At 71.6% G+C, this 55,243-nt stretch carries 55 protein-coding genes and 2 pseudogenes (1 of these 57 cut by a window edge); 25 read left to right on the forward strand and 32 right to left on the reverse strand.

Annotated features, from left to right (window positions below; all coding sequences use genetic code 11):
• Positions 1-1,089, reverse strand: partial view of a CDGSH iron-sulfur domain-containing protein gene (locus OG928_RS27755; RefSeq protein ID WP_406288626.1) — the 5' portion only. It extends 672 nt beyond the left edge of the window; the window shows 1,089 of its 1,761 coding nt (coding positions 1-1,089); it begins with the start codon at positions 1,087-1,089; its stop codon lies off the left edge, out of view.
• A 117-nt stretch (positions 1,090-1,206) separates the two neighbouring features.
• Between OG928_RS27755 and OG928_RS27760 the strand changes: the two genes are divergently transcribed.
• Both OG928_RS27760 and OG928_RS27765 read left to right on the forward strand, forming a co-directional pair.
• The gene (locus OG928_RS27760) at positions 1,207-1,863 is read left to right on the forward strand and encodes a TetR/AcrR family transcriptional regulator (RefSeq protein WP_406288628.1); all 657 of its coding nucleotides are present in this window, start codon (positions 1,207-1,209) and stop codon (positions 1,861-1,863) included.
• A 778-nt stretch (positions 1,864-2,641) separates the two neighbouring features.
• A complete protein-coding gene (locus tag OG928_RS27765) occupies positions 2,642-3,991 on the forward strand; it encodes a lysine N(6)-hydroxylase/L-ornithine N(5)-oxygenase family protein (RefSeq protein WP_406288630.1) in 1,350 nt (449 codons plus the stop codon).
• A gap of 58 nt (positions 3,992-4,049) precedes the next feature.
• Here the strand turns inward: OG928_RS27765 and OG928_RS27770 are convergent, their stop codons facing one another.
• Positions 4,050-4,172 (reverse strand): hypothetical protein, encoded by a 123-nt coding sequence (locus tag OG928_RS27770; RefSeq protein WP_406288632.1) that lies wholly within the window; start codon positions 4,170-4,172, stop codon positions 4,050-4,052.
• Between OG928_RS27770 and OG928_RS27775 the strand changes: the two are divergent.
• A pseudogene (locus OG928_RS27775) lies at positions 4,171-4,377 on the forward strand (LLM class flavin-dependent oxidoreductase); the annotation flags it as partial. The gene OG928_RS27770 and the pseudogene OG928_RS27775 sit on opposite strands and share 2 nt — an antisense overlap.
• 62 nt (positions 4,378-4,439) lie before the next feature.
• Positions 4,440-4,586, forward strand: a complete 147-nt coding sequence (locus OG928_RS27780) for a hypothetical protein (protein ID WP_406291337.1) — start codon at positions 4,440-4,442, stop codon at positions 4,584-4,586.
• Between the two features lie 6 nt (positions 4,587-4,592).
• On the opposite strand, the gene OG928_RS27785 is transcribed toward OG928_RS27780, so the two are convergent.
• Together OG928_RS27785 and OG928_RS27790 are read right to left on the reverse strand one after the other, a co-directional pair.
• A complete protein-coding gene (locus tag OG928_RS27785) occupies positions 4,593-5,099 on the reverse strand; it encodes a DUF1707 domain-containing protein (RefSeq protein ID WP_406288634.1) in 507 nt (168 codons plus the stop codon).
• The gene (locus tag OG928_RS27790) at positions 5,096-6,682 is read right to left on the reverse strand and encodes an MFS transporter (RefSeq protein WP_406288637.1); all 1,587 of its coding nucleotides are present in this window, start codon (positions 6,680-6,682) and stop codon (positions 5,096-5,098) included. Before OG928_RS27790 ends, OG928_RS27785 begins: the two co-directional genes overlap by 4 nt.
• A gap of 110 nt (positions 6,683-6,792) precedes the next feature.
• On the opposite strand from OG928_RS27790, the gene OG928_RS27795 reads away from it, so the two are divergent.
• Positions 6,793-7,563 carry a TetR/AcrR family transcriptional regulator gene (locus tag OG928_RS27795; RefSeq protein ID WP_406288640.1) on the forward strand — a complete coding sequence of 257 codons (771 nt, stop codon included), beginning with the start codon at positions 6,793-6,795 and terminating at the stop codon, positions 7,561-7,563.
• Between the two features lie 63 nt (positions 7,564-7,626).
• On the opposite strand, the gene OG928_RS27800 is transcribed toward OG928_RS27795, so the two are convergent.
• The 7 genes from OG928_RS27800 to OG928_RS27830 form a co-directional block, all read right to left on the reverse strand.
• Complete coding sequence (locus tag OG928_RS27800; protein WP_406288643.1) at positions 7,627-8,301, reverse strand: O-methyltransferase; 675 nt, start codon at positions 8,299-8,301, stop codon at positions 7,627-7,629.
• Positions 8,302-8,362: 61 nt separating this feature from the next.
• Entirely contained in the window at positions 8,363-8,704 is a 342-nt protein-coding gene (locus tag OG928_RS27805; protein ID WP_406288645.1) for a darcynin family protein, read from the reverse strand.
• Positions 8,701-9,138 carry a darcynin family protein gene (locus tag OG928_RS27810; RefSeq protein WP_406291267.1) on the reverse strand — a complete coding sequence of 146 codons (438 nt, stop codon included), beginning with the start codon at positions 9,136-9,138 and terminating at the stop codon, positions 8,701-8,703. Before OG928_RS27810 ends, OG928_RS27805 begins: the two co-directional genes overlap by 4 nt.
• The gene (locus OG928_RS27815; protein WP_406288648.1) at positions 9,110-10,099 is read right to left on the reverse strand and encodes a diiron oxygenase; all 990 of its coding nucleotides are present in this window, start codon (positions 10,097-10,099) and stop codon (positions 9,110-9,112) included. The genes OG928_RS27810 and OG928_RS27815 overlap by 29 nt, the downstream gene beginning before the upstream one ends.
• Positions 10,100-10,176: 77 nt before the next feature.
• The gene (locus tag OG928_RS27820) at positions 10,177-11,082 is read right to left on the reverse strand and encodes a TauD/TfdA family dioxygenase (protein ID WP_406288650.1); all 906 of its coding nucleotides are present in this window, start codon (positions 11,080-11,082) and stop codon (positions 10,177-10,179) included.
• A complete protein-coding gene (locus OG928_RS27825; RefSeq protein ID WP_406288652.1) occupies positions 11,079-12,665 on the reverse strand; it encodes an AMP-binding protein in 1,587 nt (528 codons plus the stop codon). The genes OG928_RS27820 and OG928_RS27825 overlap by 4 nt, the downstream gene beginning before the upstream one ends.
• Before the next feature lie 3 nt (positions 12,666-12,668).
• On the reverse strand, positions 12,669-13,292 hold the full coding sequence (locus OG928_RS27830) for a thermostable hemolysin (RefSeq protein WP_406288654.1): 624 nt from the start codon (positions 13,290-13,292) through the stop codon (positions 12,669-12,671).
• Positions 13,293-13,783: 491 nt separating this feature from the next.
• Between OG928_RS27830 and OG928_RS27835 the strand changes: the two genes are divergently transcribed.
• Positions 13,784-14,350, forward strand: coding sequence for a cupin domain-containing protein (locus OG928_RS27835; RefSeq protein WP_406288656.1), 567 nt, complete (start codon positions 13,784-13,786; stop codon positions 14,348-14,350).
• 86 nt (positions 14,351-14,436) lie between these two features.
• Here OG928_RS27835 and OG928_RS27840 read toward each other — a convergent pair whose 3' ends face one another.
• Both OG928_RS27840 and OG928_RS27845 read right to left on the reverse strand, forming a co-directional pair.
• Positions 14,437-15,366: a phosphotransferase gene (locus OG928_RS27840; RefSeq protein ID WP_406288659.1), complete on the reverse strand. Its 930-nt coding sequence runs from the start codon at positions 15,364-15,366 to the stop codon at positions 14,437-14,439.
• 55 nt (positions 15,367-15,421) lie between these two features.
• A complete protein-coding gene (locus OG928_RS27845; RefSeq protein WP_406288661.1) occupies positions 15,422-15,901 on the reverse strand; it encodes a MarR family winged helix-turn-helix transcriptional regulator in 480 nt (159 codons plus the stop codon).
• Positions 15,902-16,091: 190 nt separating this feature from the next.
• On the opposite strand from OG928_RS27845, the gene OG928_RS27850 reads away from it, so the two are divergent.
• Together OG928_RS27850 and OG928_RS27855 are read left to right on the forward strand one after the other, a co-directional pair.
• The gene (locus tag OG928_RS27850; protein WP_406288663.1) at positions 16,092-17,579 is read left to right on the forward strand and encodes an MFS transporter; all 1,488 of its coding nucleotides are present in this window, start codon (positions 16,092-16,094) and stop codon (positions 17,577-17,579) included.
• Between the two features lie 95 nt (positions 17,580-17,674).
• Positions 17,675-18,688, forward strand: coding sequence for an NADP-dependent oxidoreductase (locus OG928_RS27855; protein ID WP_406288665.1), 1,014 nt, complete (start codon positions 17,675-17,677; stop codon positions 18,686-18,688).
• A 147-nt stretch (positions 18,689-18,835) separates the two neighbouring features.
• Here the strand turns inward: OG928_RS27855 and OG928_RS27860 are convergent, their stop codons facing one another.
• The 6 genes from OG928_RS27860 to OG928_RS27885 all read right to left on the reverse strand — a co-directional run bounded on the left by OG928_RS27860 (position 18,836) and on the right by OG928_RS27885 (position 25,608).
• A complete protein-coding gene (locus OG928_RS27860; protein WP_406288668.1) occupies positions 18,836-20,302 on the reverse strand; it encodes a CHRD domain-containing protein in 1,467 nt (488 codons plus the stop codon).
• 191 nt (positions 20,303-20,493) lie between these two features.
• Complete coding sequence (locus OG928_RS27865; protein WP_406288670.1) at positions 20,494-21,117, reverse strand: hypothetical protein; 624 nt, start codon at positions 21,115-21,117, stop codon at positions 20,494-20,496.
• A gap of 282 nt (positions 21,118-21,399) precedes the next feature.
• Complete coding sequence (locus OG928_RS27870) at positions 21,400-22,560, reverse strand: alkaline phosphatase PhoX (protein WP_406288671.1); 1,161 nt, start codon at positions 22,558-22,560, stop codon at positions 21,400-21,402.
• Positions 22,561-22,745: 185 nt separating this feature from the next.
• Positions 22,746-24,215, reverse strand: coding sequence for an SDR family NAD(P)-dependent oxidoreductase (locus OG928_RS27875; RefSeq protein ID WP_406288674.1), 1,470 nt, complete (start codon positions 24,213-24,215; stop codon positions 22,746-22,748).
• A 308-nt stretch (positions 24,216-24,523) separates the two neighbouring features.
• The gene (locus OG928_RS27880; protein WP_406288677.1) at positions 24,524-24,937 is read right to left on the reverse strand and encodes a PPOX class F420-dependent oxidoreductase; all 414 of its coding nucleotides are present in this window, start codon (positions 24,935-24,937) and stop codon (positions 24,524-24,526) included.
• Entirely contained in the window at positions 24,823-25,608 is a 786-nt protein-coding gene (locus OG928_RS27885; protein WP_406288680.1) for a YitT family protein, read from the reverse strand. Before OG928_RS27885 ends, OG928_RS27880 begins: the two co-directional genes overlap by 115 nt.
• A gap of 86 nt (positions 25,609-25,694) precedes the next feature.
• Here OG928_RS27885 and OG928_RS27890 point away from each other — a divergent pair, with 86 nt between their 5' ends.
• A complete protein-coding gene (locus OG928_RS27890; RefSeq protein ID WP_406288682.1) occupies positions 25,695-26,165 on the forward strand; it encodes a MarR family winged helix-turn-helix transcriptional regulator in 471 nt (156 codons plus the stop codon).
• Positions 26,166-26,292: 127 nt separating this feature from the next.
• Here the strand turns inward: OG928_RS27890 and OG928_RS27895 are convergent, their stop codons facing one another.
• On the reverse strand, positions 26,293-26,727 hold the full coding sequence (locus tag OG928_RS27895) for a nuclear transport factor 2 family protein (protein ID WP_406288684.1): 435 nt from the start codon (positions 26,725-26,727) through the stop codon (positions 26,293-26,295).
• A 419-nt stretch (positions 26,728-27,146) separates the two neighbouring features.
• On the opposite strand from OG928_RS27895, the gene OG928_RS27900 reads away from it, so the two are divergent.
• On the forward strand, positions 27,147-27,284 hold the full coding sequence (locus OG928_RS27900; protein ID WP_406288687.1) for a hypothetical protein: 138 nt from the start codon (positions 27,147-27,149) through the stop codon (positions 27,282-27,284).
• A gap of 13 nt (positions 27,285-27,297) precedes the next feature.
• Here the strand turns inward: OG928_RS27900 and OG928_RS27905 are convergent, their stop codons facing one another.
• The gene (locus tag OG928_RS27905) at positions 27,298-27,840 is read right to left on the reverse strand and encodes a GNAT family N-acetyltransferase (protein WP_406288690.1); all 543 of its coding nucleotides are present in this window, start codon (positions 27,838-27,840) and stop codon (positions 27,298-27,300) included.
• 149 nt (positions 27,841-27,989) lie between these two features.
• Here OG928_RS27905 and OG928_RS27910 point away from each other — a divergent pair, with 149 nt between their 5' ends.
• From OG928_RS27910 to OG928_RS27920, 3 genes are all read left to right on the forward strand, one after another.
• Positions 27,990-29,477: a pyridoxal phosphate-dependent decarboxylase family protein gene (locus OG928_RS27910; protein ID WP_406288693.1), complete on the forward strand. Its 1,488-nt coding sequence runs from the start codon at positions 27,990-27,992 to the stop codon at positions 29,475-29,477.
• A gap of 81 nt (positions 29,478-29,558) precedes the next feature.
• Positions 29,559-29,729, forward strand: coding sequence for a hydrophobic protein (locus tag OG928_RS27915; RefSeq protein WP_406288696.1), 171 nt, complete (start codon positions 29,559-29,561; stop codon positions 29,727-29,729).
• Positions 29,730-29,989: 260 nt separating this feature from the next.
• Complete coding sequence (locus tag OG928_RS27920) at positions 29,990-30,346, forward strand: hypothetical protein (protein WP_406288699.1); 357 nt, start codon at positions 29,990-29,992, stop codon at positions 30,344-30,346.
• Between the two features lie 113 nt (positions 30,347-30,459).
• Here the strand turns inward: OG928_RS27920 and OG928_RS27925 are convergent, their stop codons facing one another.
• Positions 30,460-31,434, reverse strand: a complete 975-nt coding sequence (locus tag OG928_RS27925; protein ID WP_406288702.1) for a Ku protein — start codon at positions 31,432-31,434, stop codon at positions 30,460-30,462.
• Positions 31,435-31,493: 59 nt separating this feature from the next.
• On the opposite strand from OG928_RS27925, the gene ligD (OG928_RS27930) reads away from it, so the two are divergent.
• The gene (gene ligD / locus OG928_RS27930) at positions 31,494-32,375 is read left to right on the forward strand and encodes a non-homologous end-joining DNA ligase (RefSeq protein WP_406288705.1); all 882 of its coding nucleotides are present in this window, start codon (positions 31,494-31,496) and stop codon (positions 32,373-32,375) included.
• Positions 32,376-32,400: 25 nt separating this feature from the next.
• Here the strand turns inward: ligD (OG928_RS27930) and ligD (OG928_RS27935) are convergent, their stop codons facing one another.
• The 3 genes from ligD (OG928_RS27935) to OG928_RS27945 form a co-directional block, all read right to left on the reverse strand.
• Positions 32,401-33,360, reverse strand: coding sequence for a non-homologous end-joining DNA ligase (ligD, locus tag OG928_RS27935; protein WP_406288707.1), 960 nt, complete (start codon positions 33,358-33,360; stop codon positions 32,401-32,403).
• A 152-nt stretch (positions 33,361-33,512) separates the two neighbouring features.
• On the reverse strand, positions 33,513-34,703 hold the full coding sequence (locus tag OG928_RS27940; protein WP_406288709.1) for a saccharopine dehydrogenase family protein: 1,191 nt from the start codon (positions 34,701-34,703) through the stop codon (positions 33,513-33,515).
• A gap of 233 nt (positions 34,704-34,936) precedes the next feature.
• Positions 34,937-39,517, reverse strand: coding sequence for a hypothetical protein (locus OG928_RS27945; protein ID WP_406288711.1), 4,581 nt, complete (start codon positions 39,515-39,517; stop codon positions 34,937-34,939).
• A gap of 383 nt (positions 39,518-39,900) precedes the next feature.
• Here OG928_RS27945 and OG928_RS27950 point away from each other — a divergent pair, with 383 nt between their 5' ends.
• The 5 genes from OG928_RS27950 to OG928_RS27970 all read left to right on the forward strand — a co-directional run bounded on the left by OG928_RS27950 (position 39,901) and on the right by OG928_RS27970 (position 43,566).
• Positions 39,901-41,010, forward strand: a complete 1,110-nt coding sequence (locus OG928_RS27950; protein ID WP_406288713.1) for a glutamate--cysteine ligase — start codon at positions 39,901-39,903, stop codon at positions 41,008-41,010.
• 263 nt (positions 41,011-41,273) lie between these two features.
• Positions 41,274-41,531, forward strand: coding sequence for a S26 family signal peptidase (locus tag OG928_RS27955; protein WP_406288715.1), 258 nt, complete (start codon positions 41,274-41,276; stop codon positions 41,529-41,531).
• Between the two features lie 9 nt (positions 41,532-41,540).
• Positions 41,541-42,407 carry a LysR family transcriptional regulator gene (locus tag OG928_RS27960; protein ID WP_406288717.1) on the forward strand — a complete coding sequence of 289 codons (867 nt, stop codon included), beginning with the start codon at positions 41,541-41,543 and terminating at the stop codon, positions 42,405-42,407.
• 97 nt (positions 42,408-42,504) lie between these two features.
• A complete protein-coding gene (locus OG928_RS27965) occupies positions 42,505-42,804 on the forward strand; it encodes a DUF6506 family protein (RefSeq protein WP_406288719.1) in 300 nt (99 codons plus the stop codon).
• A gap of 204 nt (positions 42,805-43,008) precedes the next feature.
• A complete protein-coding gene (locus OG928_RS27970; RefSeq protein ID WP_406288721.1) occupies positions 43,009-43,566 on the forward strand; it encodes a CAP family protein in 558 nt (185 codons plus the stop codon).
• Positions 43,567-43,576: 10 nt separating this feature from the next.
• Here the strand turns inward: OG928_RS27970 and OG928_RS27975 are convergent, their stop codons facing one another.
• Positions 43,577-46,954, reverse strand: coding sequence for a BTAD domain-containing putative transcriptional regulator (locus OG928_RS27975; RefSeq protein ID WP_406288723.1), 3,378 nt, complete (start codon positions 46,952-46,954; stop codon positions 43,577-43,579).
• A 178-nt stretch (positions 46,955-47,132) separates the two neighbouring features.
• Here OG928_RS27975 and OG928_RS27980 point away from each other — a divergent pair, with 178 nt between their 5' ends.
• The 3 genes and pseudogenes from OG928_RS27980 to OG928_RS27990 all read left to right on the forward strand — a co-directional run.
• The gene (locus OG928_RS27980) at positions 47,133-47,804 is read left to right on the forward strand and encodes a hemerythrin domain-containing protein (protein ID WP_406288725.1); all 672 of its coding nucleotides are present in this window, start codon (positions 47,133-47,135) and stop codon (positions 47,802-47,804) included.
• Positions 47,805-47,987: 183 nt separating this feature from the next.
• The gene (locus OG928_RS27985) at positions 47,988-48,398 is read left to right on the forward strand and encodes a VOC family protein (protein ID WP_406288727.1); all 411 of its coding nucleotides are present in this window, start codon (positions 47,988-47,990) and stop codon (positions 48,396-48,398) included.
• 173 nt (positions 48,399-48,571) lie between these two features.
• Positions 48,572-48,808: pseudogene (locus OG928_RS27990) on the forward strand (LuxR C-terminal-related transcriptional regulator); the annotation flags it as partial.
• A gap of 22 nt (positions 48,809-48,830) precedes the next feature.
• Here the strand turns inward: OG928_RS27990 and OG928_RS27995 are convergent.
• On the reverse strand, positions 48,831-49,241 hold the full coding sequence (locus OG928_RS27995; RefSeq protein ID WP_406288728.1) for a hypothetical protein: 411 nt from the start codon (positions 49,239-49,241) through the stop codon (positions 48,831-48,833).
• Between the two features lie 288 nt (positions 49,242-49,529).
• Between OG928_RS27995 and OG928_RS28000 the strand changes: the two genes are divergently transcribed.
• A complete protein-coding gene (locus OG928_RS28000; protein ID WP_406288730.1) occupies positions 49,530-50,252 on the forward strand; it encodes a VOC family protein in 723 nt (240 codons plus the stop codon).
• 138 nt (positions 50,253-50,390) lie between these two features.
• On the opposite strand, the gene OG928_RS28005 is transcribed toward OG928_RS28000, so the two are convergent.
• Both OG928_RS28005 and OG928_RS28010 read right to left on the reverse strand, forming a co-directional pair.
• Positions 50,391-50,591, reverse strand: a complete 201-nt coding sequence (locus tag OG928_RS28005) for a hypothetical protein (protein ID WP_406288732.1) — start codon at positions 50,589-50,591, stop codon at positions 50,391-50,393.
• Positions 50,592-50,616: 25 nt separating this feature from the next.
• On the reverse strand, positions 50,617-50,820 hold the full coding sequence (locus OG928_RS28010; RefSeq protein ID WP_406288733.1) for a hypothetical protein: 204 nt from the start codon (positions 50,818-50,820) through the stop codon (positions 50,617-50,619).
• 169 nt (positions 50,821-50,989) lie between these two features.
• Here OG928_RS28010 and OG928_RS28015 point away from each other — a divergent pair, with 169 nt between their 5' ends.
• A complete protein-coding gene (locus OG928_RS28015) occupies positions 50,990-51,817 on the forward strand; it encodes a Scr1 family TA system antitoxin-like transcriptional regulator (protein ID WP_406288735.1) in 828 nt (275 codons plus the stop codon).
• Positions 51,814-52,005: a DUF397 domain-containing protein gene (locus tag OG928_RS28020; protein ID WP_406288736.1), complete on the forward strand. Its 192-nt coding sequence runs from the start codon at positions 51,814-51,816 to the stop codon at positions 52,003-52,005. Before OG928_RS28015 ends, OG928_RS28020 begins: the two co-directional genes overlap by 4 nt.
• A 123-nt stretch (positions 52,006-52,128) precedes the next feature.
• Here OG928_RS28020 and OG928_RS28025 read toward each other — a convergent pair whose 3' ends face one another.
• The 3 genes from OG928_RS28025 to OG928_RS28035 all read right to left on the reverse strand — a co-directional run bounded on the left by OG928_RS28025 (position 52,129) and on the right by OG928_RS28035 (position 55,160).
• Positions 52,129-52,995, reverse strand: coding sequence for an ADP-ribosylglycohydrolase family protein (locus tag OG928_RS28025; protein ID WP_406288737.1), 867 nt, complete (start codon positions 52,993-52,995; stop codon positions 52,129-52,131).
• 113 nt (positions 52,996-53,108) lie between these two features.
• Positions 53,109-54,821 (reverse strand): GMC oxidoreductase, encoded by a 1,713-nt coding sequence (locus tag OG928_RS28030; protein ID WP_406288739.1) that lies wholly within the window; start codon positions 54,819-54,821, stop codon positions 53,109-53,111.
• A gap of 108 nt (positions 54,822-54,929) precedes the next feature.
• Entirely contained in the window at positions 54,930-55,160 is a 231-nt protein-coding gene (locus OG928_RS28035) for a DUF5302 domain-containing protein (protein ID WP_406288741.1), read from the reverse strand.
• Positions 55,161-55,243 lie beyond the last annotated feature (83 nt).

The following is a 55,243-nucleotide window of genomic DNA, read 5'->3' on the forward strand; positions in this document are numbered from 1 at the left end:
GAAGATGTGCGTCATGCGGGTCAGCGCGGGCAGCCCGCCGGCCCATTCGTACAGGGTCGGTTCGGCGGACGGCGGCGGATCGGCGAAGCCGACGTACCAGTGCATCCCGCTACAGAACGGCTTGTTCCGCGAATGGCCGCACCGACACAGGCTGTAGTGCTCGGTCGACGCGCCGGCGTCGCGCGGTTCGGGCGCGCCGTCCGCGTCCACCAGCGGGATGCCGCCGGTGATCCGGTACGGACCGTCCAGGGACACCTCGATCGCCGGTTCGCGCTGTTGCGGCGGGGGTTGTTGCCCGTCGAGCAGGTGGCCCAGCGCGCCGGAGGGGCAGGCCCGTACGGTCCGGACGATCTCGTCCATCCGGCCGCCGGAGGGCGCCACGAACGGCTCCTCCTTCTGCCGGAACACCGACGAGAGCCGGTCCGTACACAGTCCCGAGTGCGCGCAGAGCCCGCGGTTGTCGGTGACGGTGACCGGGTTGCCCGGGTATTCCTGGCGGTCGTCGGGGACCCGACCGTCCTCCTTGGCGCCGCTGAAGCCGATCCGGGCGTGGCTGCCGTCGCACAGCGGCTTCGTGTCGGACTCGCCGCACCGGCACAGGGCGGTCTGCGGGAGGACATGGATCGTCTCGCCGAGTCGGTCGGTGACCCGGCTCGCGTTGGTGACCAGGTACGGTCCGTTCGGCGCCACCTGGATCCGCGGGGGCAACCCGGCCTGGATCTCGGCCAGCTCGGCGACCCGGGCGGTTCGGGCGTCGTCGTCCTCGGTGAACAGCCAGGCCAGGTGCTGGAGTGCGGCGGCGGCCTCGTGGACGCCGAGCGGCAGGTCGGGCTCGACGCGCAGGCGGGTGACGTCCTTTGCGAGATCCCACACCCGGTCCGCCGGATCCCCGGTCTCGGCCGGTTCGTCCGAACCGGTCTCGGCGTTGCCGCCGACCGTCACCAGGGCCTCGGTCAGCGGGCGGAGCACCGAGTCGCGCAGTGGCTCGGCGGCGGTCACATCGGTCATCAGGCCGGTGAGATCCCGGTCCAGGACGCGCGCGCGAGTCAGGACATCCCGCAAACGCGCCTCGATCGGCGTGCCGGTCACGGGGTGCCGCCCGTGGGTCCGACCGGCGGGATGATGGAACGGTTGAACACGATTGTCACGCTCGATACCCCTGTCTCGGTGCGTTGCTGATCCGAAACAATACAGGAGTGTATTGAAATGGAAAGAGTCAATCGCGGCTCCGGTCGGGCCCGGGACAGTGCGATCGACGCCCGGATCCTGGCGGCCGCGCGCCGCCACCTGTCCCGGGACGGCTACGCCGCGATGTCGATCGCGGCCGTCGCCCAGGAGGCGGGCACCACCCGGCAGGCCCTGTACCGCCGCTGGGCCGGCAAGGCCGAACTCGCCGCGGCGGTGGTCGCGGAGCTAGGGGCGGAGGACGGCGTCGACGTCACCGCCGAGGACCCGTTCTCGACGCTGGTGGCCGAACTCGTCGACTTCGAACGCGGCGTCTCCCGGCCCGGCCGACTCTCGCTGGTCGGCACGATGTTGCAGGACACCACCGACCCCGACCTGCGCGCCCGCTATCGCGCCCGGGTGATCGCGCCGCGCCGGGCCCGCCTCCTGGCCGCCTTCGAGGCCGCCCGGCTCCTGGGGCACATCGACCCCGACGCCGATCTGGAGATCGCCCTCACCATGTGCACGGGGGCCTGGTACGGCCGTGAACTCGCCGGCGCCCCGGCCCCGGCGGACTGGCCTCGGCGCACGGCGGCGCTGGTGTGGCGCGCGATGGGCGGCACGGTCCCGGCTCGGAGCGGCGCCGGTGGCGCCGACGGCAAGCCGCCGCATCCGGATCGGCCCGCCGACCAGGTCTGACGCAAGCGTGGCGCCACGAGACGAGGACCTCGTCGGTCACCGGGCGGCCGACGAGGTCCTCGTCTCGTGGCGCGCCCGCGGGATCGCTCCGATCACCGCGCGCTGCGGCGCTCACGCCTTTTCCGCACCATTCATGATTCGTTTCCCAGCGGATTCACTTCCCGATCCGGTGCGGATTCGCCCGGTTCACGGGTCCCGGCAGTACGACACCCGAAAAAAGATCGTCGGTCCATTCGACGGTCATCCTCCGGGGCGGAAATCACCGGCAGACGCGTGAGAGCGGGTCATCCTGGGAACTGCCGTTGTACCTGGAGTGCCAATGGATTACCGCGGATCGGATCGGCCATTCACGAACTGTCGGGTTCGCGCAGTGGGAGGGAACGAGCATCGGGAACCCACCCTTTCGGCGACCCGGCTCACGGCAGGGCTCCGAGCCGCCGACGCCATCGGTGCCTCGGCTGGGCGCGGTCGGCTCCGGAGCGATCCGGGCGCTGTCCTGTCGGCAGGACGGCGGTCGGCGTCCGGGCGGCGCGCGTACCGCGCCTCTTGTAAAGCTCTCCCCGAGCCCTCTACGTTGATGCTGCGGTGCTCTCCAGGGCAATACCGAATGCGTTTCTCCCGGACTTCCGGTCGAGATGTGCGCACCATGCGAGATCATCGGCAGCGTGCCTGACGAGAGTTATCTCGATTCCCGATCAGGATCCTCTTCGGTTTTCGTGACCGACCCGTCGAATATACGGAAGTCCCTGTCGCCGCCACGCTAGCGGGAGAGTTTTCTATGGGTATCAGTGAACGTGAGATCTACGACGTGGTGGGCATCGGATTCGGCCCGTCCAATCTGTCGCTCGCCATCGCTCTGGACGAGCATCGGGCCGATTCGGCGGACCCGGTCGGGGTCCGGGCCGCGTTCTTCGAGCGGCAGCCCTCGTTCGGCTGGCACCGCAACATGCTGCTGCCGTCGGCGACCATGCAGATCTCCTTCCTGAAGGATCTGGCCACCTTCCGCAACCCGGTCTCGCGGTTCAGCTTCGTCTCGTATCTGCACGCATCGGGCCGACTGCCGCAATTCGTCAACAACCAGGACTTCTTTCCGACCCGCCAGGAATTCCACCAGTACCTGGAATGGGCCGGAGCGTGCTTCACCGACCGCGTCGCCTACGACTCGCAGGTCACCGCGATCCGACTGCCGGCGGAGGCCGGGGCCGGCTCTCCGGAGTGTCTGCGGCTCGAGATCCGAACCGGGTCCGGCACCAGGCGGGTCGACGCGCGCAACGTGGCCATCTCGACGGGCCTGGTCCCGCGCATGCCGAAGGGCGTGTCGCGCGATGAACGCGTCTGGCACAGCTCGGAGTTCCTGGAGAAGTACAGCAGGATGAACCCCCACGACCTCAAGAGTGTGGCGGTGGTCGGGGCCGGTCAGAGCGCGGCCGAGATCACCCGGTTCCTGTACGACTCGCTCCCGGACGCACGGGTCTCCGCGATCATCCCGTCCTACGGCTACTCCGTCGCGGACGACACCCCCTTCGCGAACCAGGTGTTCGATCCCGGTGCGGTCGACGACTACTACTTCGGGACCGACCGGACGCGCGAGGCGTTCTGGCGCTACCACAGCAACACGAACTACTCGGTCGTCGACGACGAGGTCATCCGGGACCTCTACCGGCGCTCGTACGAGGAAGAGGTGCGCAACACCAAGCGTCTGCACTTCCTCAACCTGACCAGGGTCGAGGACGTCAAGCGGGCCGGCAACGAGACGCGGGTCCTGCTGCGTTCGCTGCTCGACGACGATTCGCCGGAACTGGACGTGGACGCACTGGTCTTCGCCACCGGGTACGACGTCATGGAGCCGACCGGCCTGCTCGGCGAGCTCGATCGGTACTGCCTGCGCGACGCCGCCGGCCGGCACCGGTTGACCCGCGACTATCGCCTGGTGACCACGCCCGAACTGCCCTGCGGCATCTACCTTCAGGGCGGCAGCGAACACACCCACGGGCTGACCTCGTCCCTGCTGTCGAACCTCGCGGTCCGCAGCGGCGAGATCGCCGAGTCCATCGTCCGGCGGCGCGCGGAGCACGAGCGTGAGCGGGCCTCGGCCCGCCCGATGGAGGACGTCGGCGAAACGGTGTGACCGCGCACCCGGGAGCGGCCCGTCGGCGATGCCGACGGGCCGCTCCCGGTGACATGCCCTACAGGAACGGCGACATCGGGTCGCCGCCGAGGCGCAGTTCGCCGACCGTCTCCAGGACGCGGTCCTGGACCGCGATGTGTTGGCAGGCGGCGTTGATGTCGCGCGAACGGGTGCTGGCCATGCGGGAGTTGTGGACGAAGGGGGTCGCCTCCTACGCGGGCGAGTTCGTCCGGTTCCAGCCGAGCCGGATGTGGCCGAAACCGGTCGCGCCGGGCGGCCCCCCGATCCTGCTCGGCGGATTCGGTGGGCCGGTCCTGTGCCGGCACATCGCGGAGTACGCCGACGGCTGGCTGCCGGTGGGCGGCCCGGCCGTGGCCCAGGGCCTGCCGCGTGTGCGGGCGGCGGTCGAACGGGCCGGCCGCGACCCGGGCGCGTTGCGGGTGATTCCGTGCGGCGGCTTCCCCCTTCGTCCCGGGAGATCGACGACTACCGGGACTCGGGCATCGACGAGGTGCTGTTGACCGTCCCGCACACCACCCGGGACGAGGTGCTGACCACCCTGGACCACTACGCCAAGAGCTACGGGATCCGCTGAACCGGCTCAGCCCGTGCGGTGGCCCCGGTGGGTGTGGTGATGCCGGCGGAAGCGGACGGCGGCCGCGACGACGAGCAGTACGGCGAGGATCTGCACGGCGTGCGCGTCGACGCGCAGGCACAGCGCGATCAGGACGAGCAGCAGTACGGCCTGCTTGTAACGGCCGCCGCGGCCGTGGTGCCGGCCGCGGCCGTGCTCGTGCCGATCCGTCCGCGAGTGGCGTTCCCGCCGCTCCTCGCGACCCTGTCGGTCGTGGCGGGCGTGCCGCTCCGACCGGCTTGTGCCGCGTCGCCGCTCGGCGGGCTCGGCCGGCCGGTCCGGGTCGTTCGGCAGCTTGGCCAGCCCGGCTGTCGCGGCGGCCAGTTCCGCGCCGGTCTCGGCGGTGAAGACGCCGGCCAGGCGGCTGTCCAGGTCGGCGATCTCCAGGGTGCCGAGGGCGTAGTGCTCGGCGAGGAACGCCGCCGCCGCGTCGCGCTCGGCCTCGTGGACCGCGATCTCGATGTCGTTCGTCATCGAACTGCCCCCATCTGCTTCGTGGCCGGCGAAGCGGCCGAATCCCGCGGTGTGGACGGCGCTTCGCCCACGGGTCCGGCCGCCGCGTCCGGCGCGACCGGGTCCGTCGTCGGTACCGGCTCCTCGTCCCGCGGCCGACGCGGCAGCAGGAACGCGACCAGGACCACGAGCAGGAGCCCACCCACGACCACCCACAACGTCCGCTCCATCGCGTCGGCGTACGCGCCCGCGTGGTTCGTGCTGCCCGAGTCGCCCACCGCGTCGAAGAACAGCGTGCCCAGGATCGCCACCCCCAGCGTGGCGCCGAGCTGCTGGTTGGCGTTGAGCACGCCCGAGGCGGAGCCGGTCTCGTGGTCCTCGACGCTCGCCAGCGCGATGTCGAAGAACGGGGCCAGCAGCAGGCCCATCCCGATGCCGGTGACCACCAGGGACGGCATCAGCTGCCACGCGCCGACGTCGGCACCGACCGAATGCAGTGTCAACGACATCGCCGCGACCCCCGCGGCCATCACCACGGCGCCCGCGTGCAGCACGGTGCGCCCGAAGCGCGGGACCAGCACGGCGCCGGCCGACAGCGCGCCGATCACCACGCCCACGGCGATCGGCGTCGAGGCGAGGCCGGCGTGGATCGCCGTCCAGCCGAGCCCGATCTGTAGGAACAGGCCGAAGACCAGCAGCAAACCGTTCATCGCGGCGAAGAACACGATGCCCACCGCGAGGCTGCCGCTGAAGGCGCGCTTGGCGATCAGGCTCGGCACCACGAGCGGGGACCCGCCCGCGCCGGCCACCCGCTTCTCCCACCACGCGAAGACGAGGAGCACCGGCAGCGCCGCGCCCATCGACACGAACGTCCAGGCGGGCCAGTCGGATTCGCGGCCCTGGACCAGCGGGTAGATCAGCAGCAGGGCGGCGACCGAGACCAGGACCATGCCCACCGGGTCCAGTCGGGGCCGCTGCTCGGCGCGCGATTCGGGCACGTAGCGCAGCGCGCCCCAGATCGCGATCAGCCCGAGCGGCACGTTGATCAGGAAGATCGCCCGCCAGCCGGTGCCCGCGAGGTCCGCCTTGATCAGCGCGCCCGCGACGATCGGGCCGCCGACCGAGGCCAGCGCCATCACCGGACCGAACGCGCCGAACGCCTTGCCCCGCTCGGCCGGTGCGAACACCGACACCACCACGGAGTAGGTCTGCGGGATGGTCAGCGCGGCGAACAGGCCCTGAATCGCGCGGACGGCGATCAGGAACCCGATCGACGGCGCGAGGGCGCACAGCGCCGACGTGAGGGTGAATCCGCCGAGGCCGATCAGGAACATCCGGCGCCGGCCCACGATGTCGCCGAGCCGACCGCCGGTGATCAGGCCGACCGCGAACGCGAGCGTGTACGCGGCGGCGATCCACTGGAGCGCGGTCGAGCCGCCGCCGAGGTCCGCCCGGACCGACGGGGCGGCCACCCCGATGATCGTCGAGTCGAGCAGATCCATGGTCTCGGCCAGCAATACGACCGCGAGTGCCGCCCATCGCCACCGATACGGCGACGGGTCCTCCACCGGTGGCGATGCCGTCGGCTTGGCGAGTGCGTCCATTTCAACTCCTTACGAATGTCGTTCGTTCCAACGATCGCTGTTCTTTCATCTGTCAGTGTTCGTGTCAACTACGCTGTTCGCAACCCTCGATCGACACAGGACGGCTACAGATGGCGAAAACGTCGCGGACCCGGCCCAGAGCCGCCGCCGGCCAGCCGCCGGCGAGCGCCGGCACCGGTGTGCCGGAACTCCCCACCCCACCGTGGCGACGCCGCCGCGCCAGGCCCGTGCGGCCGCCGCTGAGTCAGGCGTCGATCGTGGAGGCCGCGCTGGCCGTGCTCGACGACGGAGGGCTCGAGGCGGTGAGCATGCGCAGGGTCGCCGACGAGTTGGACACCGGCCCCGCGTCGCTCTACGTGCATGTATCGAGCAAGGAGGAGCTGCTCGAACTGGTGCTCGACCACGTGCTCGGCGAGGTGCGGATCCCGACGCCGGACCCCGAGCGCTGGCAGGCCCAGCTCAAGGAGGTGGTGCTGGAGTTCCGCGAGGTCCTGGCCTCGCACGCGGACCTCGGGCGGGCGGTGTTGGCCGCGATTCCCTCGGGGCCGAACGCGCTGCGGATCAGCGAGGGGCTGCTGGCCATCATGCGCGGCGGCGGCGTGCCCGAACAGGCGTGCGCGTGGGTGCTCGACGTGCTCCAGCTCTACATCTCGGCCGACGTCTACGAGGCGGCGCTGTACCTGTCCCGGGCCGAGGAGGGCGAGGACCCGATGGCGATGGCGCAGGCGTATCTGGGCGAGGTGATCGGTTCGCTGCCCAAGGAGCGGTTCCCGACCCTGATCGCGCTGATGCCGCACATGATCAGCGGCGACCGCAAGGCCAGGATCGAGTTCGGCCTGGACATCTTCGTCCGGGGCCTGGCCGGGATTCCTCGACCGTGACGTGCCGGTGCGCCGGGCCCGGACGCACTCGCGTCCCGGCCCGGCGCACCGCGTTCATCGGGGTCAGGCCACCCGCACGCAATACTCCACGCCGTCCCCGAGGGTCAGCGCCACGGTCGCGTACCCGTTGCGCGGGTCGCGCACGTACGCGTAGAACTCGCGCAGCGGCTCCGGCGGTACGGGCCCGCCCTGCGGCAGGTCGTCGGCGAGCACCACGGCGCCCGGCCGAAGGTGGGGTTCGAGCAGCTTGAGCACCGGCAGGTAGACGTTCGGCCAGCCGTCGAGCAGCACCAGGTCGATCGGCCCGTCGACGTCGCGCAGGGTTTCGAGCGCGTCCCCGACCCGGATGTCCACCAGATCGCCGAGGCCGGCCGCGTCCAGGTGGTTCCTGGCCGCTTCGGCCTTGTTCTGCTGGATCTCGGCGGTGACCAGCCGGCCGCCGCCGTTGTCGCGCAGGCCGGCCGCCAGGTGCAGCGCCGACACGCCGAACGAGGTGCCGAACTCGACCACGTTGACGGCCTTGTGGCTGCGCACGAGCGTGTACAGGAACCGCCCGACGTTGCGGTCCACCGCGAGCAGGACGTCGGTGAGCGCCTCGCACAGATCATGGTCGAAGGTGAGCTGGGCGCCCGCCAACTCCGAGACCCGCTCCTCGAGTTCCTCGTTCTGCGCCTCCTCGGTGGCGAAGAGCTTGTCGATCACGCCGGCGACGGCGGGGGAGTCGATGGTCAGCGTCACGGTTGTTTCCTTTTCTCGTGGTTCGGTGCGAAGTGGTGCCGATGGTGGTGCGATCGTGGCGTCACCGGGCGAGCGCGGCGGCCGCCTCGGGGACGGTCCGGAAGCCGTTCTCGACGCTGATGAACGACTCCAGCACGCGTACGTGGCCCTCGGTGAGCAGCGGGCAGTCCCGCAGCTCCTCGGCGAGCAGGAAGTAGTACTCCAGATGCTCGGTCTCCAGCAGGATGGAGTCCGAGAAATCGGCGTGGAAGGACTCGTTGTCGAACAGTCGCGCACCGACCCGGTCGGCGTACTTGCCGAAGATCGGCAGCACGTGCGCGCCCCGGTAGCTCTTGCGCTCGTCGCGGCTGAGCGCCAGCCAGGACGGCGCGAACTCCAGCGTGAGCAGGATCGTGTAGGTCATGCCGGCACCCCCGCTCCGGCGCGCGCGTCCTCGGCCGCGTCGAACTGCGGGTAGCCGTCCTCGTAGCCGAGGATGATCCGCTCGATCGTCACGAATCCCTGCGCGAGCAGGTGGTTGTCCCGGAACTCCTCGATGAAGAAGTAGTAGTCCCGGAGATCGGCGGCCTCGATCACGACCATGTGCGAGAAGCGCGGGTCGAAGCCGAGGCTGTTGAAGAAGCGGATCGAGAGCCGGTCCGCGTAGCGGCCGACGAGGGGCTGCAGATGCTCCTCCTCGATCTTGCGGCGGTCGGCCGGGTCCAGCGCGTGCCACGTGCGGGAGAAGCTGGTGAGCAGGACGATCGTGGTCTTCATCGGTCCTCCGGGAGCTACCGTCGTGGTGACTCGGGGTGGTGGGCGGGACTGTTCAGATGTCGGTGCGCGGCGCCGGCAGATCGCCTCGGCGCGGGGTGTGCACGTGCTCGGCGCCGGAGAAGTCGTGGATCAGCTGCCGCAGTTCGTCGTTCAGCAGTTCGTCGGCCGTGCGCGGATTGCCGTCGTCGTCGAACAGCCGCTCCGCGAAGCTCCGGGTGATCGCCATCTGCATCCGGTAGGCCGGCACCTCGGCGATGTCCACCCCGGTGAGCTTGCCGATCAAGGTGGTGAAGTCGTCGGCGAGCCGGGAGTTGAGCGTCTCGATGGCGGTCAGGAGTTCGCGGGTGCGGGCCCGCTGTTCGGTGCTGAGCCGGGAGTACAGCTCGCGCATGACGATGTGGTCGACCTTGATGTGCCGGGCCTCGTCCAGCCCGTGCAGGTGCAGCAGTCGGGTGACGAAGTAGCGCCGGTCGGGGTCGAGCCGGTCGGTCCGCCGCTCGAACACGGTGATCACCGATTCGCCGACGTAGGCCGAGGCGCACAGCGCGATCAGCTTGACCCACGGGTGGTCGTCCTGCTGGAAGACGCTCAACCGCTCGCCGAATCGGCTGTCCGGCAGCCGCGGTTCGAAGCCGGAGATCTCTCGGACGTAGCGGAAGAAGGTGTTGGCGTGGTGCAGTTCCTCGGCCGCGAAGCACGAGAGCGCGTGGTGCAGTTCGTAGCCCTCGGACAACTCGCCGAGCCCCGGGTGGAGCGGCATCTCGCTGAGGATGAGCGCCATCGTGGCGCTCACGTGCCGTTCGATCTCGGCGAGTTGGGCCAGCTCCTTGACGACGTAGGCGATCGCCTCGCGTTCGTGCCCGGGGTCGCCGTAAGCGACGACCGACAGGTACTCCAGGTTCTCCGGGGTCACCGCCTGGGGCCACACGAAGGCGTTCGGGTGGAAGGTGTTGACGTGCGCGAGCGCCATGATCCCGCCGAGCCGGTCGCGTAGTTCGCGGTCGCCGTGCACATCCGTTCCGGATATCGGGGCAGTAGACATGAACACCTCTGATCGCTGGTGATCGGGATGGTGCGGGTGCGCACGGCGCCGGTGCCGCCGCCGTGCGCGGGGAGCGCTCAGTTCGCCGGGGCGAAGCTCTGCGCGTTGACGATCGTGCGCCGGGGGTCGGTGATCGCCCGACGCCCGTGCATGACCCGGGAGTTGTCGATCAGCAGGACGTCGCCGCTCTGCCAGAGCACCTCCTCGGTCACCCGCTCGGCGACCTCGGCGATCTCGGCCAGGACGTCCTTCGGGATCGGCGACCCGTCCTCGAAGCGGATGTCCGGGGTCTCGTAGTTGTACGAGGGGCCGAACAGGCTGTTGGCCCAGGCGATCTCGGTCGACCACCGCGAGGGATGCGCCCCGTATGTCGCGTGGGCGTAGGTGATCGAGTCGTCGGGGTGGACGGTGATCTCCACGTCGTGCGCGCCGGTCAGCGCGTGCAGGTCGGCGGCGCCGATCTCGTCCGGCGACCGGCCGTCGTCGAGACCGAAGGCGACGAAGCGGCGCCACAGCTCCGCGGGCACGCGGCGGGAGAACACGATCCGCTGCCGCCGGAACAGGTCGAGCGTTTCCACGTCGAGGGCCTCCGCGAGGAGTTGCCCGTCGCACACCGTCGTCTGCGAGCCCGAGTCGGCCGCGGTGACGCAGTGGAACCACAGCAGGTCCGGCGGGTACGGCGTGGCGCCGTTCTCGATGTGCAGGCCGATCGGGTCGTGGCCCGAGTCGACCATCTGGGCCGCGTCGCCGTAGAACGCGCGGGCCGGGTCCAGGGTGATCCGCGCGCTGCAGGTGCGGACCAGGGCGTTGAAGTCGTCCAGGGTCGGTGCGAAGTCGCGCAGCAGCACGTACCCGGTGCGGGCCAGCAGCGGCACCAGGTGGGCCGCCGTGTCGAGGATCCCGACGCTCGGTGCCTCGGGGGTGAGCAGGGCCGCGGTGCCGGCGCCCAGGGGGCGGAGGGACGCGGGAAGCCCGGTGGTCATCGGCGCTCTCCTGAGTTGTCGGCGCTTGCCAGGGCGAGAAGTTCGGGTGCGACCAGTTCGGTGAACAGCAGGTCGCGGCGCGGCCGTCCGGTCACGGTGAAATAGCGGGCCCGCAATGCCGCGTCGTCGGCGACGACGAGCACCCGTTCGGGCCGGTCGGTCTCGGCCAGCGCGCGGGCGGCGAAGTCGGACACCTCGTCGCGGACGGCATCCGCCCAACGCGCGTCCGGCGTCGCGCCGGGATCGGCGAGCACCACGACCACGAGGTGTTCGAGGCCGTCCCCGAAGACCACGCAGTCGCGGACCCGGGGGCACGATCGCAACCGGCCCTCGACCCACTCCGGCGAGACGTTGCGGCCGTGACTGGTGATGATCATGTTCTTCAGCCGGCCGAGGATCCTGATCCGACCGTGCTCGTCGATCGAGGCCCGGTCGCCGGTGTGCAGCCAACCGTCCTCGTCCAACGGCCGACTGGTCGGGTCCTCGACCGTGTAACCCGCGAACAACGACGCGGAACGGACCAGCAGTTCGTCCTCCGGGCCGATCCGCACCTCGCAGTGCGGCAGCGGCCGGCCCACCGTTCCGGGGGCGTTCTCGCTCGGCCGGTTCCAGGACACGACCGAGCTGTTCTCGCTGAGCCCGTATCCCTCGTACACGTCGATGCCCAGCGCGCCGAGCCGCTCCAGGGCGCTCGGGTCCACCGGCGCCCCGCCCGCGAGCAGGAACGGCGGGGTGGTGGCGGCGAAGAGCGTTCGCACCGGGTCGTCCCCGGCGTTCGCGGCGGCCTTGTCCAGGACCGAGACCACGGCCGGGGGCAGCACGGCGGCGGTGGCCCGGGTGCCGCGCAGCCACTCCAACGCCTCCTCCGCGCGCGAACCGGCGGTGCCGAGCAACGCGGCGTCCCGGGGCAGCAGCACGAGCGTGCCGCCGACCCGGATCGGCTGGTAGACGGCGGCTATCTGCTCGATGAGCAGACTGAACGGCACCAGCGAGAGGTAGCGGTCGAAGATGCCGGTCGGCAACACCTCCGCGAGCGCGTCCAGCAGCGCCTCGATGCCGGCCCGGCGGATGCGAACGCCCTTGGGCACTCCCGTGGTGCCGGATGTGTGGATCACCTTCACCACGTCGTCGGCCGCCCCTGCCCGGTCGACGACGGGATCGGCGCGGTGCGCCGGCGGCGCGGCCTCACCGGTGAAGTCCTGGGCGATCCGCACCAGTTCGCGACCCTCGGCCAGGCCCCACGCGCGCACGCGCGCCTCGCCCTGCTCGTCCACCAGGCATACCGCCGTGCCGCGCAACAGCGACTCGGCCTGCTCGGCGGAGAACGCGAGCGGGACGGGGACCTCGACGAGATCCCGAGCCAGCAGCGCGAGGTCGGCGACCACCCAGTCGGGGGTGTTGCCGGCGACCAGGCCGACCACGGTGCCCGGCGGATGGTCCAGCCGCTCGGCGAGTCGATTGCGCAGATCGCGGATCTGCCCGTAGGTGTACGTGCATTCGGCGCGGCCGGCCCGGTCGACGACCTCGATCAGCGCACGGTCTCGGTACTCGGGCCGGTTCAGCCCTTGTTCGACGCTCAGCACGGGCTACACCCCCGCCTGTACTGGGGTGTTCGACCGGCGTCCGGACAGCGACATCAGCGAGTCGCCGACATGCCTGAGGTCGACGTAGCCGACGACCGGCTTCTTGTCGTAGTAGGTTCCCCAGCCGCCCTTGAGGCGAGCCGGCAGGGCGGCCTCGGTGGCCGCGACCAGCGGCCGGAAGTCGATCCCGTAGCGCGGCAGGGTGCCCGCGAGCCGGCCGGTGGCGGTGAAGATCGCCGCCTTGGCCCCGTTGCACCACGCCAACGTGGGCATCATGCCCAGGAGTTGCGCCCCCGAGCCCCGGCTGGTGGAGGCGAGCGAGTTGATCTCGCAGATCTCCGAGCGCTGCAACTGCTCACCGATCAGCGGGACGAGCAGCGACTCCAGGCTGTCGTCCAGGTAGTACTCGGACACCAGGGTGTCCGTGCCCGCGAAGGTCAGGCCGGCGACCGCGCCGTGCAATCCGATCGGATCACGGGGGTCGTGCACGTCCTCACGCAGGATCGCGAACAGGTCCGGTGAGGGGTCGATGTACGCCCCGTACTGCTCGCGGAAGGTCGTTCGGGCCAGTCGGGCCGCGGCCCGCCACAGTGGATGTTCTCTCCGTGCGATGACTCCAGGCGACATGGCTCCCCCTTCGGGAGAAACGCTTCGAATGGATCCGCTGCGTCCAGCGGGTCGGCGCGCCGTACGGGGCACGGAAGGACGGCCCGAGCGTGGGTGCGTTCGTCGATGTCGTGCCGACGCCCACCCCCGCCGAGCCAACCCCCCCGGAGCGACGTTCGTTCGAAGTTGCGCCTTTGAACGATCGCCGTTCGTGTTCTTCGGTGCCTCGCTGCACTCGCGTGCCTCGCTGCTCCCCCGATCCCAACCGCCCCGATGTCAGTACTGAATCACGAACTGAGCGTTGCCGTGGGTCACCGGTCCGAAAATAAGACCAAGAAGAAACAAAGAAACCTGCACGCATAGGTCAATAAGATGATCAGGATTCGGGATGGTCACGGGTCGGAAGATCCGCGCCGGGATTGACACCGAACAACGATCGAACATGAACCGATCGCGAACGGCATTCTGTGGCTAGGCTGGGGCGACCACATACGCCTCCGAGGGGGACTGTCATGGCTCGTGCCGGCGACACGCTGCGGATGGGAAACGATCGGCTCACGTTCCACAAGACCTCGGCGGATACCGGGGGTTCCTACGTGGAGGTCGAGGTGGACTACGGGCCCGTGGTCAACCGGCCGCCCGTGCACACGCATCCGAAGCAGCGCGAGCACATGCGGATCCTGTCCGGTGAACTCCTGGTGGTGATGGACGGCGAGGAGAGCGTCTACGCGCCGGGGGAGATCGTGGATATACCGCCCGGCGTCAAGCACACGCTGTGGAACCCGGGCACCGAACGCACCGTCGTACGTTGGCGGACCAGTCCCGCGCTGCGCACGGAGCGGGTCTTCGAGACCCTGTGGAGCCTGTCCGAGGAGGGCAAGCTCACCCCGGACGGCCGGCCGACGCTCCAAGTCGCCCTGCTCGCCCTCGCGTTCCGCAACGAGTACCGCGTCTCCGGCCCACGCCCGTTCGCCGTCGACATGGCCCTGTGCACCCTACTGGCGCCACTCGGCCTGGCCTGCGGCTACCGCTTCACCCACCGCCGAGCGGCGAACGCGGACCGAGTCGCCGGGTCGTGAATCGGCCGAACTACCCATGACACGTCGTTCGTCATGGGCGGGGCCGCCTCACGCGGGGCTCACGCGGGGCCTCATGCGGGGCGGCCTCATGTGATGCCGAACCAGTGCTCGGCGAGTGCGTCCAGGGTGTCGGTGCCGGGCGGGGGTGGGGTCTCGCGGAGGAACCAGGGCAGGTTCGCCTGGACGTGCAGGAGCGCGTACGCCATCACGATCCGCGGCAGCGCAGGGAGTTCGTGCGGGTGGTACCCGTAGGCGGTCACGAACGCGCGCATCAGGCGCGGGTCGCCGCGGGTGATGAACAGGCCGACCGCGACCAGGTCGTATTCGCGCGGGCCGCGCATCGCGGGTTCGAAGTCGAACAGGCCGGTGGGCGTCCAGCCGCCGGAGTGCTCGCGGACCAGGACGTGTACGGGCATGAACTCGGTGTGCAGGAGCACGCTCGGGGACGGCGGCAGGTCGACCCCGTCGAGGAAGTCGGGGATCTGCGTGAGCCAGGACTCGGCCAGGCCGTGCGCGCGCTGCGCCTCGACGCAGCCGCCGCGCCGCTCGGTCAGGAACGTCGACCAGTGCGGCGGGTCGAGCTCCGGTGGCGGCACGGCGTGCAACCGCGCGAGGGCCGTTCCCAGCCGCGACATCAGTCGGACCCGCTCGGCGGTCGGGACGCGCGGCCACGCGTCGAGCAGGCTCTCGCCGTGCAGGCGGTCCATGAGGAGGTAGCCCCAACCCCGGTGGACACCGGTGGCGCGCACGCCCGGGGTGGGGATCGGCAGCCGGCCCGCGACGGCGCCGAGCGCGGTGCTCTCGATGGTCAGCTCGTGCGCGTAGACCGGTGGGTACAGCTTGAGGACGTGGTCGTCCCCGACGGCGTACACGGGCAGCGACCCGGTCTCGAAGGCCACGACCGACGCGGTGGACAGCCCGAGCCGCGCGCACAACGCGAGCACGGCCGGTCGCAACAGGTCCTTGTCGATCGCCCTGTACCGGTCCTCGGTCTCGGCGGCGGGGAAGTCGTTCACGGGAGGAGCCTGGCCGGTGTCCGCTCGGTGCCGCAACCGCCTTTCCGCGCGGCGCTCAGCTGTGCGGGGCCTCCATGGCCGGGCGGAGCCGCTGTAGGAGGGCGTACAGGCCCGCGCGCTCCTCCAGGGTCAGGCCGTCCAGGGCGTCGCGGGTGGTCTGCATCTCCTCGCGGATCCGGCGGATCGTGGCGTGGCCCTCCTCCGTGGCCACCACGTTCTTGACCCGGCGGTCGGTGGGGTTGGGCTCGCGTCGGACCAGGCCGCGCGATTCCAGCCGGTCGACGATGCCGGTGACGTTGGACGCGTCGCAGACCAGCCGATCGGCGAGGCCGCGCATCGGGAGTGGGCGGCGGAGCAGGGACAGGGTCTTGGCCTGTACCGAGGTCAGGCCGTGCCGGCTGACGACCGCGGCGAAGTCGTGGAAGTAGGCGGTGCCCACCGCGGCCATGGAGTCCATGATCTGGGCGGTGCTCGGCGCGGCGGGGTCGGCGCCGATGGCGCCCGGGGTCGAGTCCGTACCCGTGGTGCTGCTCATGTCCCCAAGTTAACGCAAAAAGGTTGAGGACTTCAACCTTTGAACTTGACGTAGCAATTTTCGAGTGTCTACGGTCGTCTCCCGTCGTATTGCTTGAAGACTTCAACCATCGTGCACATCAAGCATTGCGAAACCCGCCCGAGCCGTACCGCGGACACGTTCCCCGCCGCCCCGAAGGAAGTGCACCTCCGTGAGCCCCACCCCGCCCGGCGCCGTCGCCGACACGCGACGATCCGGCGCCCCGCTGATCCTCGCCCTCGGCCTGGCCGCCATGGTCGTCGCGATGGCGCAGACCCAGGTCATCCCGATCCTCGGCCTGCTCCAGCAAGAGCTGGGCACCACGCCCGCCGGTGTCGGCTGGGTGACCACCGCCACGCTGCTGTCCGCCGCCGTCTTCACGCCGCTGCTCGGCCGCTTCGGTGACCAGCACGGCAAGAAGCCGACCCTGGTCGGCGTGCTGATCGTGATGATCGCCGGGTCCGTGCTGGCCGCGGCGACGTCCTCGCTGCCGCTGCTGATCCTGGGCCGGGTGCTCCAGGGCGCCGCGACCGCGATCTTCCCGCTGGCGCTGTCGATCATCCGCGAGGAACTGCCGGTCGAGAAGCTGCCCGGCGCGATGTCGCTGATCAGCGGCACGCTCGCGTTCGGCAGCGGGCTCTCGCTGGTGGCCACCGGGCTGCTGACCCGCGGCGACGACCCGAACTACCACCTCGTCTTCTGGTTCTCCGCGATCCTGTCCGCGGTCGCCCTGGCCGCGGTGCTCTTCCGCGTCCCCGCGAGCCGGGCCAAGGCCGGCGGCCGGATCGACCTCCTCGGCGCGGCCACCCTGGGCGCGTTCCTGGTGCTGCTGCTCCTGGGCATCTCGCAGGGGCACGAGTGGGGTTGGGCCTCCGGCCGGACCATCGGCGCCTTCGTCGGCGCCGTCGTGATGGGCTTCGTGTGGACCATGGTCGAGCGCCGGGTCACCGACCCGCTGGTGGACCTGCGGATGTTCGTGCACCGCCCGGTCCTGCTGACCAACCTGGCCGGCCTGTTCGTCGGCTTCGCGGCGTTCAGCCAGTTCATCGGCATCTCCTACCTCGTCCAGATGCCCGAGCGGGTGGCCGGGTACGGCTTCGGCGCGTCCGTCCTGCGGGCCTCGGTCGAGTACCTCCTCCCCGGCGCGCTGATCTCGCTGCTCGCGGCCCCCGGCGGCGGCGTCCTGGTGGGCAGGATCGGCGCGCGCGTGACGCTCGCCATCGGTTCCGTGGTCGGCGTGGCCGGCTTCGCGTGGCTCGCGTTCGGGCACGGCGCGACCGCGTCGGTGATCCTGGCGGGCATGCTCACCGGCATCTCGATCTCGTTCGGGTACGCGGCGATGCCCGCGCTGATCGTGGCCAACGTGCCGCACCATCAGACCGGCATCGCGAACGGCATCAACTCCATTTCGCGCAGCGTCGGCAGCTCCATCGCGAGCGCGGTGATCACCACGCTGCTCGCGTCCAAGTCGGTCGCCGGGCTGCCCGCGGGCCTCCCGCCGATCCCGGCCGAGAGCCAGTTCACGCTGAGCTTCGTGATCGCCGGCGGGATGCTCGTCCTGGTCGTCGCGGTGGCGTTGCTCGGCCTCAAGCGGGTACCCGCAAGGGCCGAACCGGTGGCGGTGTCCATCCCGGACCGGCAGCAGCCCGTGAACGCCTGACGAACGACCCGCCCCGCCGGACCCGCCCTGCCCGAGCCGCACCAGCCCGGCCACACCGCCCGAGCCGCACACCAGTCGAGAAAGGCGCACCACACATGCTCCCCACCACCAGCCGCGAATGGCACCTGCTCGCCCGCCCCAAGGGCTGGCCGAAGCCGGAGGACTTCGCGCTGCGCGAGGTCGAGATCCCCGAACTCGGCCCCGGGCAGATCCTGGTCCGCAACCTGTTCCTGTCCGTCGACCCCGCGATGCGCGGCCGGATGAACGACGTCAAGTCGTACACCCCGCCGTTCAAGCTGAACGAGCCGATGGAGGGCGGCGCGGTCGGTCGCGTCGTGGCGTCCGAGGCGGACGGGTTCGCCGAGGGCGACCACGTGCTGCACTGGCTCGGATGGCGTGAGTACACCGTCCTGGACGCCCGGGGCGCGACCAGGGTCGACCCGGACGCCGCGCCGCTGTCCGCCTATCTCGGCGTACTCGGGATGACCGGCCTGACCGCGTGGGCCGGCCTGCTCGACGTCGCCTCCTTCAAGCCGGGCGATGCCGTGTTCGTCTCCGGCGCGGCCGGTGCGGTGGGCAACCAGGTGGGCCAGATCGCCAGGCTCAAGGGCGCGTCGCGGGTGATCGGCAGCGCCGGATCGGCCGAGAAGGTCAAGCTCCTCGTCGAGGAGTACGGCTTCGACGCCGCGTTCAACTACAAGGACGGACCGGTCGCCGAGCAGCTCGCCAAGGCCGCCCCCGACGGCATCGACGTGTACTTCGACAACGTCGGCGGCGAGCACCTCGAGGCCGCGATCGGCGCGCTGCACACGCACGGCCGGGTCGCGATGTGCGGCGCGATCGCGCAGTACAACGCCACCGAGCCGACCCCCGCGCCGCGCAACCTCGCGCTGTCGATCGGCAAGCGGCTGCGCCTGCAGGGCTTCATCGTGATCGACCACTTCGGCAAGCGCGACGAGTTCTTCGCCGAGGTCGGCGGGTGGCTGCGGGACGGGAAGCTCAAGTACCGCGAGACGTTCGTCGAGGGCATCGAGCACAACCTCGACGCCCTCCTCGGCATGCTGCGCGGGGAGAACACCGGGAAGATGGTCGTCGCGCTGCCGGAGTGACGCGCGGACCGAACATCGCGACCGGGACCCGTCGGGGGACGGTGCCCCGACCGGGTCCGGACGTGCCGAAGGGCCGGGCGTGGGGGTGGTCCGCGCGGCCCTTCGGGCTCAGGGGGATCGGCGGCGGCCGATCTCGGGGGATCGGTGTCAGCCGATGAACAGGTAGTCCGCCTGGTACGGCACCTCGGCCGTGGGCCGCGTCGCCGGGTCGCACGTGCCGGCCGGTGCCACGCCGCCCTGCGTGTTCAGCCGCAGGATCTGGGTGGTGGCCGAGAACAGCCCGGTCTTGCCGGTCTGGGTCGCGTTCAGGACCAGCTCGGGGATGTTCGCGTCACCGTTGGGGAGCTTGGTCGCCACCGCGCCGGTCACCGAGCTGCCGTCCGGCGCGATCCACTGCGGCGGGCCGGCGCTCGGGTTCACGAAGCTGTGCTTGATGTCGCCCTGGAGCTTGGCGGCGACGTCGAACTGGGTGAACGCGGTCACGCCGTCCTTGGTCGTGCACTGGTAGATCTGCTTGCCGGTCAGCACCGAGTAGTTCAGCGCCGGCGGCTTCGGGGTGACCTTCTGCGCGAGCTGACCGCGCACCGCGCCGCCCGGGAACTCGCCGGTGTGCAGGTTGGTGTAGTAGTTCGCCGGCGTCGCGTTGATCCGCTCGACCAGTGCCGGGTCGATCCCCTCGACGGTGCCGGCCAGGCCGGTCACCGACTGCGGCAGGCCGGCCTTGGCGTCGAACAGCGGCGCGACCACGTCACCGTTCGCGCCCGCGGGCGCCTTGTGCAGGTGGCCGAGCGTGGGCGGGGCGATCCCGGTCCAACTGAACGACCAGTCGATGCAGTTGCCCCACGGGCGGACCGACGTGCTCGCCCGGCCGTCCGGGTCGCCGGTCTTCTTGCCCTCGGCGTTGGGCACTTCCTGCTTCGCGTCCGCCTCGGCGGGCAGCGTGCCGTTCTTGAGGACGCTCTTGACGTCCGCCGGCGCGGCGAGCTTGACCAACTGGCCGCGGACCGCGCCGCCGGGGAACTCGCCGGTGTGCACGTTGAAGTACAGGCTCGCCGGATCGGCCTTGATCTTGTCGAGCAGCGCGGCGTCGGTGACCTTGACGCTGCCGGTGACGGCCTGTGCCGAGTCCGGCAGCGGGGACGCGAAGAACGGGACCTTGACCTCGCCGTTCTTGCCCTTGCCGCCCAGGTGCAGGTGGGCCGCGGTCGGTGCGCCGATGCCTTCCCAGCGGATCCCGAACGACACCTGGTCGCCCTTGATCCGCACCAGCGCGGTGCCCTTGCCGTCCTTGTCGCCGACCGCCGCGCCGCCGCCGGGCACCTCGTTCGCGCCGGACAGGCCCGCCGCGAAGAACGTCTCCTCGCCGTTCGCGGGCTCGACCGCGCCGGTCGTGGTCTGGTTGGAGGCCGGCACGGCCGCGCCGTGCTCGCCGCCGTGTTCGGCGCCGGCACCCGTCGCACCGGGGTCGTTGGAGCCCTGGCCGACGTTCACCGTCTCGGTGTTCGCGGCACCGGACTTGTCCGACTTGTCATCCGAGGACGAGCAGCCGGTGACGGCGAACGCGAGCGTCGTGGCGAGGGCGAGCGTGGGCAGCGTGAACCTGCGTGCGGACATGGCGAAGTCTCCCCGAGGACAAGTGTGTTGACGCGATGTGTGTCGACCGGCGGCGGCCGCGTCCGCATCCGTGCTGCGGGGGCCTGGCGGGCCGGTGATGGGTGATGTGTGCTGTTCGAGGTGGTGCCGGGCGTGCCGTGTGGTGCGCGGTGTGGCAACGTGCGGTGTCGCGCCGCGTGGTGCGGGGTCGATCAGTAGCTGTAACCGCCGCTACCCGTCGCGGGCTTGCCGGTCTCCGGCGCCGGAGTGGTGGCCGCGCCGGCCTTCTTGCCGTCGGGCGTCACGGCGAACCACACGCCGCCCACGCCTTGGCCCTTGGTCTCGCCGGGCTTGGCGTCGGCCGCGAAGCGGTACACGGGCCAGCCGCCGATCGTGACCTGCGTCGTGCCGTCGCTGCGCTTGACGCTGCCGACGGCGGACTTGTCGATGCCGTTGAGCTGGACGTTCCCGTCGGTGGTGGTCACCGCGGGCCACTTCACGGCGCATTCGCCGTCGCAGTTCGACTTGGACGGCTTCGCGGTGTCCTTGTCGAAGCGGTACAGCGTGAAGCCCGTGCCGTCGGACACGATCGTGCCGAGCGTGGCGTCCTTGCCGGCCTTGAGCTCGACGTTGCGCGCCGCGCCGCCGGTGCCGGCGGAACCGCCGGGCGTGGTGGGCGACTGCTCTGACTGCCTGGCGGCGGGCTGCTGCTGCGACGGCGTGGTCGACCCGGCCTTCTTGTCGTCGTCGGATCCGCTGTCGCACGCGGTGAGGCCGAGCCCCAGGGCTCCGGCGATGGCAACGGCGGCGAGGCTGCGGGTGCTGAAAACAGACATGGGTGTCCCCCGGAACAGGTCGATGGATTTGTCGAACGACGGTACGAGGTCCGGTTGTTGGCCCGGCCCCGCGGCTTCGACCGGTTCTCGTTCCGGTCGTTGCGCGTCGACATCCAGCAGTACGGGGGCGAGGGGTCGGAGGGTTCAACGTCTTCGAAATCTTTTTTCGCGGACTTGATCCGACCGTCGTGACCCGGTCCGACGACGCCGGCCCGCCCACCCTTCGAGGGGGTGGACGGGCCGTCGCGAGAGGTGCGCGTCGCTGCCGCGCGGGCGGGTCGGTCAGGTACGGAAGGGGCCGGTCACGCAGTAGGTGATGCCACCCGACGAGGACCCGGAAGTGCCGCGCTGGGACGAGAAGTAGAGGCGGTTGCCGGCGGGCGTGAAGGCCGGTCCGGTGATCTCCGACGAACCCTGGTTGTCGACGCGCAGGAACACCGACACCTTGTCGTCCGGCGTGATCATGCAGATCTCCAGGTTGCCGCCGTCCTCGGCGACGTAGAGGTCACCGAAGGTGGAACCGGTGACGTTGTCGACGCCGGTGAGCGGCGCCGGACCCGGGTTCACCAGGTTGTCGTCGTAGGCGAGTTCGTAGGTGTTCGCGACCAGGTCGAGTTGCCAGACCCGGTTGTCGCCCTTGGTGGTGAACCACACGGTGTCGTTCGCGTAGTGGCACCCCTCGCCGCCGTTGAACGCCTTCGACCCCGATACCTGGGACCGCGTGGGAGTGGGTGATCCGTCCGGGTCCGGCACGGTGGCCCAGGTGAACGCGCCGGACGTGGCGGTGCCGGCCTTGAGGACCTGGAGGGTGCCGGCGGAGAGGTCGCCCCACGTGGTGGGCACGAAGCGGTAGAAGCGGCCGTCGGACTTGTCCTCGGTCAGGTAGACGACCCTGCGGATCGGGTCGGCCGCGGCGGCCTCGTGGTTGAAGCGCCCCATCGCCGGGCGGGCGACCGCCGTCCCGCCGAACGGATAGGTCTCCCAGACCCGCCCGTTGTCGACCTCCTCGCAGGACAACCACGTGTTCCACGGGGTCTTGCCGCCCGCGCAGTTGTTGTTGGTGCCGGACAGGATCCGGGACGCGGCGGTGACCACGCCGCTCGCGTCGAAGCGCAGCATCGAGGCGCCTCCGCCGGAGGAGCTGCTCGTCTCGGAGTTGGACACGTAGATCCAGCCGGTGCCGTCGGCGAAACACGCCCCGCCGTCCGGTGCGTTGTGCCACCGGTAGGACGTGCCCGGAACGATCTGGCCGGAGCGCGCGACGACCCGGCTGGTGAACCCGGCCGGCAGCCGGATGCCGTCCGCGTTCGGCGCCTGGAGCGCGCCGTAGGGGCCGGGCGCGTTCTGGGCGGGAGCGGCGACCGCCGCGCCCTGCCACAGGCTGCCGCTGAACGCGGCGGCCCCGATCACGGAGGTACGGAGAAGGAAGGAGCGACGTTCCACGGCGATGTCTCCCTGGCATGAGGTGAAGACGATCCGTTCATGGCGCGCCACCGACCGTAGCGGGGCCGGGCAAAGTGCGTCGGGCCGCGCCGTGAACGCGTCGCGGACGCGGGATGGACAAATCGACCCCGCCGTCGGCGGGCCCCGGAGCCCTGCTCCGCGGGCCGGCCGTGCGGGTGGATCACCTACCAGGCGGCCGGCGCGTAGTCCTTGAGGAAGCAGCCGTACAGGTCCTCGCCGGCCTCGCCGCGCACGATCGGGTCGTACACCCGGGCCGCGCCGTCGACCAGGTCCAGCGGCGCGTGGAAGCCCTCGTCGGCGAGCCGCATCTTCTGCGGGTGCGGCCGCTCGTCGGTGATCCAGCCGGTGTCCACGGCCGTCATCAGGATGCCGTCGGAGAGCATCTCCTCGGCGCTCGTGCGGGTCAGCATGTTCAGCGCGGCCTTGGCCATGTTCGTGTGCGGGTGGCCGGGGCCCTTGTAGCCGCGGGCGAACTGGCCCTCCATCGCGGACACGTTGACCACGTACTTGCGCCGGGCCTTGGCCGCGGCCATCGCCGGCCGCAGCCGGCTGACCAGCACGAACGGCGCGGTCACGTTGCAGAGCTGGACTTCGAGCAGCTCGACCGGGTCCACCTCGTGGACGCGCTGGGTCCAGCTGTTGATCGGGTCCAGGTCCGGGACCAGGCCGCCCGCGTCGATCGCGGTGCCGGTCTCGATCCGGGCCGGCGAGGCCGAACCGCTGGTCAGCGCGAGCGCGGTGAGCGCCTGCGGGGTCAGCGCCTGGTCCTCCGAGCGGGACTGGCCGGGCAGCAGCACGTGGCCGCTGCCGCCGATGTGGCCGAACGACACCATCTCGGGCAGCTCGCCGGCCGGCAGCGGCGCGTCCTCGGCGGCGGCCAGGGCGGCGTACGCCTGCGGGGTCCGGCGGACCGTCTGCGCGGCGTTGTTGATCAGGATGTCCAGCGGCCCGGCCTCCGCGACCGAGTCGGCGAGCGCGACCACCTGGGCCGGGTCGCGCAGGTCTATCCCGGCGATCTTGAGCCGGTGCAGCCAGTCGGCGCTGTCCGGCATCGCGGCGAACCGGCGGATCGCGTCGTTGGGGAAGCGCGTGGTGATCGTGGTGTGCGCGCCGTCGCGGAGCAGTCGCAGCGCGATGTACATCCCGATCTTGGCGCGGCCACCGGTGAGCAGCGCCCGCCGACCGGTCAGGTCGGTGCGCTGGTCGCGCCGGGCCCGGTTCTCGGCGGCGCACTCGGGACACAGCTGGTGGTAGAACGCGTCCACCTCGCGGTAGCGCTTCTTGCAGACGTAGCAGGCCCGGGCGCGCTCCAGGATGCCGGCGATCTCGGCCTTGGTGACCGTGGTCAGCGCGATGCCGAGCGTCTCGTCGTCGATCCGCCCCGGCGCGCCGGTCGCCGTCGCGGCGGTCACGGCCTCGTCGTTGGCGATCACCCGGTCGCGGCGCTCCTTGCGGCGGCGCTCCTTGACACTCTTGTAGATCGCGGCGGTGGCCCGGCGGATCGCGACCGCGTCCGGGTGCTCGACGTCCAGCTCCTCGACCTCGGCGAGCACGCTCAGGCACAGCTCCATGCGCGCGGGGTCGATGCCCTCCGCCACGCCCGTGTCCGCCTGAATCTCGCTACTCGCTGTCATCGCCGCTGCCGTTTCCTGAATCGCTCGTGCCACAAAACCCCGGCGAAACTCTACGTCGTGCCGAGACCTGAACCAATTCTCGCGTTCCCGGGCGTGGAGTGCGCCGCGCACGGTCGGCCGATGTCACACACGGCCACTCGGCCGACCGGGAAAAGGGGATCCCGGATGCCCGGGAAGACGCACGCCTCGCGGACCGGATGGCACTCGCCCCGGCGCGCGTCGAGGGCCGAACGTGCCGCCCGGCGCTGCCGGCCCCACCCCCGTGGGGGCCGGGAGCGCGGGGGTTCATGGGCGGGTGATCGTGGTGGTCAGGCGCGGGACCAGCCGTAGGTTCGGCTGATCGCGACGCGGATCACCACGCGGTGCTCCTTGGCCATGACGTCGCGGTACTCGTCCCAGTCCGGGTGTTCGCCGACGATCAGGCGGTACACCTCGACCAGTTCGTCGGCGATCGCGTCGTGGGGGTCCAGGCAGGGGGCGCTGATCTCGGCGAGACCTTCGGCGACGAGGTAGGCGCTGTACTCCGGCGCGGTGACCAGGAAGCTCGCGCGCGGATCGCGGCGGAGGTTGCGGGTCTTGGCCCGGTCGTCGGTGGCCGAGATCCGGATCAGCCGCTTGTCGGGCTCCCACAGGTAGGAGACGGGCGAGAGCTGCGGACGACCGTCCCGCTTGAGGGTGGTGAGGACGCCGCGCCGGTCGGTGCCGAGGAGGTGCGTGTCCATGTCCGCCGCGTTCGGGTCCTTCGCGTCGGCGTCTTGCCCGTTCGGCTCTGTCGATCCCATGTCTTGGTACTCGCTTCCGCTTTGGGCCTCAGCGCGAGCCGAGGCAGGAACCAGTGGGCCAGCGGGCCGATGGCGAACGTGAACACGACCGTGCCGACCCCGACGGTCCCGCCGAGCAGCACGCCCACCACCAAGACGGTTACCTCGATGGCGGTACGGGTCAACCGGATCGAGTGGCCGCGAGCGGCCCAACCCGTCATCAGCCCGTCGCGCGGCCCCGGGCCCAGGCCCGCGCCGATGTAGAGCCCGGTCGCGATCGCGGTCAGCACGACCGCGCCCACCAGGAGGGTCACCCGCAGCGGCAGCCCCGCCGGAGCCGGCAGCAGCCGCAGCGACCCGTCCACCGCGAGGCCCACCACGGCGATGTTGGCGATCGTGCCGATCCCGGGCCGCAGCCGCAGCGGTATCCACAGCAGCAGGGCCAGCGCGGCCGTGCCGATCACGATCGTCCCGAAGGACAGCCCGGTCCGGTCCGCGATGCCCTCGTGCAGCACGTTCCACGCGTCCAGGCCCAGCCGGGCCCGGATCATCAGGGCGATCGCGAAACCGAACAGGACGAGCCCGAGGGCCAGCCGAAGCAGTCGATTCGGCAGGCGATCGATCGCTCGCATGGGACCCCCTCGGCAGGTAGTTGATGTGTCATGTAGATCTTGAAGGCAAGTACATGACATGTCAAGTAGCTGGTAGATTGGCCGCCATGGCCCGCATCGAAGAGACGCCCTGGCTCGACGCACGGGAGCAGCGCGCGTGGCGCGGCTATCGCCGGCTGCGGTTGCTCGTGGATACCCGGATCGCGCGGGACCTGGGGCTCGACTCGGGTCTGTCCGACCCCGACTACGACGTGTTGTCCGAGCTCTCCGAGGCGGAGGGCCACCGGCGCAGGCTCGGCGAACTGGCCGAGCGCATGCTGTGGTCGCAGAGCCGGATGTCACACCACGTCAAGCGGATGCAGCAACGCGGCCTCGTCCGGCGCGCGGAGTGCGCGGGGGACGGGCGCGGCGCCGAGATCGTGCTCACCGAGACCGGCCTGCGGACGATCGAGGAGGCCGCGCCGCGGCACGTGGCCTCGGTCCGGCGCAATCTGATCGACCTGCTCACCGACGAGCAGATCGCGATGCTGGAGGAGATCGCCGACACCGTGGTGCGGCGGATCGACGAGCCGCGCTGACCGGCGAATCCCCTTGCGGGGACCGGCAACGCACACTACCCACGACCGAAGTCGTGGGCAGTACACAGGGTGTGACGCGATGTCGGACGGCCTTGACCTCGACGTCGATGCTGCCGCGGGGCGCTCGTCAGTCGGTCTGCGCATAGCCCTTCGCGACGTGCTCCAGCCACCACTGCGGCGCGGCGTTCATGAGCGTGCCGAAGTCCCAATAGTCGTGCCAGCGCACGAGCTTGCCGGCGCGGAACTCGTGGATCGACACGAACGGCAGGACGACCTGCTCGCCGCTCTCCCAGTGCCATTCCTCGGCGTGCTCGGTGACCACCAGGTCGCCTTGGGCGACGGTGTTCTTGTGGTGGTGGATGTACCCCGAGAGCATCTCCAGGCCGAGCCGCAGCCGGGCCTCGATCGCGACCGGGCCGGTGGCGCCGGGGCCGGGGGCGGCGACGTCCGTGTAGTGGCCGTCCTCGGCGAAGTAGGCGGCGACCTTGGCGAAGTCGCGGGCGTACAGGTCTTTCCAGAACTGGTCGATCAGGCGGGTGTTCGCGGTCGCGTCGTCACTCATGGCGCGAACCATATGCACGCGCGCGAAAACTGAACAGAGCCAAGCATTCCTTGGCGGGGCCGGTTCGTGGCCGGCGCTGGCCTCAAGCGCCTGCCGGGCTACTTGGCCTCAAGCGCCGGCCGGGCTGATTTGGTTCGGTCTTCGGGTGAGGCGGCGTCAGGCGTTGGGCGGCACGCCGGACCGAACCTCGCGCAGGAGTGACATGGACCCGGTACGGGAGCGCGTGGTCGCCATCCCCGGCGAGACCACCTCACTCGACCTCAAGTGCCGAGCTTGATCGCCAACGGGTTGTCCCCGGGGCTCACGGCGCTCGAACTGGTCGACACTGTCCGGGTCGACGGCCTCGAGGGATTGCCGGCGACCTACCCCGAGTTGCGAGAGCTCACCCTGCGCTGGGCCCGCGCACCGCAGGACCGGCCGTGGACCTCTCCAGCTTCCCGAAGGACACCGGCCTCGTCGTCCACGTGGTCAAGGCCGGAGCCGTGACGGGCACAGAAGGTTTCGAGCCGGAATCACTCACGGTCATGCGCGACGAAACCGTCGTGCCATACCCGTAGCCCCACGCGGCGATCACTCCCGATCCAACAGCAACACCGTGAACACCGGCGCGTCCACCCACGCGGGCCGCAGGTCGCTCAGCACGCGGTACCCCCAACGCTCGTACAGAGCCAGCACCTTCGGGTGCGTCGGGTCGACCAGCAGGGTCACCCGCTCCTCGCCACGCGACGCCACCAACGCGTCGTGGATCGTGCGCGCGGTGGTCGTGCCGCGCCACGGGGCGCGGACCATCAGCTCGTTGAGGGCGAAGGTGCGCCGGCCGGTCTCCTCGATCTCGGCGGCCGGGACCGGGTCGGTCAGGCCGATCCACCAGCGGGCCCCCGCCTGCAAGGTGTACCCGAACGCGTAGCCGACGGGCACGCCCTCGTCCCACCCGAGGACGCACGCGAAGCCCGGCGCCGCCGCGTAGGCGTCCAGCCGGTGCGCGAAGGTGTCGACCGAGTGGAACGGCTTGGTCAGGTCCGCTGCGTACACCTCGGCGTAGACGTCCAGAAGGATCGTGCGGATGTCGGCGAGGTCGCCGCCGCGATGGCGGGTCAGGTCGATGTTCGACACGGTTGCTCCCGTTCGAGGTCGTGAGCCCCCCCGCAGGAGCTTCCCCACCCCCGAGCGCTGCCACGCGGGGGAGTCTGATGATCCGTCAAGAAGACTGCCCGGCAGGCGGATACTCGACGGGGCCACCGCTCCCGTGGTCCCCTGCAGGAATGGCTGACCCCCTCCACGAACGCGACCTCGCCCCTGCCGCCCTCGACCTCGTGGCCAAGGCCGCGGGTCCCTACCTGGAGACGCTGCCCGGCCGGCTCGTCCGCGATCCGGCCGCCGACGTGCTGTTCGACCGACTGGGCGGGCCGTTGCCCGAGCGCGGCGACGGAACGCTGGCCAGTGTCGAGGAACTGATCGAGGTCGGTACCCGCGCCGCGACGGCGTCCAGTGGGCCGCGCTTCTTCCACTTCGTCGTCGGCGGCGCGACGCCCGCCGCGCAGGCCGCCGACTGGGTCACGTCGCTGCTCGACCAGGTCTCCGGCATCTGGGCCGCGTCGCCGTTCGCGACCGAGGCCGAGACGGTCGTACTCGGGTGGCTCAAGGACCTGTTCGGGCTGCCGGACTCGTACGGCGCCGTGCTCACGCCGAGCGCGACCTTCGCCAACCTCACCGCGCTCGCGTGTGCCCGCCACTGGTGGGCGCAGCAGCACGGCGTGGACGTCGCGGCCGACGGGCTCGTCGGCCTGCCGCAGCTGCCGGTGCTCGCGAGCGGATACGTGCATCCCAGCAACCGCAAGGCACTTCAGATCCTCGGCTGTGGTCGGGACACGATCCGGGTGTGCGCGCGGGACGACGCCGGACGGGTGGACATCGACGCGATGGAGCGCGCGTTGATCGAGATCGACGGGCCCGCGGTGATCATCGCGAGCGCCGGCGAGGTCGACAGCGGCGACTTCGACCCGATCGACGCGCTCGCGGATCTGGCCGAACGGTACGGCGCGTGGCTGCACGTGGACGGCGCGTTCGGCCTGTTCGCCGCCGCGTCACCGCGGCTGAGGCATCTCGTCGGCGGGATCGAACGGGCGGACTCGGTGACCGGAGACGGGCACAAGTGGCTGAACGTCCCGTACGAGAGCGGCTTCGTGTTCGTCCGGGACGCGGCGATCATGGGCCGCGCGTTCGGCGCCTGGAACGCCCCGTACCTGCCGGGCGCCGGCGACACGCACCTCAACTACGGCGCGCTCGGCCCGGAATCCTCGCGCCGCGCACGGGCGTTGCCGATCTGGGCGACGCTGCGCGCGTACGGCCGGTCCGGTTACCGCGCCATGATCGAGCGGCACAACGATCTCGCGCTGCGCCTGAGCGTGCTGGTCGAGGAGGCCGCCGACCTCGAACTGCTCGCCCCTGTACGGCTGTGCGTGGTGTGTTTTCGCTACTGCCCGCGGCCCGCGCCGACCGGCCAGGACATCGACGTCGACGTCGACGAGCTCAACCGGCGGATCGGCGCCGAGATCCTGGAGGACGGTCGCGTCTACCTCGGCACCACCGTGTACCGCGGCCGGGTCGCGCTTCGCCCCGCGATCGTGAACTGGCGTACCACCGAAGCCGACATCGAGTTCCTGGCCGCCGTGGTCCGGGAGATCGGCGCGCGGATCGAGGCGGAGATGCGCGGGAACACGGGCCCGGCGACGGACCGTCCGGTCGAATGAGTCGTCGACGTCCGAGGGGTCTCGATCCCTTTGCTTGAAGCCGAAATTGCGGGGCAGACGTCCGAGCGGAGGTGGTTGAAGATGATTCCGCTGCTTATAGTGCTTCTGCTCGCATTGATCCTGTTCGGTGCAGGATTCGCCCTCAAGATCCTTTGGTGGCTCGCCGTCATCGTGCTCGTGGTCTGGGCCCTCGGCTTCGTGTTCCGCGGTGCCGGGGCGGGTGGCCGTCGCGGGCGCTGGTATCGCTGGTGACCCGACGTCACACCGAAGCACCGGAAGCGGGGCCCGCCGATTCGGCGGGCCCCGCCGCCGTGCCCGGATCCCGCACCGACGGCACGGCCCGCGGCCCGACCCGATCTCCCGTGGAAACGATTCCGCGGGCGGGTTTGGGTCGACGGTGTTAGGAGTACTTTGGGGAGACCGAGGGCACCTCGTATGCCGCCAGCCATGGGCGGTGTCGTCTGCGGCGATCCGGCCATCCGCGCACCAGACCGACCAGAGGATTCGAACCCATGTACTCACAGCACTCGATCGCGGGACATCGCCGAAGCTCACGACCGGAGACGACGGTCGAGATGACCTACGGCCTGGCCTGCACGATGTGTGGCCGCGACCTGCGGGTCGCCGAGGGCAAGCCCACCCCCGACGCGGTGCCGATCGGGCGCGTGGAAGAGCGACAGACCTTCGCCTGCCGGGGCGTGTGCGCGCGGCTCGCGAGCGGATCGGCGGACGGCAACGCCGAGGAGCCGGTGCCGCTGGACGAGCGGATCAGGGCGTTCGCCGCCGCGCCGCCGGACGCACCGCAGGCAACCCCCCAGGACACGCAGCAGGACGCGCAGCAGGACGCGCAGAACGCAGGGAACGGATAGCGGCACGGGTCGCCGGACCGCGTACCGCCAACCCTGTCCACCCCACCTCGCCCCACCTCGCCCCGCCCTGCCCCGCACACGCGTGCCGCGGCGGCGCCGGACCACGTCGGCCGTCAGGCGCTGGCCCGCCGCCCGGCCGTCTTCTTGGCGGGACCACTCTTCTTCGCCGCGCCCTTCGCCCCGCCCTTCGTCCCACCCTTGGCCGCGGATTTGCTCGCGGTCCCGGTCGCACCCTTCGCGGCCGATTTCGTCGCGGTCTTCTTGGCCGCCGTCTTGCGGGCGCCGGCCTTCTTGGCGGGGCCCGCGGCATGACCCCTGTTCGCCGCCTCGACGCTCGCGGTCAGCGCCGCCATCAGGTCGACCACGTTGTCGGGGGTCTCGGCTTCCTCGCCCGGCTCCGGCGGCGCGATCCCGTCCAAGCGCGCGGTGACCAGCGAGTCGAGCGCCTCCTTGTACTCGTCGTGCAGCGCCTGGAAGTCGAAGTCCTCACTCAGCGTGTCCATGAGCGAGGTCGCCATCTTCAGCTCCTGCGGCCGGATCTCGAACTTGCCCTCGGGCGCGAGACCGGCGGGAGTACGTACCTCGTCCGGCCAGAGCATGGTCTGGAGGATGAGGATGTCGTCGTGCACCCGCAGCAGGGCCAGGCTCTCCCGCGTACGCAGCGTGATCTTGGTGACCGCCGCCTTGCCGGACTTGGTCAGCGCCTCGCGCAGCAGCACGTACGGCTTCGCGGCGCCGGCCGTCGCGGTCTGGAGGTAGTACGCCTTCGAGAGCATGAGCGGATCGATCTCGTCGGCGTCCACGAACGCCAGCACGTCGATGACCTTCTTGCTCGGCAGCGGCAGCTCCGCCATGTCCTCGTCGGTGAGCACGGCCTGCCGACCGTCCGGGGCCTCGTACGCCTTTGCGATCTCCTTGTACGGGACCTCGCGCTCCTCCAGCTCGCAGTAGCGCTTGAGCCGGATCCGGCCGCCGTCGGTCTCGTGCACCTGGTGCAGGGGCACGTTGTGCTCCTCCGTGGCGGGGAAGAGTTGGACCGGGATGCTCACCAGTCCGAACGTGATCGCGCCTTTCCAACTGCTGCGCATCGGCTCTCCACTTTCGAGGACTATGCATCGAATTTGCACCGGGCGGGGACTTTTACGGTATGCCGGACCGCATCGCCACGACAGTCGACGGACGTTCGCTGACGCTCACCCATCTCGACAAGGTGTGGTGGCCCGAGACCGGATACACCAAGGGTCAGGCGCTGGACTACTACGCGAAGGTCGCCCCGGTACTGCTTCCGCACGTCGCCGGGCGGGCGGCCACGTTCATCCGCTTTCCGGACGGGGTCGACGGCGGTACCCGGTTCTACGGCAAGCACGTGCCGCCCGGTGCGCCCGACTGGGTGAGCACCATCGAGGTCACCGGCCGGGACGAGAGCCGCCGGCAGGTCGACGTCGACTCGCTCGCGGCGCTGATGTGGGCGGCCAACCTCGCCGCGATCGAGATCCACGTGCCGCAGTGGAGCAGCGACCCCGACGGCCACGACCGACTCGTGCTCGACCTGGACCCGGGGCCCGGCGCGGGGATGACGCAGTGCCGGGAGGTCGCCCTCCAGGCCCGCGATCTGCTCGCCGCCGACGGCCTGACCTGCCTGGCCAAGACCTCCGGCAGCAAGGGCCTGCACCTGTACGCGGCGATCGAACCGACGCCCGAGAGGGACATCGTGGCCTACGCGAAGGCGCTCGCCGTACGCCTGGAGACCGAACACCCGGATCTGGTCGTGCACAAGATGGCCAAGAGCCTGCGCGCCGACCACGTGTTCGTGGACTGGAGCCAGAACTCGAGCGCGAAGACCACCGCCGCGCCGTACACGCTGCGCGCGCAGTCGACGCCGACCGTGTCCACGCCGGTCGGCTGGGACGAGATCGACTCGGACGCCGAGCTGTCGTTCGGCCCGGACGACGTACTGGCCCGGGTCGAGCGGGACGGTGATCTGCTCGCGCCGCTACTGAAGAAGAAGACCACCGGCCGCCTGCCGTGACCGGTGCCGCCGGGCAGCCGCTCGATCACCCGATGTCGTCGCCCGCGAGGTCGGGTCGCAGCCGGTGCCAGGCCGGGTGCCGCAGGAGCCCCACCCGGGTGCGCGTCGCGTAGCGGACCTCGCCGACCAGACGTGGCAGGACCCAGTGCGCGTCCGCGATCCGCGGCTCCTGCGCGAACGGGCACTCGTCGATCGCGGCCACCCGCAACAGCTCACCCATCCGCTCCCGCTCGTGGTCGCTGAAGCCGGTTCCGACCGCGCCGACATAGCGCAGCGCGCCGCCCTCCGGCACGCCCACGAGCAGCGCGCCGGGCACCCCCGCGAGCCGGCCGCGACCGGGGACCCACCCGCCCACGATCACGTCGAGCGTGTGCGCGTGCCGGATCTTGATCCAGTCCGACGAGCGCTCGCCGGGTCGGTAGGGCGAGTCGAGGCGCTTGCAGACCAGCCCCTCCAGGCCCGCGGCCCGGGTCGCCGCGAGCGCGTCCTCGCCGTGCCCGACGATGGCGGCCGGCGTCGACCAGTGCGCCCCGCGCAGGTCCAGCCCCTCCAGGGCGGCCCGGCGCTCCCGGTACGGCCGGCCGATCGTCGCCTCGCGGCCCAGGAACAGCAGGTCGAACAGCATCAGGCGGGCGGGCACCTCGCCGCGCATCCGGGCTGCCTCGGCGGGGCGGTCGACCAGGCCCATCCGCGACTGCAGGCGCTCGAAATTGCTGTGCCCGTGCTTGTCCAGCGCGACGATCTCGCCGTCCAGGACGGCCGGTACCGCGCCCAGCGCGGCGCCCAGGTCGCGCAACTCGGGATAGGCACCGGTGATGTCCGCCCCCGAGCGGGACCGCAGCAGGACGGTCCCGTCCCCGGGCAGGTACGCGACGCACCGCTGACCGTCCAGCTTCGTCTCGTACGCCCACCGCGCGTCCTCGCCGGCCCGCGGCAACACGCCCGGTGTCGCGAGCATGGGAGCGTACACGGGCAGATCGGGCATGGGGTGAACGTGGTCGCGGGGACACCGACGTACACGCGCCATCACCCGAACGGCGCAACCGCGCAACGGCTCCGGCGGGGCGCATCCGGGCCCGTCGCCGGTGGATCCCGCGCTCCGCCATCTGCCGACCCGCATCCACCGATCGGGGGTGGTCAGGGGCGCTTTCCCTCCCGTACGACCCGGAAGGTGAGGCCGGCGGCGATCAGGCGGGTGGTGAGGGCGTCGCCCATCGCGGCGGCCGGGGTGGTCTGGCCGGCGGTCTTGGGGAGGTCGTCGTGGGCCAGGGACAGGGCCGATTCGGCGAGCATCTTCGCGGTCTCGCCGTAGCCCGGGTCGCCGCCCGCGACCTCGGTGATCACTCGGTGGTCGGCCGCGTCGGCGACGAACAGGACGCGGAACCACGCCTTTTCGCGGGCGGTCGCGGACGGGCCGGTGCCGGCCGCGCGACGGGCCAGGAGGCGTTCGCGCGCCGGGCGGACCTGCGCGAGGGCGAACAGGGCGCCCAGGCCGACGGCGCCGGCGAGGGCGACCGGGAGGTGCTTGACGGCCGCGTAGTGCCGGTAGGTGAAGTCGGGGCCGTACCGCTCCAGCGCCGCCGCCGAGCGGACCACGACCTGCGGGTCGATCGTCGGCAGCGGAACCGCCCACATCTTGGTGGTGGCGTCCAGCCGTGGCGGGCCCGCGCCGACGCGCACCCGGCGGCCCACCGGCGCGGGCTCGATCGCGCGGCGGGCCCGATGCGCGCGCTCGCCCTCGCGGACGCGGGAGAACGCGGTGAGTGCGGACTCGAACGTGCCGCCCGAGAGCGTTCCGCTCGCGCGGACGAATCCGTCCACCCGGATCGGCACGTCGCGAGGCAACAGGCCGACCGTGTACAGCACGCCCAGGTCGTACGGGATCGAGTCGAAGCCGCACGCGTGCACGAGCCGGGCCCCGGTCTCGACCGCGCGGGCGTGGTGGTCGACGTACACCCGGTCCACGAACTCCGGCTCGCCGCACAGGTCGACGTAGTCCGTACCGGCCGCCGCGCAGGCCGCGACGAGCGGGTCGCCGTAGCGGATGTAGGGCCCCACGGTGCTTGCCACCACGCGGGTGGCGGCGGCCACCTCGGCGAGCGCTTCCGGGTCCCCGGCGTCCACGCACAGCAGGGGGAGCCGGGCGCAGGCCGGATCGATGGCCGTCAGGCGCGTGCGCAATGCCTTCAGCTTCGCGAGGTTGCGGCCGGCCAGTGCCCAGCGGGTGTCGGCATCGGCGTTGGCGGCCAGGTACGCGGCGGTCAGTTCGCCGGTGAAGCCGGTCGCGCCGAACAGGACGATGTCGTAGAGGCGGGTGTCGGGCGGCATCCTTCGAGGCTTCCGCACCATGCTCGTGACCGCAAGGTCCTGTCGGGTCTGTGGCCGGCCTGCGGCCTGCTTGTCCTCAAGCGCCGGACGGGCTGGATTGGGGTGGGTCGGTGGGTGGCTTGCGGTCTGTTTGTCCTCAAACGCCGGACGGCTGGAGTGGCGCCGGACGGGCTTGTTCAGCCCGTCCGGCGTTTGAGGACAATGCAGGCCGCAGGCCGGCCGTTCTCGGGGTGCTAGCGGGTCAGCAAGGCTGCGATGGTTGAGCCTGGGGTTTCTTGGGGCCAGGTGTTGTCGGTGCCTGTGAGGGCGGCGAAGACGGGGTTCCACTTGGCCTGGTCGTGGCCCAGGTGGGTTTCTATGAGGTGGGCGATCTCGGCTTTGGCTTCGGTGCCGGCTGTGCGGATGGGGGCCGGGACGTCGATCCGGATCAGGGCCTCGGCTATGTAGCGCAGGATCGGGGCCGCCCCGCGCGCCGTGTGGACCAGGTCGTGGCCGGTCACCAGGCCGTCCTCGACGAGTTGGTCCAGATGGGTGTACCAGGCCGAATCACCCATCACGCCGGAGCCGTTCGCGATCGAGGCCCGCGCGTGCGCGGCGCTGAGGCGCCCCGCCTTGCGAGCCGACCGGTACGGCAGCATCGAGTCCGTTTCGAGCAGCCGCGCGGGCGCGTCCGGCAGCCCGACGAGCTGGTTCAGGACGTACCTCGGGAACGCCTCACGCGCCTGCTCCGCCACGATCAGATCCCAGTCGCGCAGGTACGGCAGGTCGAGCACCTCGTCGGTCTCGGCCCCGCCCGGGCACCGCCGCAACCTGGCCACCAGCTTGTCGCCCGTCAGTTCGCGGTCGATCCGCTCGGTCAGCGCCGCCTCCGGATCGGCCGACGCCAGTGCCTTCACCACCAGCTTGCCGGCCGCCGCGCCCAGGACGCCCTCCTCGACCAGCCCGCCGATCCGATCCGCGCCGCCGTACCGCAACAGCCCGCGCACCGCGAGCAGTTGGTCGAGCATCGACAGCTTCTTGGCCAGCTGCCGCAGGCCGTGCTCGATGATCTGCGGATCCGCCGCTTCGACCTTGAGCCGCAGCGCCGGCAGTGAGGCCGAGGAGGGCCGGTACTCGTGCAGCAGTTGTTCGCGCAGCCCGGGGTCGAGCGGCAGCAGGTCCTCGGGACCGCTCGCGGGCCGGCCCTGCGGCACCCGGGACAGGATCGCCCGGCGCTGTTCCGTGTTCGTGCGCAGGACGACGTTGCCGTACAGGTCCGCGTTCAGCACCGGATCGTCGAAGCGCAGGATCCGGTCCCGGACCTGGGAGTTCGTGCTTCGCGTCGCCAGGATCCGAAGCGCCTCGCGGTCGTTCGCGAGGAACGGGTACTCGTTCAGCGCGGCCGACACGTACTCCGTGTGCCGCGCGTGGGACCACAGCGTCGCGAACGCGTCCGGGCCCAGCTCGGGCAGCACCACGGCCAACGCCTCGGGGGAGGCGTGCAGGAGCAACCGACCCGCGGGCCACCACCAGCCGTGCGGCGGGCGCGCCCGCGACGTGCGGACGGTGTGCGCGTCGAACGTGACGGGCGACGCCACGTGCTGCCACTCGATGTCGATCCCGTCGAGCGATTCCGGGTCGAGCGCGAGCAGTTCCGGCAGCGGCCGGTCCGCGATGGAGGTGCCCATCGCGGTCAGCGCCCGCAACCACCGGTCCGGGTCGGTGCCGAGCCGATCGGCCACGAGCGCGTCCACCGCGCGGTATATCGGCCCGGCGACGACCCTGGCCTGCCACTTCCTGGGCAGCGGCGTGAGCACCCCGGCCGGCAGCACGCCGATCAGCTCGGCCGGGCCGACGATGCCCTGCCGGTAGGCCGCGACCGCGAGGCCGTCGCCGCCGCCCCTGGTCTCGTCGTAGTACTCGCGCACCCAGCGCAGGTACGAACTCGCCGTTGAGGGCTGGGGCCACGTGTTCGACGACGGGTACTGCTCGGGGCGCTCGGTGGGCGTGCCGGCCAGGATCGCGGCGACCCGCGCCGCGGTCGGCTCCTCCAGGTCCTTGTTCTTCGTGAGCGCCGCCAACACCTCGGGCTCGCCCAGATCGATCAGGTCGTTCGCGACCGCCTCGTCGAACACCCGCCGCCCGAGCGCCGCCCTCGGTTCGACCGACTCGCTCGCGAAGCACGCCTCGTAGAGCCAGCCCGGGTACTCGAAGTCCGGCGCGTGGCCGACCCACATGTCCACCAGCGACGCCAGCACGGCCGGCTGCTCCGGCACCGGGACGTGCGCCTGCCCCTCCGGGTCGGCCGCGATCGTGCGGAGCAGATGCACCGCGCTGACCTTGGCGGTCTTGTCCGGATCGACCATCTTGCGGGCGGTGTTGCGGGTCACCGGCGCGGGCTTCGCCACCGGCTCGACGTTCGCCGTCTCGGACGCCGCACGCTGCGCCGCGGCCAGTGTCGCGGCGTCGTCGCGGGCGAGCACCTCGGCGTCCGGGCGCGGCCCGGCGGCCTGGGCGGCGACCGTGACCAGGTCGGCCAGGGAGGCCGCGAAGCCGTCGATCATGCCCACCGCGATCGCGAACGCCTCGCTGTGGCCCGCGAGATGATCCCGGGTCAGCTCGGCGAGCCGGGCCCGCATCGGGGCCAGCACCGCGTCCGGCGCGAGGTGTCGAGCGGACAGTACGACCGGCTGCGCGGGGTAGGCGACGTCCACGAGCAGCGCGGGATCGAGCAGGCCGTGCTCCACCGCCGCGTTCACCCAGGCGTCGGCATTGACGTACCGGTCGGTCCGCAGCCATTCGGCGGGCTCGATGTCGACGGCCTTGCGGTCCCAGCCGCGGCACGCGTTGACCATCACCAGGCGCAGGGCGGCGCGGTCCTCGTCGGTGGCGTCCTCGTGCCGGATCAGATCGTCGATCGCCTCGGACGCGAACGGCTCCTCGCGGTTGGCGGCCATCAGCCGCGGAAAGTCGTGCGCGTAGGGCTCGTGTACGAGGTCGCGCACGGTGGTCCGGCTGGTCCGGGTCTGGAAGAGCTCGGGCAGCGTCTCGGGGTCGTCGTACGCCTCGCCGCTCGCGCGCAGGTCGGCGAGGCCGTCGGCGGCCTTGAGCGCGCTCTGTACCCGCGTGCGGATCGGGGCGGCGGTATTGGTGCCGGCGCGCTCCAGGAGATCGCGCACGCCGTCGGGGCCGTGCCGCTCCCACACCTTGATGTACGCGTACTGCTGGGCCACCTTGCGGCAGCCGAACCCCAGCGCGCGCGCCGCGAGTTCGGGCTCGCCGCTGACCACGAGCGGAAGCAGCGTGCGGCGGTCGCCGTGCGCGAGCACCTCGGCCCGCAGGGCCGGGTCCAGCGGCGCGCGGCGGGCGATCGTGCGGCGCAGCGACGGCGTCGCGCGCATGCTCAGGTAGGCGGCCGCGTCCACGGCCGGCACCTCCTTGGCGACCAGGCGCGCGAGATCGCGGATGTCCAGGCCGACGTTGCGGGCGACGGCCTCCCACGCGCGGGGGTCGGTCGAGGTGATCGCGGCCTCGTGCACGTGCGGGGGCAGGGTGCCGCTGGAGAGCAGGTCGCGCACGAGCGCGTCGGGCAGGCGCGGCAGCAGCTCGCGCAGGTCGTCGGGGTCGGCCGTGACGAGCAGGTGGCGGTAGGGCTTGGTCAGGGTCGGCGGCGGACCGCCGGGCTGCTCCGGTGGCGCGGTGACGGTGCCGGCCTCGATGCCGGCGAGCAGCGCGGGGAGCGGGTCGCGGTGTCGGGGCAGCACGATGCGCAGGGTGGCCCAGCGGTCGGCGTGGGTGCCCAGGTGCCGGTGCAGCAGCTCGCGCAGCGCGGGGCAGTCCGGGAGTTCGGCCAGCGTGGCCACGGCGGTCCGGGCGGGCGCGACCTCGTACGGGATGCGGGCGATGTCCGCGGGCTCGGCCATGTCGCGGGTGGCCGTGGCGATCCGGGCCAGCCCGGGGTGCTTGGGGGTGGTGAGCGCGGCGCGCAGCAGCAGGACGGTCGGGCGGGCCACCGGGCCCACCGCCGCGGGTGCGCGGCGTACAGCGCGACCAGCAGCTCGTCGGGGCAGGCCGGGTCGGCGGCGAGCCGCGCGGCGGTCTCCTCCGGCAGCGGATCGGCCCGGTGCGCCGTCAGCAGGGCGTCCCAGTCGATGTCCTGGCGCCACGACCGCGGCGGCAGCCCGGCCCGGAGCTCGGCGACCAGACCCGCGGCACCCTCGGCCTCGACCACGGCGGCGGCCAGGATCTCGTGCGCGGCGGCGACTTCGGCGAGCCGGCCCGGCCGCCGCGGCCACCTCGGGCCGCACGTGTGGCAGCGCGTCGGGGATCAGCGCGGTGCCGCCGTGCCGGCTCAGCGACAGCAGGCCGCGCAGTTCCTCGGCGGCGGTCAGGGTGCCGGCGCACACCCGCAGCGCGTGCGCGACCAGCTCGGGCACGTCGCTGACGACGGCCGCACCGAGGTAGCGCGGCAGGTCGGGCTCGACGGTCGTGGCGAGCAGTTCGGCGTGCAACTCGGCGAGCGGGTGCGGCGTCTGCGGGTACCGCCCGGGTGTGAGCACGGCGCGGCGCAGCCACGCCGGGGCCTCGGAGTGCGCGTACATGATCCGGTCGACGATCGGATCCGGCTGCTTCACGAGTTCGGCGAGGTCGGTCGCGGTCAGCACCTTGTCGTTGTGCGTGAGGACGCGCCGCACCCACGGGTCGGGATCCCGCGCCGCGAGCGAGCGCACCGAGGGGCTCAGCTGCTTGTCGCCGAGCATCGCGCCGACGATGTCGTTCCCGATCCGATGCCGGACCCGCCCGATGTCGCCGACGGCACCACCTTCGAACAACATTCCGACCAAAAGTGCCTTGTCCGCGACCTGTACCCGTGCCACCACATGCCCCCGCACTCACCCGTTCGGTTACCGGGATCCACCCCATCACAGCGTCCGGACATCGGGTGCGCCGGCCCCGGCCGACTGGGCCATACGTGTCGAGTCGCAGTGATTACGGGTACAACCGATCGAGTCCTCCTGAGTAATACAGGCTGTCCGGATCTTGGTCGATACCGATCGAACACGCCGTGGATCGCGTTGCCGCGCCTTGTGGGTCGGGGTCATTCGCGAGGTTACGGGGTATTGGGGCACGGGGTCGTTGCGTGTGCCGATCACGGACGGTCACTTCGAGGTGGAGGCCCTGCCCGGCGGGTTCGCCCGCTCGAAAGGACGGATCGGTGATGACCACCCTGGGTGTCGAGGAGGAGTACCTGCTCGTGGACCCGGTCAGCGGCCTTCCGGTTCCGGAGGCCGAACGGGTCCGGGCCGAGGCCAGGCTGCGGCCCGGACTCGACGTCGGCGACGTGCAGCCCGAATTACTGAAGGCGCAACTGGAGGTCGCGACGCCGGTGTGCTCGTCGCTCGACGAGATCGGCGGACACCTCTACCGGATGCGGCACGAACTGTCGGCGGCGGCCGAGCGGATCGGCTGCCGGATGGTCGCGTGCGGGACGGCGCCGGTCAGTGACGGCTCGATGATGGAGATCGCCGAGCACCCGCGCTACCTCGCGATCCGGGCCAACGCGCGGCGTCTGGCGGACGTCCAGTTGATCCACGGCATGCACGTGCATGTGGCGGTGCCGGATCGGGAGACGGGCGTGCAGATCGTCAACCGGATCCGGCCGTGGCTGCCGGTGCTGGTCGCGATGGGCGCGAACTCGCCGATCTGGCAGGGGCGCGACACCGGGTTCGCCAGTTGGCGCACGATCCACTACGCCCGCTGGCCGGTCGAGGGGCAGCCGCCGGTGTTCACGGACCTGGAGGAGTACGAGCGGCGGATAGACGCGCTCCTGGCGGTCGGGGTGATGCTCGATCGCGGGCAGGTGTACTGGCAGGTGCGGCTGTCCGAGCGCTTTCCGACCATCGAGATCCGTTGTCCCGACGTGCAGTTGCGGGCGGACGACGCGGTGATGATCGCGGGGCTGATCCGGGCGTTGGTGGTCACCGCGCTCCGGGGCCACGACGACAAGACCCCGTACGCGGCGCCCGATCAGGAACTGCTGCGCGCGGCCTGCTGGCTGGCGGCGCGGGACGGTCTGGACGGGGACCTGTTCGGGCCGGTGGGACCGGGCGGGGCCGCGCGGCGGATCAAGGCGGGTGACCTGGTCTGTGAGTTGCTTGAGCATGTGACCCCGGTGCTTGATGAGTTGGGGGACACGGCTCAGGTCTTCGGGCTGGTGGACCGGTTGATACTGCAGGGGACGGGGGCGGATCGTCAGCGTGAGGCATTTGTCGCGGGTGGGTTGCCGGGGGTCATGGACCTGCTGATCTCGGACACCATCGCGACGTAGTCGCGGGGGGTGGGGGTGGCGCCGTCCCGGATGTCCTCAAGCGCCGGACGGGCTGGGATCGGCCCGGACGGGCCGGGGTGGCGCCGTCCCAGGTGTCCTCAAACGCCGGACGGGCTGAGTTTGGCCCGGATGGGCTGGAGTTGGCTTGGTTGTGGGGGGAGTTGGCGCGCCCGGTTCCGGGTGTCCTCAAGCGCCGGACGGGCTGGGGTTGGCCGGGGCGGGCTGGAGTTGGGTTGGTTGTGGGGGAGTTGGCCCGGTTCCGGGTGTCCTCAAGCGCTGGTCTCCCGTCACGCGGTGGCCGGCTCGGCTCGCAGCAGTTCGATCCCCAGCACGGTGACGAGGTGCAGGACCGCGCTGCCGTGCCTGCGGGCACCCTGCTGCTGCTCGGCGACAACGCCGCGTGGAGCCTGGACTCCCGCCATTTCGGCTGCGTCCCCGCCGACCGGGTCCTGGGACGCGTCGTCCGGTATCTGCGCGCGGTGCGACCCGCCGGTGGGCCGGTCGCGGGCGGGGGATCGTAGGGTGGCGGGGTGGAACTGCGCCAGTTGCGGTACTTTCGGGCCGTTGCCGAGGAGGAGCACCTCACCCGGGCGGCCGAGCGGCTCGGGATCCGTGGGCCCTCGCTGAGTCAGCAGATCATCGCGCTCGAACGCGACCTGGGCATCCCGCTGTTCCGTCGGACGCCGGGCGGGATGATCCCCACGGCGGCCGGGCGGGCGCTGCTGCCGCGAGCCGTATCGCTGCTTGCGGCGGCCGAGGACGCGGTGCGCGTCGTGCGCGAGGTCGCGGGCGCGGACCGGCCGGTGCGGATCGCGGTGACGCCCGGTGCGCCGCCGGATCTCGTGCCCCGGCTGTGGGCGGCGGCGCGGCGGGTCGACGTGCGGATCGAGGTGGTCGACGCCCCGACCGCGGACCAGCCGGCGCTGTTGCGCGGCGGTGGCCTCGACGTGGGCGTGGCGGTGCTCCCGGTCGATCTCGCGGGCCTGGAGTCGTGGCCGGTCGGCGACGCGCCGCTGGGGGTCCTGCTGGCCACGACGCATGTGCTCGCCGAGCGCGCCGTGCTCACCTGGGCGGAGCTGGCGGGACAGGACCTGCTCTGGTTCGACCGCGCGCTCGCGCCGGGTTACCACGACGAGGTGTTGCGGGTCTGCCGCGCGGCCGGCTGGGACCCGGTCCGGGTTCGCGAAGGGCCGCCCCGTGAGGCGCTGTTCACGGGGGAACTACGCCACGGCGGGGACGTCGTGGCGCTGCGTCCCGCGTGGGCGGTCGGCGACGGGCTGGTCTGGATCCCGCTCGCCGCCGGGGCGCCGCGGCTGCGGCACGTGGTGGCGTATCGGGATTCGGTCGTGGATTCCGTGCGTGACCTGGTGCGTGAGGCGCTGCCTCCGGTCCGATAGTCGGGGCCTCGTGGACGCGACGGGCCGGGCCGGGGTTGGCTGACCACTCCCGGCGGCCGACGGTCGGCGGCCGGGCGTACACCGGGAGTGTGTTCACATGGCGCTTGTGCATTGGGGCTTCATCTACACCGCGACCGACGCGGACCCCGACCGCGACACCTCGATCGTGGACACCGGCGCCTGCCGGACCGTCCTGGTCGGCGCGGCCACGCCGGATCAGGCGGTGGCGGCGGCGCGGCGGATGGTCGAGGACGGCGTGCAACTGATCGAACTCTGCGGTGGGTTCGGGCCGGTCGGGACCGCGCGGGTGATCGAGGCGATCGGGGACGCGGTCCCGGTCGGCGCGGTGGGGTACGGCCCGGAGGCCGTGAGCCGGGTGCATGCGATCTTCGCGTGACGGTGGGCCGGCCGGTTGCCGGGTTGTCGTCGACCGCCCCGCCGAGGAGTCCCGGCGAGCACTGATCCCACCGGCCCGCCGCGCGGCGGACCGGCTTGCTTGGGCCGGACGGGTGAACCGAAGGGAAAGCAACCGTTCAGTCCGGTGGACGGCTCCATGCTGGGCCTGCGGCCGTACTCGGCGGCCCGTGCGAGAGGGGCAAGTGTGCCGAAGAGGCTCGGAGTTGTGGTCGCGGCGGCGTTGTTGGTGGTGACGGCGGCGGCCCCGGCGTATGCCCGGCCGGCCATGCCGGACACCACGGACGACGCCTTCCTCCACGAGATGCTGACCGCGATCAACACGTACCGGTCCCGGCACGGCGCACCGGCCGTGACCCTGGACCCGACGCTGACCACCTACGCCAAGAGCCGGGCCAACGTGGTCTCGACGTACGAGGCGCTCGAAGAGGGCCACCGCGGCCTGGATCGCGGCAAGGGCGAGACGCTCTACTGGGGCGGCAGCAGCCAGGCGGAGCGGATGCCGGCGCAACGAGCCGTCAAGGCCTGGTACGACGAGGGGAAGTCGTACGACTTCCCGAACGCCGACTACGACCCGGCGGCCTCGAACTTCACCCAGCTCGTCTGGAAGGGCAGCAGGCGGATCGGCGCCGCCCGCGCCACGGGCAAGGGGTCGAAGTGGTACGAGAACTACATCGTCGTCAACTGGCAGAGCCCCGGGAACGTGCTGGGCCGATTCCCACAGAACGTATTGCCCAAGCGCTGATCCCGGGTGCCTAACCGTCCACCATCGCCCGCGCGTCGGCCGCCCATCGCTTCGCGCCCCAGGTGTCGGCGATGTCGGCCGCGAGGGCGAAGTGGGTGGTGGCTTCCGCCTCGTGGCCCAGGAAGCGGGCGAGCTCGCCCAGGGTGTGCGCCGGCGGGCGGATGGCCAGGGACAGGCCCGCGCACGTGGGGGACGCGTCGCGCAACGGGAGCAGGGTCGGGTACAGGGCCGCCGCCTCGTCGCGTTCGCCCAGCGCGACCACGGCCGCCGCACGGAACATCGACATCGGGGTCTGGAAGAAGTCCGGCGGGATCGGCATGATCGACGCCCGCGTGCGACGAGCCTCCTCGATCCGACCGTCGGCGGCCAGCGCGAGCGCCAACAGGTCGGCCAGGAACGGACCGTAGGCCGCAAGGACGCCCGCGGCCTCGGGGGCGAGCTCGCCGATCCGCCCCTGGCTGAGCCGAATCGTCGAGATACCGATCCAGCGCAGCCCGACCGCGTGCGGCGAACCCTGCGCGATCATCGGCGCGGTGGCCTCGACATAGGCGTGTTCGGCGTCGTCCCAGCGACCCTCGATGTGCGCCAGAACCGCGAGCGCGCAGCCGCCGACGCCGATCGCCTCGGGCATCCGATAGGTGTCCGCGATCTCCACACTCTCGGCCACCAGCCGACGAACCGTCTCCGGATCGCTCCGATCGGCCGCGGCCGTCGCGAGGCTGAACCGGCCGTACCAGCGGTACGCCGGCAGGTCGTGCTCGTCGGCGATCCGGACCAGCTCCGCGGCCGCCACCGCGCGCGCGTCCGCTTGGGGCGCGGTGGCCAGATTCCCGGTCAGTGCGGCGAGCGTGAGCGCGCGCAGTTCGGGGTCGCCGACACCGGCGGCGAGCGCGTCGGCCTCCTCGGCGAGGGCGCGCGGGTCGGCGGTGCCGTCGGCGGCCTCACCGGAGATCTCGGTCGCGTACACCTGGAGCAGCCGACCACGGGTCGCCGGGTCGAGGTCGGGCCGGGCCAGGAGCCGGACCAGGGCGGCCACGACGACCTCGTCCACCGTCCCGTACGGGCGGCCCTGCCACGGCGTCGGCACCGTCCACGCGGTGAAGGCGGCGATCGCCAGGTCGTCGCGCCGCGCGGCCTCGGCGGCGTCCAGCGCCTGTTGCCGGACGGCCCGCGCGGCGCCGACGTCGCCGGCGCGAAGGTGGGCGCGCAGCAACCGGCCGTACAGGTCCGCGCGTTCGGCGTCGCGGTCGCCCGGGGCGTCGGCGGGGATCCGGGCCGCGCACTCCAGCGCGCGGGTGAGCAGGTCGACGGCGGTGCCGTGGGCGAAGCGCCGCTCGGCGAGCTCGGTCGCGCGCACGCACATCTCGACCGCCCGGACGGCCGTCGCCGCGGTCGCGGCCCGGCTGTAGTGGTAGGCCAGCGCCGAGACGTCGCCGATACCGAGCCGTTCCAGCGCGGCGGCGAGCCGGACGTGCATCCGGGTCCGGCGCAGCCCGCTCAGGTCCGCGCACATCGTGTCCCGCACGAGTGCGTGCACGAACCGCACGCGGCCGGGCGCCGGTTCGGTGAGGAGACCGGCGATCAGGCCGGCGTCCAACGCGTCGAGTACGCCGACCTCGTCCACCTCGGCGGCGTCCACGAGCACGTCCACCTCCACCTCGCGGCCCGCGACCGCCGCCAGGCGCAGCACCGCGACGGCGGGCTCCGGCAGCCGGGCGAGCCGGCGGCGCAACACGTCGCGCACGCCCTCGGGTACCTCGGACAGCGCGACGAGGGCGCCTTCGCTGTCCAGCAGGCGCGCGCTCTCGCGGACGTAGAACGGATTGCCACCGGTGCGCTCGGCGAGCGCCGCCATGGTCGTGGCGTCGACCGGGGTCTCGGACACGGCGGCCACGAGCCGGGCCACGGCGGACGCCGGCAGCCCGGTCAGGCCCAGCCGCACGGGGGACCTGCGGGCGAGGCCGGCCAGCGTCTCGGTGAGCCGGCCGTCCACGTCGTCGGGGCGGTAGGCGGCGACCACCAGCAGGGGTGGGCCCGGCAGTTCGCCGTCGGCACCGGACGCGAGCAGGGCCAGCGTCTCGGCGTCGGCCCGGTGCAGATCGTCGAGCAGAATCGCCAGCGGCCGGTGCCGGGCGGCCGCGCCGAGCCAGGACCACACCGCCCGGTGCAGCCGGAACCGCCCCTCGGAGGTGTCCTGTTCGCTCCCGCCGGCCGCGTCGTCGTCCAGCAGCGGCGCGAGCGCGGCGGCCGATTCGGCCGGCGGCGGTACGACGGCGGCCACCGCGCGCAGCGCCTCCACCCAGGCCCACGCGGGCGGTGCGCCGTCGGCTTCGGGGCAGCGGCCGGTGACCACGAGCAGGCCGGCCCGGTCGAGTTCGGCACCGAGTCGGGTCAGCAGCGCGGACTTGCCCAGGCCCGCCTCGCCGGTCACCAGCGCGATCCGGATGCCGCCCGCGGCGATCTCGCCGGCGGTGGCGGTGAGCGTGGCGAGTTCGGCGTCGCGACCGACGAACAGGTCCGCGATCGGCGGGGCCGCGATGGCGACCGCGACCGGGGCGGGCGCGGGGGCGGGCATGGCGGCGGGCGCCGGCGCGACGGCGGTGACCGGCGAGCGGGTCGCGGCCCACAGCACGTCCATCCGCTGCGCCAGGATCGCCTCCTCGACCTCGGTCAGCGCGGGCCCCGGATCCAGGCCGACATCCGCGGCCAGCACGGCGCGGGCGCGCCGCAGCGTGCCGAGCGCGTCGGCCTGTCGATTCCCGGCCCACAGCGCGAGGGCGTGCAGTCGCCACCCCTCCTCGCGCAGCGGCGCGTCCCGGGTGAGCCGCTCGGCGTCGGCCGCGGCACCCGGGGTGTCGCCGCAGCGGAGTCCCGCGGTGATGTGGAACTCGCGGGCGGTCAGGTGCAGTTCATCGAGCCGCGCGGCCTCGGCGAAGGCCCACGGCTCGTCCGCGGCGGCGGCGAAGGCCGGTCCCCGCCACAGCGCCAGCGCCTGCGCGACCTGCGCCCTGGCCTCGGCCGGATCGGCGCCGGCCCGATCCCGCGCGGCCTGGAAGAGCCCTTCGAAGCGCCAGGCGTCCACGGCCTCGTCGGGCAGCCGCAGGGCGTATCCGGGCGACGCGCTGACCAGGATCGTGGCCGGCGTCCGGCGCGGCCGACCCGGTTCGAGCAGGCGGCGCAGGTTCGACACGTACGCCTGGAGCGAGGTGACGGCCTGCGCGGGCGGCTCCCCGCGCCACAGGTCCTCGATCATCCGGTCGACGGACACGACCCGGCCTCGGGCGGCCACCAGGAGAGCGAGCACGGCACGCTGACGCGGGCCGCCCAGGGGGACGGTCACGTCGTTCACATCGGCCTCGAACGAACCGAGCACGCGTAGGTACACCATGTCGCCCGCCAGCGTAGTAGCCGGTCCGCGCGGTGTCGGGGCGGCCCCTTGGAGGATGCGGTCCACGGCCGCTCGCGGGCTCCATGTTGCTTCCAGGATTCCTCCAAGACGCCCGGTCCAAGCTCTGTACATGCCCGGCGACGCAGAGAGTCGGGGGCCTTCGGAAGGGACCGGGAACATGACCGCCTCGCACACCCCCACCACGCCGGCCGCGATCGACACCCACGGGATGGTGGTCGTTCACCGCGGCCTCCGCCGCGAGTCGCGGCTGCTGGCCGAGCTGATCGCCGCGGTCGAGCCGGGCGACACCGCCCGCGCCAAGGTCCTCGCCGAACACTTCGCCCTGTACCGGACCGGCCTGGACGGCCACCACCACGGCGAGGACGAGCTGCTGTGGCCGCCGCTGCTGAGCCGGGTCGACCTGGAGGCCGAGATCGTGCTGCGGATGGAGGCGCAGCACGAGCGGGTCGCGGGCAGTCTCGCCGCCGCCGAGGCGGGCGTCGCGGCGTGGGCGAAGGCCGCGGGCGTCGCGGAGCGGGACGCCCTGGTGGCCGCGCTCGTCGAGCACCGCGCGGCCCTGATCGAGCACCTCGACGACGAGGAGGCCGAGCTGCTGCCGCTCGCCGCACGGCTGTTGACCGCCGAGGAGTGGCAGAAGCTCGGCGACCACTTCGTGGAGAGCACGCCCGACAAGCCCACGCTCTTGATGCTGCTTGGCGTCGTCCTGGAGGAGGCCGACGCCGACGAGCGAGCGACGATCTTCGCCGGTCTCCCGCTCCAGGGCCGGATCGCGTGGCGACTCCTCGGCCGCCCGATGTACGCCCGCATGATCCGCCGCGTCCGCGGCTGACTTGTGGCGCCGGCTTGTGGCCCGTCCTCGACCTCCCGCCCCCGTACGCGCTCTGCCGCGGACGCAACCTCCGGGGTCGCCGCGTACCCGACGACGGAGCCGCCCGGCTGCTCGCGGCTGCGTATGATCGTCGGCGCGTGCGCAGTTGTGCGTCGTGTACGCCCACCCGCTTTGGAGGTCGACGTGGCCGACACGCCCCAGGTCGCGGAACTTCGTATCGTGGTCACCGCGAAGGACTACGACGCGGCCATCGCCTTCTACCGAGACGCCCTCGGTCTGCCGGAGCGGGGCGCCTTGTCCTCGCCGGGCGGGCGGGTGACGATTCTGGAGGCCGGGCGGGCGACCCTGGAGATCGCCGATCCGCCGCACGCCTCGTACATCGACGAGGTCGAAGTCGGCCGCACGGGCGTCGCCGGCCACATCCGCGTGGCCTTCCAGGTCACCGACGCGGAGGGCGCCACGCGCCGGCTGGAAGCCGCCGGCGCCCGGGTCATCGCCGAGCCCACCCGCACACCCTGGAACTCCGCGAACGCACGGCTCGACGCGCCCGCGGGCCTGCAACTCACGCTGTTCGAAGAGCTCGGCGGCGAATAGCCGTCCCTCGCCCCGCGGAAGGCACGGGCCTGCGGGGCCACGGACCGGGCGGCGGTCGGTCCCGGCCGTCGGGCCGGGCTCGGCCTCGCGCGGAGGACAGCCGGTCGAGCCGCCTCCCCGCGCCGCCCGCCGCGACCTTGTGTGGCTCGTGACGCAGGTGGTCACCGGTCGCGCTGATGGCCGAGGGCCACGACAACGCGACCATCGCCCAACGGCTCGTCATCACCGACAACGCCGTCCACGAACACATCGGCAACGTCTTCCTCAAACTCGGCCCGTCGGTCGGCGACAGCGGCCACCGCCGCGTCCGCGCCGTCCTGGCCCACCTCCGCCGCCATGCCGGTACCGCGCTCGACCCGACGACATCGCCCCCACCGGGCGGCCGTTCCACCATGCGTCGAGGCGGATGAGGTCGAGCGCGGCTGCGAAGGATCAGTGCCGCGGCCGGCGGGCTCCGGCCTTCCGTTTCGAGGAGGCAAACAAGATCGAAAGGAGGCTGGTCACGAACAGGCTCCCGATCATGACCATGCCCACGCCGATCACGAAGAGCCCGCTCGAGTCGTCCGACCAGTCGTAGTAGGCGGCGACGGTCAGCCCGGTGGTGGTGCCGAGCGTTGCGGCCGCGACGTGCCCCCGGGAAGCCGCCCAGTACACCGGCGCCGGCAGAGTCAGCCCGAGTCCGATCACCTGCCATGCCTCGTAGGGGCCGGTCGTCGACCCGTCGGGGTACACGTCACGTTGCTGGTCCCAGCCCAGCCAGGCAGCCCACAACGCCATCGCCACCGCAGCCGGCACCAGGGTCGCCAACAGTTGGAGAACAGGTTTCCGCAGTCCTGTGCGCATGGCCCCAGTGTTCCCGCTCACCCGAATGCCCATCAGAGCGCAGGTACTCGACTCCATCCGAGTAGAAACGCCTCTCGCGGGAGCCGGCGTGGGGTGTTCACGAGCGGATACCTCGGCGATACATCCGGGTCCGGGCGGCGTGTCCACACGCCCATCCCCCTCACGCGGGTGTGAGGGGGACGGGCGCGGTCGGTCGCGCCGTAGCGCGGGGCGTTAATCCGTTGACCGGGTGGCACCGGCTGGGCAGGCTCCAGCACGACCCGCCTGCCCCTACCGGGAGACCTACGGATGACTTCTCACCTGCACGCGCTCTGCTTCGATGCGCACGACCCGCTCCGTCTCGCGCGCTTCTGGGCGGACTTTCTCTGCTGGGAGACGTCCGAAGACTCCTCCGACGGCATCACGCTGCTGCCCAGCGATGACACCGGGTTCCGGCTCCGCTTCCTCCTGACCCAGTCGCGGAGGACAGGCCGGAACCACATGCACTTCGATCTGACGAGCACGTCCCTCGACGACCAGAAGCAGGTGGTGGAGAGGGCGCTCGAACTCGGCGCCCGGCACATCGACATCGGTCAACGCCCGGAGGAGGGGCATGTGGTGCTCGCCGACCCGGAGGGCAATGAGTTCTGTGTCATCGAGCCGGGCAACAGCTTCCTCGCCGAGTGCGGATTCATCGGAGCGCTGGCGGGCGATGGTTCGCAGGAGGCCGGGTACTTCTGGAGCCGAGCGCTGGGCTGGCCGTTGGTCTGGGACCGGGACCAGGAGACCGCGATCCGCTCACCGCACGGCGGTCCGAAGGTCACGTGGGGTGGTCCGCCCCTGATGCCCAAGGCGGGGAAGGAACGGTTGCACTTCGACCTCGCTCCACCTGCCGGCAGCGACCAGCAGGCGGAGGTCGACCGGCTCGTCTCCCTCGGGGCGACGCGCATCGACATCGGCCAAGGGGACGTCGACTGGGTGGTGATGGCCGACCCCGACGGTCACGAGTTCTGTGTGCTGACCCCCCGATAAGCCGCGGTCTTCGGTGTTGGTGGCTCGTCGTACCCGAAGTCCGAGTTCGCTGATCCAGTCTGCGGACGCGACCCGGCGTCGGCCGGGTACGCAGCGATCCCCGACGGCCGATGTCACGAGGCCGACGTGCAAAGCCGTTCAGTCGGGGGGCGGTTCGGCGGGTCGGACCTGGGTGATCGGCAGCGTCCACGGGTCGCCCCAGCGGGGGAGCACGGTGACCTCGGGGCTGCCGTCGGCGGCTCGGGTGCGGGCGATGACGTAGCCCGAGCCCAAACGTCTGCCGGTCGCATCGAACGTGCGCACGAAGTCGCCTTCCTCGACGGAGGCCGGATTTCTCATGTCGTCGTCCTTTCCGGTCTCTCGGTCAAGACGGGCGACGGTCGTCGGCCGGAAACGTCACGCGGGTCAACGGGGTCTCCCATTCGATCCCGCCCATGGGCGGACGCAGGAACGCGTTGCCGTTGATGATGTCCATCAACTCGCCGTGCCGGCCGGATAGTTCGTCCTTGCCGATCCGGCCGCGCAATTGCTGCGCCCTGAGGTTTTCCGGTGTCTTCGCGTCTGCCATGCCGTGCTCCCGAATGGCTCGATCGGCCTAAGTTGTCTGGTCTTGCCACCAGTCAACGTCCGAGTGATTACGGTTGGCTACGGGCTGATTCTCGCCAGTTGGCATTGGCGAAGAGTCGAGGAGGGACCGGGAGAAAATTCTCCAGCAGCTTTCGTGAACGGGAGGCGTTGTGGCACAACGTCGCGAGTCCGAACCGCAGCCACCGTCGTGGATCCACGCACATCTGGGACGCGAGATCCGGCGCTTGCGGGAGGAGTCGGGTTTGACCCAGGAGACCCTTGCGGAGCAGGTCCATGTCTCGTATCAGCACTTGAGCGCGATCGAGGCCGCAACACGTGTACCGCCCCGAGATTTGGTCGCCGTCGTCGACGAGGTCCTGCTGGCGCGGGGAACGTTGGTCAGCCTGCGCGAGGAGATGGTGCGATCGCCGCTCTCCGACTGGCTGCGCAAGTTCCTGCTGACCGAGGCGCAGGCTCGGACCATCTGCGGGTACGCCGTCCAGGCGATTCCGGGTCTACTACAGACGGAGGACTACTTCCGGGCTCAGTTCGAAGCGTTTCAGCCTTTCGCATCGAAAGAGCGCATGGAAGCCACCATTGAGGCGCGCATGGGTCGTAAGCAGTTGTTCTACAAGGAAGATCCGCCCGAGGTCTGGGAGATCCTCGACGAGGCGGCCCTTCGTCGTGCTCCCAGGAACTCTGATGTGATGCGCCGCCAGTTTGCTCACGTCATCGAACTCAGTGAGCTGCCGCACGTGACCATTCAGGTGCTCCCGTTCAGTCGGGGGTTTCACGCCATGCTCGACGGCCCGGTCAGCATCCTGACTTTCGCCGAGGGCGACGACTTCGTGTACGTCGAGGCGTTCGTGGAGGGACTAGTCATCTCCGATCCCGTCACGGTTACTTCTGCGAAGCGTCGGTACGATCGACTGCGAGCAGAGGCGTTGCCACCGACCGATTCCATCGAGATGATCCGCTCTATCCTGGAGAGCACATGATCAAAGCCGTACGCCCCGTTCCCCAGTGGCGCAAGTCGTCCTACAGCGCTGTCGAGAACCAGTGCGTCGAGACGGCTCCGATCGCGAGTTCGGTCGGCGTCCGCGACTCCAAGGACCCGGCCCGTGGCCACTTGGAACTGCACCCCGCCGCCTGGTCCACCCTGATCGGCGCCATCAAGCACGCCTGACAGCCCCATTCAGCCCGGCCGGCGCTTGAGGCCACCCCAGCCCGACCAACGCCTGACCCTTAGTCAGGACCCAACCGGGCGGCCCGGAACGCGCGTTCACGTGTTCCGGGCCGCCCAGCGGGACTACGGCAGCCAATCCGGCAGCGGCTCGCGCCGTGCGAGCCACTGCGTCGGTATGCAGGAGGTGCCGTGGTGCGCGGCCAGGATGCCGCCGACGATCGCCGCCATCGTGTCCTGGTCGCCCCCGGCGTTCACGCACGTGCGGACCGCCGTCTCGTAGTCGGCGAAGTGTGTCGCGACCACCCACAGCGCGAACGGCACGGTGTCCTGGGCGCTGATCCGGGTGCCGTTGCCCAGCGTTCGCGCGGCATGGCCGGCGTTCGCCCCGAGCAGCCCGCGGGCCCGGTCGATGCCCATGCGCACCAGCGGCGCGTCGTCCGGCACGTACCCGAGCACGATCTCCAGCACCTCGGCCGGATCCTCGACCACCCGACCGCGCCGCCCCGCCGCCCACGCCGCGGCCACTCCCGCGGCGATCCCGCCCGCGATGCCCTCGGGGTGGGCGTGTGTCACCTCGGCCGACGCCGCGGCCTCGGTCGCCGCGCGGTCCAGGTCGTCGGCGAACCACGCGCCCAGCGGGGTCACCCGCATCGCGCCGCCGTTGCCCCAGGACCCGATCCCGTCGAACAGGCCCACACTGGCCTCGCGCCAGTCGCCGCCCCGACGAATCGCCTCCATGAACCGTAACGCGCCCCTGCCGTAGTCCCGGAACCGCTCCCCACGCGCGGCGAACGCCCGGGCCAGCTCCGCCTGTTCCACCCGTCCGTGTCGCACCAACACCTCAACCAGCGAACACGCCATCTGCGTGTCGTCCGTCCACGGCCAAACGCCTTCCGGCGCCCCCGGCAACACGACCACGGTGCGCGGCGTGAAGTTCTCGTTCCCGAAGGCGTCCCCGACGGACAAGCCGGCCAGGGACTCGTGAGCCATGTCGTGTCGATCCTGCGTTGTCATCCCCATCCGGCGATCCTGTACCGCAACGGGCCGTACGAACAAGGCAATTGCCACCATCCGCCCGGGACCCACCCGGCACCCGCCCGCCGTCACTCCTCGCGCGGACCCTGCCGCACCGACACGATCGGCAGCAGCAGCGCCGCCGGCGCGTCCGCCGGGACCACCGGCGCGTTCGGCGCGGTGTACGGGACCCGCTCGTACCCGCCGCCCAACTCCGGCCGCAGGTCCGCCTCGCCCTTGTTCGGCCACATCGCGGTGGCCCGCTCCGCCTGGGCCGTAATCGTCAACGACGGGTTCACGCCCAGGTTCGCGCTGACCGCCGAGCCGTCCAGGACGTGCAGGCCCGCGTGGCCGTACACCCGCTGGTACGGGTCGACCACGCCGGTCTCGGCCGAGTCGCCGATCACGCAACCACCCAGGATGTGCGCGGTCATCGGGACGTTGGCCAGGTCGCCCCACGAGCCGCCGGCCACGCCGCCGAGGCGGGTCGCGATCCGGCGGACGGCCTCGTTGCCGGCCGGGATCCAGTTCGGGTTCGGCTCGCCGTGTCCCTGGCGGGTGGTGATCCGGGTGCGGCCGAACAGGCCGCGTTTGCGGTACACCGTCAGCGAGTTGTCGCGCGACTGCATCACCAGCGCGATGATCGCCCGCTCGGACCAGTTCCGGACGTTGAGCAGCCGCAGCAGGGCGGGGTCCCGCACCAGCGCGCTCAGGAGCTGGCGTACCCGCGGCCGATCGCCGTCCGTCAGCAGTGTCTGCAACAGGCCCATCGCGTTCGAACCCTTGCCGTATCGCACCGGCTCGATGTGGGTGTCCGCGTCCGGATGCCACGACGACGTGATGGCCACCCCGCGCGTCGCGTCGATCACGCCCACCGTCGGGGCGACCGCGCCGACCAGCGCCTCGGAGTTGGTCCGGGTCAGCCGGCCGAGCGTGCGGGACAGGCGCGGCAGCGTACGTTCGCCCGCCATCCGATGCAGCAGCCGCTGGGTGCCGAGCGTGCCGGCGGCGAACACGACGTGCTCGGCGGTCCAGGTACGCGGCGCCCGGGCAACCGTCGCGGGCCCGCTGCGCACGGTCTCGACCGCGTAGCCGGCGGCCAGCGGCCGGACCCGGCGCACGGTGTGCTCGGCGTGCACGACGGCGCCGGCCTGTTCGGCCAGGTAGAGGTAGTTCTTGAGCAGCGTGTTCTTGGCCCCGACCCGGCACCCCGTCATGCACGAGCCGCACTCGGTACAGGTGGTCCGGCGTGGTCCGACGCCGCCGAAGAACGGGTCGGCCACGTCCTCGCCGGGCCGCTGCCCGTCCTCGGGGAAGAGCACGCCGACCGGTGCGAGGTGGAACGTGTCGCCCACGCCCATGTCCTCGGCGACGGCCTTCATGTGCTCGTCGGCGGGGGTCATGTGCGGGTTCTGCACCACCCCCAGCATCCGCTTGGCCTGGGCGTAGAACGGCGCGAGTTCGGCGCGCCAGTCGGTGATGTGGCCCCACTGCGGGTCGTCGAAGAACGGCTGCGGCGGCTCGTACAGGGTGTTCGCGTAGTTCAGCGAACCGCCGCCCACGCCGGCCCCCGCGAGCACCACGACGTCCTTGAGCACGTGGATGCGCTGAATGCCGGTCAGGCCGAGCGCGGGCGCCCACAGGAAGTCGCGCAATTGCCACGAGGTCTTGGGGAGGTCGGCGTCGGCGAACCGTCGGCCCGCCTCCAGCACGCCGACCCGGTAGCCCTTCTCGGTCAGCCGCAAGGCCGCGACCGAACCGCCGAACCCCGAACCGATGACCAGGACGTCGTAGTCGAACACGGGGCAACCCTTCGCCGGGCGGGCAGGAATCGCGAGTCACGAGAGATCGCGACCCCGGCGATCCTACTGCCCGGTAACCCGGCGAAGGCAGTCCCTCAGCGGTTCGGCTCAGCCACTCTTGCGGCGGAACGAGCGCTGCTGTGCGGCGGGCCCGTGCGCCCCGTGGATCTTCGACGCGTCGCCGCCCGGACCCTCGCCGGTGCCGTCGGTCTTGGTGCCGCGCTTGCGCGCGAGCGCCTCGCGGAACTTGCGCTTGGTCTCGTCCTCGGCCGTTTCGGGCTCGGCGGCCTCGGTGGCCGTCTCCTCGGGTGCTTCGTTCGCGGGTGTCTCGTCAGCCATGGTGCGTTCCTGCTCTCGAACTGGATTCGATCCGTACGCACACCCTTCCATGCCGAACCCCTCCGAAGCACGCGCCGAGGCCG

This window comes from Embleya sp. NBC_00896, assembly GCF_045207785.1.
Classification (GTDB): domain Bacteria; phylum Actinomycetota; class Actinomycetes; order Streptomycetales; family Streptomycetaceae; genus Embleya.

Coding starts and splice junctions, on each gene's coding strand:
- OG928_RS27945 (WP_406288711.1), bottom strand. CDS start 39,517: ATGTTGTTCGAAGGTGGTGCCGTCGGCGACATCGGGCGGGTCCGGCAT.
- OG928_RS27895 (WP_406288684.1), bottom strand. CDS start 26,727: ATGAGTGACGACGCGACCGCGAACACCCGCCTGATCGACCAGTTCTGG.
- OG928_RS27975 (WP_406288723.1), bottom strand. CDS start 46,954: ATGGTGTACCTACGCGTGCTCGGTTCGTTCGAGGCCGATGTGAACGAC.
- OG928_RS27845 (WP_406288661.1), bottom strand. CDS start 15,901: ATGAGCAGCACCACGGGTACGGACTCGACCCCGGGCGCCATCGGCGCC.
- OG928_RS27770 (WP_406288632.1), bottom strand. CDS start 4,172: ATGGCCAGCACCCGTTCGCGCGACATCAACGCCGCCTGCCAACACATC.
- OG928_RS27795 (WP_406288640.1), top strand. CDS start 6,793: ATGGCGAAAACGTCGCGGACCCGGCCCAGAGCCGCCGCCGGCCAGCCG.
- OG928_RS27915 (WP_406288696.1), top strand. CDS start 29,559: ATGATTCCGCTGCTTATAGTGCTTCTGCTCGCATTGATCCTGTTCGGT.
- OG928_RS27875 (WP_406288674.1), bottom strand. CDS start 24,215: ATGACAGCGAGTAGCGAGATTCAGGCGGACACGGGCGTGGCGGAGGGC.
- OG928_RS28025 (WP_406288737.1), bottom strand. CDS start 52,995: ATGGCTCACGAGTCCCTGGCCGGCTTGTCCGTCGGGGACGCCTTCGGG.
- OG928_RS28010 (WP_406288733.1), bottom strand. CDS start 50,820: ATGGCAGACGCGAAGACACCGGAAAACCTCAGGGCGCAGCAATTGCGC.
- OG928_RS27765 (WP_406288630.1), top strand. CDS start 2,642: ATGGGTATCAGTGAACGTGAGATCTACGACGTGGTGGGCATCGGATTC.
- OG928_RS27860 (WP_406288668.1), bottom strand. CDS start 20,302: ATGTCCGCACGCAGGTTCACGCTGCCCACGCTCGCCCTCGCCACGACG.
- OG928_RS27995 (WP_406288728.1), bottom strand. CDS start 49,241: ATGCGCACAGGACTGCGGAAACCTGTTCTCCAACTGTTGGCGACCCTG.
- OG928_RS27940 (WP_406288709.1), bottom strand. CDS start 34,703: ATGCCGCCCGACACCCGCCTCTACGACATCGTCCTGTTCGGCGCGACC.
- OG928_RS27855 (WP_406288665.1), top strand. CDS start 17,675: ATGCTCCCCACCACCAGCCGCGAATGGCACCTGCTCGCCCGCCCCAAG.
- OG928_RS27910 (WP_406288693.1), top strand. CDS start 27,990: ATGGCTGACCCCCTCCACGAACGCGACCTCGCCCCTGCCGCCCTCGAC.
- OG928_RS28020 (WP_406288736.1), top strand. CDS start 51,814: ATGATCAAAGCCGTACGCCCCGTTCCCCAGTGGCGCAAGTCGTCCTAC.
- OG928_RS27790 (WP_406288637.1), bottom strand. CDS start 6,682: ATGGACGCACTCGCCAAGCCGACGGCATCGCCACCGGTGGAGGACCCG.
- OG928_RS27820 (WP_406288650.1), bottom strand. CDS start 11,082: ATGACCACCGGGCTTCCCGCGTCCCTCCGCCCCCTGGGCGCCGGCACC.
- OG928_RS27980 (WP_406288725.1), top strand. CDS start 47,133: ATGACCGCCTCGCACACCCCCACCACGCCGGCCGCGATCGACACCCAC.
- ligD (WP_406288707.1), bottom strand. CDS start 33,360: ATGCCCGATCTGCCCGTGTACGCTCCCATGCTCGCGACACCGGGCGTG.
- OG928_RS27760 (WP_406288628.1), top strand. CDS start 1,207: ATGGAAAGAGTCAATCGCGGCTCCGGTCGGGCCCGGGACAGTGCGATC.
- OG928_RS27785 (WP_406288634.1), bottom strand. CDS start 5,099: ATGACGAACGACATCGAGATCGCGGTCCACGAGGCCGAGCGCGACGCG.
- OG928_RS28005 (WP_406288732.1), bottom strand. CDS start 50,591: ATGAGAAATCCGGCCTCCGTCGAGGAAGGCGACTTCGTGCGCACGTTC.
- OG928_RS27965 (WP_406288719.1), top strand. CDS start 42,505: ATGGCGCTTGTGCATTGGGGCTTCATCTACACCGCGACCGACGCGGAC.
- ligD (WP_406288705.1), top strand. CDS start 31,494: ATGCCGGACCGCATCGCCACGACAGTCGACGGACGTTCGCTGACGCTC.
- OG928_RS27805 (WP_406288645.1), bottom strand. CDS start 8,704: ATGACCTACACGATCCTGCTCACGCTGGAGTTCGCGCCGTCCTGGCTG.
- OG928_RS27865 (WP_406288670.1), bottom strand. CDS start 21,117: ATGTCTGTTTTCAGCACCCGCAGCCTCGCCGCCGTTGCCATCGCCGGA.
- OG928_RS28035 (WP_406288741.1), bottom strand. CDS start 55,160: ATGGCTGACGAGACACCCGCGAACGAAGCACCCGAGGAGACGGCCACC.
- OG928_RS27890 (WP_406288682.1), top strand. CDS start 25,695: ATGGCCCGCATCGAAGAGACGCCCTGGCTCGACGCACGGGAGCAGCGC.
- OG928_RS27920 (WP_406288699.1), top strand. CDS start 29,990: ATGTACTCACAGCACTCGATCGCGGGACATCGCCGAAGCTCACGACCG.
- OG928_RS28000 (WP_406288730.1), top strand. CDS start 49,530: ATGACTTCTCACCTGCACGCGCTCTGCTTCGATGCGCACGACCCGCTC.
- OG928_RS27880 (WP_406288677.1), bottom strand. CDS start 24,937: ATGGACACGCACCTCCTCGGCACCGACCGGCGCGGCGTCCTCACCACC.
- OG928_RS27830 (WP_406288654.1), bottom strand. CDS start 13,292: ATGTCGCCTGGAGTCATCGCACGGAGAGAACATCCACTGTGGCGGGCC.
- OG928_RS27950 (WP_406288713.1), top strand. CDS start 39,901: ATGACCACCCTGGGTGTCGAGGAGGAGTACCTGCTCGTGGACCCGGTC.
- OG928_RS27885 (WP_406288680.1), bottom strand. CDS start 25,608: ATGCGAGCGATCGATCGCCTGCCGAATCGACTGCTTCGGCTGGCCCTC.
- OG928_RS27815 (WP_406288648.1), bottom strand. CDS start 10,099: ATGTCTACTGCCCCGATATCCGGAACGGATGTGCACGGCGACCGCGAA.
- OG928_RS27835 (WP_406288656.1), top strand. CDS start 13,784: ATGGCTCGTGCCGGCGACACGCTGCGGATGGGAAACGATCGGCTCACG.
- OG928_RS27925 (WP_406288702.1), bottom strand. CDS start 31,434: ATGCGCAGCAGTTGGAAAGGCGCGATCACGTTCGGACTGGTGAGCATC.